Origin of the sequence: Sideroxyarcus emersonii (genome assembly GCF_021654335.1) — a bacterium.
Lineage (GTDB): Bacteria > Pseudomonadota > Gammaproteobacteria > Burkholderiales > Gallionellaceae > Sideroxyarcus > Sideroxyarcus emersonii.
In genome coordinates this window covers 392476-449857 of sequence record NZ_AP023423.1, presented here as the reverse complement: position 1 = coordinate 449857, position 57382 = coordinate 392476, and the positions used below count along the sequence as shown (strand labels likewise).

56 protein-coding genes and 2 tRNA genes (2 of these 58 running past the window's edge) are annotated in these 57382 nt (G+C 59.8%); 14 read left to right on the top strand and 44 right to left on the bottom strand.

The window, feature by feature from the left end; translation table 11 throughout:
* The 19 genes from L6418_RS02135 to sucC all read right to left on the bottom strand — a co-directional run.
* Window positions 1-224, bottom strand: the start of a protein-coding gene (locus L6418_RS02135) for a methyl-accepting chemotaxis protein (RefSeq protein ID WP_237247838.1). Its footprint begins 1408 nt before the window's first position; 224 of the gene's 1632 nt are visible here — the first part of the coding sequence; it begins with the start codon at window positions 222-224; its stop codon lies beyond the left edge, outside the window.
* A 69-nt stretch (window positions 225-293) separates the two neighbouring features.
* The gene (motB, locus tag L6418_RS02130) at window positions 294-1316 is read right to left on the bottom strand and encodes a flagellar motor protein MotB (protein ID WP_237247837.1); all 1023 of its coding nucleotides are present in this window, start codon (window positions 1314-1316) and stop codon (window positions 294-296) included.
* A gap of 33 nt (window positions 1317-1349) precedes the next feature.
* On the bottom strand, window positions 1350-2204 hold the full coding sequence (gene motA, locus L6418_RS02125) for a flagellar motor stator protein MotA (RefSeq protein ID WP_237247836.1): 855 nt from the start codon (window positions 2202-2204) through the stop codon (window positions 1350-1352).
* 189 nt (window positions 2205-2393) lie between these two features.
* On the bottom strand, window positions 2394-2933 hold the full coding sequence (gene flhC, locus L6418_RS02120; protein ID WP_237247835.1) for a flagellar transcriptional regulator FlhC: 540 nt from the start codon (window positions 2931-2933) through the stop codon (window positions 2394-2396).
* A gap of 17 nt (window positions 2934-2950) precedes the next feature.
* A complete protein-coding gene (gene flhD, locus L6418_RS02115) occupies window positions 2951-3271 on the bottom strand; it encodes a flagellar transcriptional regulator FlhD (protein WP_237247834.1) in 321 nt (106 codons plus the stop codon).
* A gap of 285 nt (window positions 3272-3556) precedes the next feature.
* Entirely contained in the window at window positions 3557-5236 is a 1680-nt protein-coding gene (locus L6418_RS02110) for a tetratricopeptide repeat protein (protein WP_237247833.1), read from the bottom strand.
* A 60-nt stretch (window positions 5237-5296) separates the two neighbouring features.
* Entirely contained in the window at window positions 5297-5881 is a 585-nt protein-coding gene (locus L6418_RS02105; RefSeq protein ID WP_237247832.1) for a prepilin-type N-terminal cleavage/methylation domain-containing protein, read from the bottom strand.
* 215 nt (window positions 5882-6096) lie between these two features.
* Entirely contained in the window at window positions 6097-7686 is a 1590-nt protein-coding gene (locus L6418_RS02100) for an HD family phosphohydrolase (RefSeq protein WP_237247831.1), read from the bottom strand.
* 31 nt (window positions 7687-7717) lie between these two features.
* The gene (locus L6418_RS02095) at window positions 7718-10114 is read right to left on the bottom strand and encodes a GspE/PulE family protein (RefSeq protein WP_237247830.1); all 2397 of its coding nucleotides are present in this window, start codon (window positions 10112-10114) and stop codon (window positions 7718-7720) included.
* 27 nt (window positions 10115-10141) lie between these two features.
* Complete coding sequence (locus L6418_RS02090) at window positions 10142-11218, bottom strand: cyclic nucleotide-binding domain-containing protein (protein ID WP_237247829.1); 1077 nt, start codon at window positions 11216-11218, stop codon at window positions 10142-10144.
* 16 nt (window positions 11219-11234) lie between these two features.
* The gene (locus tag L6418_RS02085; protein WP_237247828.1) at window positions 11235-11999 is read right to left on the bottom strand and encodes an MBL fold metallo-hydrolase; all 765 of its coding nucleotides are present in this window, start codon (window positions 11997-11999) and stop codon (window positions 11235-11237) included.
* A 20-nt stretch (window positions 12000-12019) separates the two neighbouring features.
* A complete protein-coding gene (locus L6418_RS02080) occupies window positions 12020-14251 on the bottom strand; it encodes a CHASE2 domain-containing protein (protein ID WP_237247827.1) in 2232 nt (743 codons plus the stop codon).
* 56 nt (window positions 14252-14307) lie between these two features.
* Window positions 14308-15048 (bottom strand): FHA domain-containing protein, encoded by a 741-nt coding sequence (locus L6418_RS02075; RefSeq protein WP_237247826.1) that lies wholly within the window; start codon window positions 15046-15048, stop codon window positions 14308-14310.
* Between the two features lie 32 nt (window positions 15049-15080).
* Complete coding sequence (locus L6418_RS02070) at window positions 15081-15905, bottom strand: Stp1/IreP family PP2C-type Ser/Thr phosphatase (protein ID WP_237247825.1); 825 nt, start codon at window positions 15903-15905, stop codon at window positions 15081-15083.
* A 43-nt stretch (window positions 15906-15948) separates the two neighbouring features.
* Window positions 15949-18465 (bottom strand): CHASE2 domain-containing serine/threonine-protein kinase, encoded by a 2517-nt coding sequence (locus L6418_RS02065; protein WP_237247824.1) that lies wholly within the window; start codon window positions 18463-18465, stop codon window positions 15949-15951.
* Window positions 18466-18563: 98 nt separating this feature from the next.
* Window positions 18564-18989 (bottom strand): universal stress protein, encoded by a 426-nt coding sequence (locus L6418_RS02060; protein WP_237247823.1) that lies wholly within the window; start codon window positions 18987-18989, stop codon window positions 18564-18566.
* Between the two features lie 13 nt (window positions 18990-19002).
* Window positions 19003-19740 (bottom strand): TerC family protein, encoded by a 738-nt coding sequence (locus L6418_RS02055; protein ID WP_237247822.1) that lies wholly within the window; start codon window positions 19738-19740, stop codon window positions 19003-19005.
* A 2-nt stretch (window positions 19741-19742) separates the two neighbouring features.
* A complete protein-coding gene (gene sucD / locus L6418_RS02050; RefSeq protein ID WP_237247821.1) occupies window positions 19743-20624 on the bottom strand; it encodes a succinate--CoA ligase subunit alpha in 882 nt (293 codons plus the stop codon).
* Window positions 20621-21790, bottom strand: coding sequence for an ADP-forming succinate--CoA ligase subunit beta (gene sucC / locus L6418_RS02045; protein ID WP_237247820.1), 1170 nt, complete (start codon window positions 21788-21790; stop codon window positions 20621-20623). Before sucC ends, sucD begins: the two co-directional genes overlap by 4 nt.
* 268 nt (window positions 21791-22058) lie before the next feature.
* On the opposite strand from sucC, the gene L6418_RS02040 reads away from it, so the two are divergent.
* Window positions 22059-23354, top strand: coding sequence for an NAD(P)-binding domain-containing protein (locus L6418_RS02040; RefSeq protein ID WP_237247819.1), 1296 nt, complete (start codon window positions 22059-22061; stop codon window positions 23352-23354).
* A 49-nt stretch (window positions 23355-23403) separates the two neighbouring features.
* On the opposite strand, the gene L6418_RS02035 is transcribed toward L6418_RS02040, so the two are convergent.
* The 17 genes from L6418_RS02035 to L6418_RS01955 form a co-directional block, all read right to left on the bottom strand.
* Window positions 23404-23479 (bottom strand) — tRNA-Thr (locus L6418_RS02035).
* 10 nt (window positions 23480-23489) lie between these two features.
* A tRNA-Lys gene (locus L6418_RS02030) sits at window positions 23490-23565 on the bottom strand.
* Between the two features lie 65 nt (window positions 23566-23630).
* Window positions 23631-24305, bottom strand: a complete 675-nt coding sequence (queC, locus tag L6418_RS02025) for a 7-cyano-7-deazaguanine synthase QueC (protein WP_237247818.1) — start codon at window positions 24303-24305, stop codon at window positions 23631-23633.
* 2 nt (window positions 24306-24307) lie between these two features.
* Window positions 24308-24964, bottom strand: a complete 657-nt coding sequence (queE, locus tag L6418_RS02020; protein ID WP_237247817.1) for a 7-carboxy-7-deazaguanine synthase QueE — start codon at window positions 24962-24964, stop codon at window positions 24308-24310.
* Window positions 24965-24978: 14 nt separating this feature from the next.
* Window positions 24979-25749 (bottom strand): tol-pal system protein YbgF, encoded by a 771-nt coding sequence (gene ybgF / locus L6418_RS02015; RefSeq protein WP_237247816.1) that lies wholly within the window; start codon window positions 25747-25749, stop codon window positions 24979-24981.
* A gap of 11 nt (window positions 25750-25760) precedes the next feature.
* Window positions 25761-26300, bottom strand: a complete 540-nt coding sequence (gene pal / locus L6418_RS02010; protein ID WP_237247815.1) for a peptidoglycan-associated lipoprotein Pal — start codon at window positions 26298-26300, stop codon at window positions 25761-25763.
* A 19-nt stretch (window positions 26301-26319) separates the two neighbouring features.
* Window positions 26320-27576, bottom strand: coding sequence for a Tol-Pal system beta propeller repeat protein TolB (gene tolB / locus L6418_RS02005; RefSeq protein WP_237247814.1), 1257 nt, complete (start codon window positions 27574-27576; stop codon window positions 26320-26322).
* 11 nt (window positions 27577-27587) lie between these two features.
* Window positions 27588-28337, bottom strand: a complete 750-nt coding sequence (locus L6418_RS02000; protein WP_237247813.1) for a TonB C-terminal domain-containing protein — start codon at window positions 28335-28337, stop codon at window positions 27588-27590.
* Window positions 28334-28753 (bottom strand): protein TolR, encoded by a 420-nt coding sequence (gene tolR / locus L6418_RS01995; protein ID WP_237247812.1) that lies wholly within the window; start codon window positions 28751-28753, stop codon window positions 28334-28336. Before tolR ends, L6418_RS02000 begins: the two co-directional genes overlap by 4 nt.
* The gene (tolQ, locus tag L6418_RS01990) at window positions 28750-29427 is read right to left on the bottom strand and encodes a protein TolQ (RefSeq protein ID WP_237247811.1); all 678 of its coding nucleotides are present in this window, start codon (window positions 29425-29427) and stop codon (window positions 28750-28752) included. The genes tolR and tolQ overlap by 4 nt, the downstream gene beginning before the upstream one ends.
* A gap of 2 nt (window positions 29428-29429) precedes the next feature.
* Window positions 29430-29834, bottom strand: coding sequence for a tol-pal system-associated acyl-CoA thioesterase (gene ybgC / locus L6418_RS01985; RefSeq protein ID WP_237247810.1), 405 nt, complete (start codon window positions 29832-29834; stop codon window positions 29430-29432).
* Entirely contained in the window at window positions 29827-30882 is a 1056-nt protein-coding gene (ruvB, locus tag L6418_RS01980) for a Holliday junction branch migration DNA helicase RuvB (RefSeq protein ID WP_237247809.1), read from the bottom strand. Before ruvB ends, ybgC begins: the two co-directional genes overlap by 8 nt.
* Window positions 30879-31460, bottom strand: coding sequence for a Holliday junction branch migration protein RuvA (gene ruvA, locus L6418_RS01975; RefSeq protein WP_237247808.1), 582 nt, complete (start codon window positions 31458-31460; stop codon window positions 30879-30881). Before ruvA ends, ruvB begins: the two co-directional genes overlap by 4 nt.
* Entirely contained in the window at window positions 31457-32407 is a 951-nt protein-coding gene (locus L6418_RS01970; protein WP_237247807.1) for a prenyltransferase, read from the bottom strand. The genes ruvA and L6418_RS01970 overlap by 4 nt, the downstream gene beginning before the upstream one ends.
* Complete coding sequence (ruvC, locus tag L6418_RS01965) at window positions 32404-32922, bottom strand: crossover junction endodeoxyribonuclease RuvC (RefSeq protein WP_237247806.1); 519 nt, start codon at window positions 32920-32922, stop codon at window positions 32404-32406. The genes L6418_RS01970 and ruvC overlap by 4 nt, the downstream gene beginning before the upstream one ends.
* A gap of 15 nt (window positions 32923-32937) precedes the next feature.
* Window positions 32938-33777: a hypothetical protein gene (locus L6418_RS01960; protein WP_237247805.1), complete on the bottom strand. Its 840-nt coding sequence runs from the start codon at window positions 33775-33777 to the stop codon at window positions 32938-32940.
* On the bottom strand, window positions 33777-34502 hold the full coding sequence (locus L6418_RS01955) for a YebC/PmpR family DNA-binding transcriptional regulator (protein WP_237247804.1): 726 nt from the start codon (window positions 34500-34502) through the stop codon (window positions 33777-33779). The genes L6418_RS01960 and L6418_RS01955 overlap by 1 nt, the downstream gene beginning before the upstream one ends.
* Window positions 34503-34665: 163 nt before the next feature.
* Here L6418_RS01955 and L6418_RS01950 point away from each other — a divergent pair, with 163 nt between their 5' ends.
* Complete coding sequence (locus L6418_RS01950) at window positions 34666-36585, top strand: ribonuclease catalytic domain-containing protein (RefSeq protein WP_237247803.1); 1920 nt, start codon at window positions 34666-34668, stop codon at window positions 36583-36585.
* Window positions 36582-37454, top strand: coding sequence for an energy transducer TonB (locus L6418_RS01945; RefSeq protein ID WP_237247802.1), 873 nt, complete (start codon window positions 36582-36584; stop codon window positions 37452-37454). The genes L6418_RS01950 and L6418_RS01945 overlap by 4 nt, the downstream gene beginning before the upstream one ends.
* Window positions 37455-37751: 297 nt before the next feature.
* Here L6418_RS01945 and L6418_RS01940 read toward each other — a convergent pair whose 3' ends face one another.
* Both L6418_RS01940 and L6418_RS01935 read right to left on the bottom strand, forming a co-directional pair.
* Window positions 37752-39041, bottom strand: a complete 1290-nt coding sequence (locus L6418_RS01940; RefSeq protein ID WP_237247801.1) for an HD-GYP domain-containing protein — start codon at window positions 39039-39041, stop codon at window positions 37752-37754.
* Window positions 39042-39048: 7 nt separating this feature from the next.
* Entirely contained in the window at window positions 39049-41499 is a 2451-nt protein-coding gene (locus L6418_RS01935; protein ID WP_237247800.1) for a sensor domain-containing diguanylate cyclase, read from the bottom strand.
* Window positions 41500-41715: 216 nt separating this feature from the next.
* On the opposite strand from L6418_RS01935, the gene L6418_RS01930 reads away from it, so the two are divergent.
* From L6418_RS01930 to L6418_RS01915, 4 genes are read left to right on the top strand one after another with little or no spacing between them, the layout of a single operon-like run.
* Window positions 41716-42018 carry a DUF2946 family protein gene (locus L6418_RS01930; RefSeq protein ID WP_237247799.1) on the top strand — a complete coding sequence of 101 codons (303 nt, stop codon included), beginning with the start codon at window positions 41716-41718 and terminating at the stop codon, window positions 42016-42018.
* 60 nt (window positions 42019-42078) lie between these two features.
* Window positions 42079-43293, top strand: coding sequence for a TonB-dependent receptor (locus L6418_RS01925; protein ID WP_237247798.1), 1215 nt, complete (start codon window positions 42079-42081; stop codon window positions 43291-43293).
* A 25-nt stretch (window positions 43294-43318) separates the two neighbouring features.
* Window positions 43319-44215 carry a metal ABC transporter solute-binding protein, Zn/Mn family gene (locus L6418_RS01920; protein ID WP_237247797.1) on the top strand — a complete coding sequence of 299 codons (897 nt, stop codon included), beginning with the start codon at window positions 43319-43321 and terminating at the stop codon, window positions 44213-44215.
* Between the two features lie 50 nt (window positions 44216-44265).
* Entirely contained in the window at window positions 44266-45012 is a 747-nt protein-coding gene (locus tag L6418_RS01915) for a metal ABC transporter permease (protein ID WP_237247796.1), read from the top strand.
* Window positions 45013-45105: 93 nt separating this feature from the next.
* Here the strand turns inward: L6418_RS01915 and L6418_RS01910 are convergent, their stop codons facing one another.
* Window positions 45106-45555, bottom strand: coding sequence for a Spy/CpxP family protein refolding chaperone (locus L6418_RS01910; RefSeq protein WP_237247795.1), 450 nt, complete (start codon window positions 45553-45555; stop codon window positions 45106-45108).
* A gap of 152 nt (window positions 45556-45707) precedes the next feature.
* Here L6418_RS01910 and L6418_RS01905 point away from each other — a divergent pair, with 152 nt between their 5' ends.
* The 4 genes from L6418_RS01905 to mtgA are packed head-to-tail and all read left to right on the top strand — an operon-like array spanning window position 45708 to window position 49333.
* A complete protein-coding gene (locus tag L6418_RS01905) occupies window positions 45708-46436 on the top strand; it encodes a response regulator (protein WP_237247794.1) in 729 nt (242 codons plus the stop codon).
* 1 nt (window position 46437) lies between these two features.
* On the top strand, window positions 46438-47805 hold the full coding sequence (locus L6418_RS01900) for an ATP-binding protein (RefSeq protein ID WP_237247793.1): 1368 nt from the start codon (window positions 46438-46440) through the stop codon (window positions 47803-47805).
* A 29-nt stretch (window positions 47806-47834) separates the two neighbouring features.
* Window positions 47835-48641 carry a shikimate dehydrogenase gene (gene aroE / locus L6418_RS01895; protein WP_237247792.1) on the top strand — a complete coding sequence of 269 codons (807 nt, stop codon included), beginning with the start codon at window positions 47835-47837 and terminating at the stop codon, window positions 48639-48641.
* Window positions 48638-49333 carry a monofunctional biosynthetic peptidoglycan transglycosylase gene (gene mtgA, locus L6418_RS01890; RefSeq protein ID WP_237247791.1) on the top strand — a complete coding sequence of 232 codons (696 nt, stop codon included), beginning with the start codon at window positions 48638-48640 and terminating at the stop codon, window positions 49331-49333. Before aroE ends, mtgA begins: the two co-directional genes overlap by 4 nt.
* A gap of 24 nt (window positions 49334-49357) precedes the next feature.
* Here the strand turns inward: mtgA and L6418_RS01885 are convergent, their stop codons facing one another.
* From L6418_RS01885 to L6418_RS01875, 3 genes are all read right to left on the bottom strand, one after another.
* Window positions 49358-50053, bottom strand: coding sequence for a DUF599 domain-containing protein (locus L6418_RS01885; RefSeq protein WP_237247790.1), 696 nt, complete (start codon window positions 50051-50053; stop codon window positions 49358-49360).
* Window positions 50054-50078: 25 nt separating this feature from the next.
* Window positions 50079-51407, bottom strand: a complete 1329-nt coding sequence (locus L6418_RS01880; protein ID WP_237247789.1) for a magnesium and cobalt transport protein CorA — start codon at window positions 51405-51407, stop codon at window positions 50079-50081.
* Window positions 51408-51531: 124 nt separating this feature from the next.
* Complete coding sequence (locus L6418_RS01875) at window positions 51532-53787, bottom strand: bifunctional diguanylate cyclase/phosphodiesterase (RefSeq protein WP_237247788.1); 2256 nt, start codon at window positions 53785-53787, stop codon at window positions 51532-51534.
* A 203-nt stretch (window positions 53788-53990) separates the two neighbouring features.
* Between L6418_RS01875 and L6418_RS01870 the strand changes: the two genes are divergently transcribed.
* Together L6418_RS01870 and L6418_RS01865 are read left to right on the top strand one after the other, a co-directional pair.
* Entirely contained in the window at window positions 53991-54863 is an 873-nt protein-coding gene (locus L6418_RS01870; protein WP_237247787.1) for an HDOD domain-containing protein, read from the top strand.
* A gap of 271 nt (window positions 54864-55134) precedes the next feature.
* A complete protein-coding gene (locus L6418_RS01865; RefSeq protein WP_237247786.1) occupies window positions 55135-55419 on the top strand; it encodes a hypothetical protein in 285 nt (94 codons plus the stop codon).
* 150 nt (window positions 55420-55569) lie between these two features.
* On the opposite strand, the gene lysA is transcribed toward L6418_RS01865, so the two are convergent.
* Window positions 55570-56817, bottom strand: coding sequence for a diaminopimelate decarboxylase (lysA, locus tag L6418_RS01860; protein WP_237247785.1), 1248 nt, complete (start codon window positions 56815-56817; stop codon window positions 55570-55572).
* Window positions 56818-56819: 2 nt separating this feature from the next.
* Window positions 56820-57011: an LPS translocon maturation chaperone LptM gene (lptM, locus tag L6418_RS01855; protein WP_237247784.1), complete on the bottom strand. Its 192-nt coding sequence runs from the start codon at window positions 57009-57011 to the stop codon at window positions 56820-56822.
* Window positions 57012-57035: 24 nt separating this feature from the next.
* On the opposite strand from lptM, the gene L6418_RS01850 reads away from it, so the two are divergent.
* Window positions 57036-57382, top strand: partial view of an aspartyl protease family protein gene (locus L6418_RS01850; protein ID WP_237247783.1) — the beginning only. 949 nt of this gene lie beyond the right edge of the window; only the first 347 of its 1296 coding nucleotides appear in the window; its start codon is at window positions 57036-57038; the stop codon falls past the right edge of the window.

Sequence of the window (57382 nt, the reverse complement as noted above, 5' to 3'; positions counted from 1 at the left end):
CGCTGATCGACATCCGAGATGGTGCCGTTCAGCATCATCATATTCAAACCGTTGAACGTGCCATCCGCCGGAATCACCGCCCGGTTCCTGGCATCCTCCAGCACGCGCATCTCGTAGCGATCGAACGCCCAGCGCTGGGCGACAACCATCACGACCAGCAATATCAGCTGGATGGGGATCTGCAACTTGTTCTTGATCGACAGCTTGCTCCACCAGTCATTCATTTGCGGCCTCCGGTCCCTGTTGCTTCTTTACCCGCCTGTTTAACCATAGCGGCATGGGACTTGTATTCTTTAATGTGCGGCAGCAGGCGGCTCGGCAACGCCGACAGCCGATCCTGCCGGCTCTTGCGCCGCCGCGACCGCCGGCGCCGAGGCGGCAAGCACACCCGATGCCGCATCCAGCGGATCGCCGGTTTCGGCATCGATATTGACGCTGCCACCGTCATGCGATGCCGCTTCTTCAGCCCGCTTGTTCATCACGATAATGCTGATGCGCCGGTTGATCGGATTGAGCGGCTGCACCTTGTCGAACAGCACTGCAGACGACAATCCCACAACGCGGACGATCTTCTCTTCCGCCAATCCCCCGGTGATCAATTCGCGTCGCGACGCATTGGCACGGTCGGACGACAACTCCCAGTTGCTGTAATGCCTGTCCGCTGTCACATAAGGTTGCGCGTCGGTATGCCCCGACAGGCTAACCTTGTTCGGCATGTCGTTCAGCATCTTGCCGATCTCGTGCAGTATGTCCTTGGTGTACGGTTCCAGCTCCGAGCTACCGCTCTGGAACATCGGGCGGTTCTTTTCATCCACGATCTGCACCCGCAAACCTTCGCTGGTCAGATCGAGCAATATCTGGTTCTTGTATTTCTTCAGCTTGACATCGGTGTCGATCGCCTTCTCGATATTGGCCTTGAGTTCCTTGAGCTTTTCCAGCTCCCGCTTCCTTTCCAGCCGCTCGAACTCTTCCTGCGTCGCCTTGAGGTTGATCACCTTTTTTTCCGGCAGCAGTTCGCCGGATTTGACCTGCCCGGTGCTGCGCGTGAGGTCCTGTCCGCCCCCCTTGATGATGCTGGAGCTGTCGCCGCTGCCCGCACCACCCATCAGGGCAACTTTCAGGGGAGTCTTGAAATATTCCGAAATACCCTGGAGATCCCCTTTGGCGGTCGAGCCCAATAGCCACATGAGCAGGAAGAACGCCATCATCGCGGTAACGAAGTCTGCATAGGCAATCTTCCACGCGCCGCCGTGATGACCGCCCGCCACTTTCTTGATGCGCTTGATGACTATAGGTCGTTTATCTTCGTTCGCCATGACTGTGGACTATGGGTCTTGTTATCGAAGCAATCATCGTTTCTGCTTGACGTGTTCTTCCAGCTCGGCGAAACCGGGGCGCTCGGTCGAATTCAGCGCCTTGCGCCCGAATTCGACCGCCATCGCAGGCGCATAACCATTGAGATTTGCCAACAGGACGACCTTGATGGCCTGGAGCATCTTGCTGCCCTCCTCGGCCTTTTGCTCCAGCAGCCCGGCCAGCGGACCGACGAAACCGTATGCCAGCAGAATGCCGAGGAAGGTTCCGACCAGCGCATGCGCGATCAACATGCCCAGCTCTGCAGGGGGGATGCCCACCGACTCCATGGTATGCACCACCCCCATCACCGCCGCGACGATACCGAAAGCCGGCATGCCGTCGCCAAGCTTGGCGATAACATGGGATGACACCAGCGCTTCGTGGTGGTGCGTCTCGATCTCCACATCCATCAGGTTTTCGATTTCCATGGCATTGAGGTTGCCGCTGACCATAATGCGCAAATAATCGGTCATGAATTCGACCGCGTGGTGGTCGGCCAATATCTTCGGGTATTTTGCGAATACCGGACTTTCATGCGGATTCTCGACATCGCCCTCGATGGACATCAGGCCTTCTTTGCGCACTTTGCCGAGCAGCTCGTACATCAGCGCCATCAGCTCCATGTAGCTTTCTTTGGTGTATTTCGCGCCTTTAAACACGCTCGGCAGGTCTTTGAAGGTGGCCTTCACCGATTTCATGGTGTTGCCGACAAAAAAGGCCCCCAGCGCACCGCCGCCGATCATCAGCAACTCCAGTGGCTGGAACAATGCTCCCAGATGCCCGCCGGCCAGGGCGAAACCGCCGAAGACGGAGCCCAGAACCACGATATAACCAACAATCACCAGCATTTTTACGCTCCCTCGAGTCGAAACTTTCTTGATTTTACGATGGTATCGTAGCAGCCAGGCGCCCTGTTCATGCATGGAACAGGATGAAAATTCCGCAGCATTTCAGTTTTCAGCAATCCCGGACGCAACAACGCCGCCACTGCTGATGATACCTACTCGTCAGTAGTAGCGGCGCCCGGTACAAGAACTTTAGGCGACTGCGGCCTCGGCTTGCGCAGCTTTTTTCGTTTTTCCCGCACGCGAAGGGGGGCGGCAGATACCGCAACTGTAGTTCGCACAGAGTTCGTTACTGTGCACCACGAATTGCCCTCCACACTCTTTGCATTCTGTCAGTTGCAGCATTCCGGCATCGAAGAAGCGGATCAGGAACCATGCTCGAGTAATGCTCAGGACTGGCTCATCGACCACCTCCACCTGTTCAAGATAGAGGCGATAGCTTTTGATCAGAGCCTCCACACCGGAGATGCCGGCGTTCCTGGTCAGATATTGATGTATCCCCATAAACAGGGAGGAATGGATGTTGGGCAACCAGCTCATGAACCAGTCGGTCGAATATGGCAACATGCCCTTGGATGGCGACTCGCCCTTGACCTCTTTATAGAGCCGCAACAACCGCTCCCGGCTCAACCCGGTCTCCTCCTGCAACAACTGCAGGCGCGCGCCCAGCTCGATAAGGTCGACCGCTATCTGGATCTCGCGCGCCTCGTTCACAACGCTCTTGTTCCGCATGATTTTGGCCCGTCCGCTCAGATCGTCAGGGCTTCGGCAGGCTGGCCGGACATCAGGATGGCTGCATGCGCCTGCGACATCATTCTGTCCTTGTTGTAGTCGGTGACCATGTTGAGCAACAGGCGCTCATCAAAGCGGAATCGGCACAGCAGCATGTTAGATGCCGCCATTTTGAGCATCTGCGCCGGAGAAAGCCCGACAATCAGGTCCGCCAACTCCTCGCTCACCCCAAGACGGAAAATCGCACTCGCCTTATCGTCGCGGATCATTTGCTGCGCAAGCAACATATAAGAAAGATTCGTTTCCTTGATTTCCTCATGCATTTGCTTCGTGTTCATAGCAGTCCCCTCGCTTAAACATTGTGTTGTCTTGTTACGACGATTGCATTCTCGGGGAGAACCGCCAAGGAAAATATCCGACGTATTCCGATTATCGTGTAGGAATATGACCTACAAATGAACGGAATCACCCCTCTTGGCCAAATAAGCCAAGAGGGGTGATTCAGGCGGCACGTAGCAATGCGAGGGGACACAATTGCACGTATGGATAGTGTATCGACAAAGATTTCTGAAACTTTAGCGATTTTATGAAAAATAATTTCCATTCGTTTTTATTAAAATAAATCAATTAGTTGAACCATCACCTTGATTTTCTCCCATCGAATTGCGTCCTCGATGCTGAACTTTCAGAATCAGGCAGGCCACCTTATTGTTAAGTTTGCAACTTTGCTCCATCTGCAGCATTGACTCCTCGTCCCGATGCAGGAGTTTTAGAGTCATCCCTTTGGAAAAATATACTTGGCTATCGTCTGGCTGGAGGGATATTGCTGTATCGAATTGCGTCAGCGCCTCCGCGAATCGTCCAGCATTGCCATATGCCGCTCCCAACAAATAATGTATAGGCTCCAATTCCGGACTTATATCGGATGCACGTTTGAAATCGGCTGCGGCAGCCTCCCACTTCTTTTCAGCCATCTCGGCTTGCCCGCGGTTAAAATAAATACGATCCGCTCCAGCCACCTGTTCATCCTTAAGCAGAATCGCAGCCTCATTCCACAAGCGATAACTATCCGAAAAAATCCACAAACGCGCCCACGATAATGGAATGAACAACAGCAGCAGACAGACCATTATCAGTCTCCCCCTTTGTTCCGGCAACTTTGCCAAGACAATAGGTATAAACAAAGCCATACCGGGCATCCACAGATAGCTGCGATACAGCACGAAAGGCTCCTGCATGCGAATCCCCGCCATCTCTACCCAGAATAACAGCCAGGGATAAAGCATGGCGAAGCCGAACAGGCCGCTCGTACCGCCGCGCAGCAGCAGACGAATACCAAACATTCCGTATAGCATGAAGGCAATGCCGCCGAGCCACGCCTGCCATGATGTTGCCGCAGCAAGGAAAGTTTCGCGCATGTCGATCGACATTAACGTCGGGTCCGGCAATATCCACAACAGCAGATATTTGAAGAACAAGCCTGCCTGCGTCAGGGCACTGAGCAGATGCAACACCGGCGTGCTTTCTTCGATACCCTGCTGCGCGAACAACTGCTTGGCCATCGGCTCGTAAGGACTGCCCAGCACGCCGTGTGCACGCAAAGTAACAAATAGCGCAATGGCAATGAGCGCCAACCAGGTCAGCCACAATACATGCCGATCAACCCGCTTCCCGCTGCTCAGCAACAAACCCATAGCCCATAACACCGCAGGCATTAGTACGCTGTGCTCTTTCGAAAAACAGGCCAGGAAATAGGCGAGTACCGCCAGGGCAAACCAGCGCCTTTCACCGCTCAACAGACCGTGCAAATACGCGAGGAGCATCAGCAGCGAGAACAGCGTGCTCATCAGGACGCTGATCTGGATTACATATCCGACGGCAAATGCCGCCACTGGATGCAGGGCGAACACCGATGCCCCGAACCATGCACCACGTACCGCACGCGCAGGCTCAATCTCATACGCCTGAACCGCAGCGACCAGGTTACGCAGGAAATAAAATAGCAAAACCGCATTGGCAGCATGCAGCAGCATGTTGCATAAACGGTAGATGTACGAAAATTCACTGCTGAATATCGCGTATAACCTGCCTAGGCTGGCATAAGGCAGCCAGCGCAGGCCGAAATCGAAACTATTGCTCTTGTATACCTCAACGGTATCGGTAGAAAAAAAACTCAAGTCATCGAAAAAAAATTGGCTGCCGAGAAATGGTAAATAGATTGCGCCTACCAGCGCGCACAGCCCCAATACCCAGCCCCGGTCATGCCGGGAAAAATAATTGATCAATCTGGCACGATGTTTCACGTATTCCTCACGCAAAAAAAGGCCCCTCCATGGAGGGGCCTTTTTGCACTAAATAATGCTTTAAGGACAATTTGCGCCGGAATTATTGAAGAATTTCTTGGCGATCGTATCCAAATTAGTGCTGCACGCGTAGAGAACTGGCAGCGAAGTCATGCCGGCCCCGACGCCACTTGCAGCCAGAGTGATCGTGCCACCTGCCGCAACCGTTTGGCCCGTGACTGGACCAAGAACCACCGACTGGCCGTCAATCGTAGTCGCCTTTATCTTTCCGGTCGCAAATGTGAGCGACAATCCATACTGGTCGCCTGATGCAGATGCAGAATAATCAATCCGACTCAGTTCCGGCGGCAGGTTAACAGTCGTTAAACCCAGAGAGGTCCATACCGATGGTGTTCCCGTTCCAGCCGTAGCGCCATAAAGCCATGCGTCGGTTGTGGCAGCCCCAGTAGTCGGGAACGATCCATTCTCCTGATAGTACATGGCGATTGCTGTCTTGATGGGATCCAGAGATGTAACCACTTTGGACAGCTTGGCCTTGACCACATAGTCCTGATAAGCAGGAATCGCCACCGCCGCCAGAATACCGATGATCGCAACCACGATCATCAGCTCGATCAGGGTGAAACCTTTTTGAATTTGTTTCATATTGAGCTCCTTGGAAGAATTTATTGTGCCTTTGCGGGCTACACACATGGTGTGCTCATACATACTAGCAGAAGCCGTGCCAAACGTTAAGTTCACAAAAAAACCTATCGCTCCCTCAGCTTATTCACCAGACTTACACGAATAAACATTTGACCAAAACAAAAATCGTCAGCCGGCTGACGATTTTTGTCACCCCGACCCGCTTAAAGCAAGAGTCAGGGCGTATAGCCGGGTATCCTGCTTTCGTCCACCTCGTCGATCTGTTCCGGCCGGAGGAATTGCCTGGCGTAATCGAGATAGACCTTTTCGCGGATGAACACATCGAACAGGTCGGGATCGATATGGCCGTTCTCCTTGAATTTACCCAGAATCGTCAGCGATTCAGTGAGCGTCTTGCCTTCCTTGTAGGGGCGGTCCTTGGCCGTCAGCGCCTCGAAGATATCGGCGATACCCATGACCCGCGCCTGTACCGACATCTGGTCACGCGTCAGCCCCTTGGGATAACCCTTGCCGTCCATACGCTCATGATGCCCGCCGGCATATTCGGGCACCCGCTTCAGGTGGTTCGGCCAGGGCAACGCCTCCAGCATCTTGATAGTGACGTTGATGTGACGATTGATGATCTCGCGTTCAGCCGCGTTCAGGGTACCCGAACGGATGGTCAGGTTCTCGATTTCCTCCTCGCTCAGGAAATCCGCCAATTTGCCCTCGGCATTGCGCCATTGGCGCTTGGCGATCTGGTGCACGCGGGCGATATCGGCATCGCGCATCTTCTCCGAACCGACGTTGCACAGGCGCAGGAATTCGCGCTCGTCGCCGAGCTGCCCGATCAGTGCCTGATAATCCGCCTGAGTCCTGCCGCCCCTGAGCATCTCGATCTCCGCATCGCGCTTCAGCACCTCGAAACGCGTGTCGATCATGTGTATGCGGTCGAAGATGGTTTGCAGCTTGGTGGATTTGTCGACCACGTGGACCGGCGTGGTGATCTTGCCGCAATCGTGCAACAACCCGGCGATCTTGAGTTCGTAACGGTCCTTGTCGGTCAGGTTGAAGTCTTTCAGCACGCCGAGTCTGGAGTGGTTCGCCGCCTCGGCCAGCATCATGGTCAGGGCAGGTACACGTTCGCAGTGCCCGCCGGTATAGGGCGATTTATCGTCGATGGCCGTGTTAATGAGGTTGATCAATGATTCAAACAAGTCCTCAAGCTGCTGAATAAGGCGCCGATTGGTTAGGGCGATGGCCGCCTGCGAAGCCAAAGACTCAAGCAGATGCTGATCGTCTTCAGAGAACGACACAATCACGCCACTTTCCCTATCCTGCGCATTAATGAGCTGCAAAACTCCGATGATTTGGCGCTCATGGTTCTTCATCGGCACTGCAAGGAACGAAGTAGAGCGATAGCCATTCTTCTTGTCGAAGCTTTTGGTACCCGAAAAGTCAAAGCCCTCGGCGGTATAGGCATCAGGGATATTCACCGTCACATCTTCCAATACAACATGCGCAACCACCATAGAATGGTTGGGTTTCCCATCCTTGTCGATCAGTTGGATTGGATAAGGCGTAATGGGATTGCCACTAGTACCACCCTGCGCGGTGCCCAGCGAGTCAGTGCGCATGATCGAGAATTTGAGCTGTTTATTTTCTGGCTCATACAGATACAAAGTTCCTGCATCGGCATTGGTGATTCGCTTGGCGGCAACCAGGATGGTCTCCAGCAGCCGATCAATATCCCGCTCACTAGAAAGAGCCACACCAATCGCATTCAATTCTTCCAGTCGGTGCAACAGATTCTCGCTTTGCATCATAACTATTCCCGATTCTGCAGTGGAGCTAAAGCTACTTGATACAGACGGCACGAACCTGGTGGATGTCGGTGATGCCGCTCAACACCTTCTCGATACCGTCCTGCTTCAAGGTGCGCATCCCTTCTTCCAGCGCGATGGCAAACAGTTCCGCGACGCGCGCATGTTCCTGGATGGCTTTTTTCACCGGATCGGTACCGATCAGCAGTTCGTGCAGGCCGACGCGCCCGCGATAACCGGTGCCGGAGCATTTCTCGCAACCAACCTTCTCGTACAGCGTGATCTGCCCCTTGTCGTCCCCGAACAAGCGGACCCACTCGGCATAGAGAGCCTTGTAGGCTGCATTCGGGTCTTTTTTCCAGGTTTCCGTATTCATCAGCTCGGCCGCATATTCGGTGAGCAGGGCCTTGATCTCGTCCTGCGTGGCGATATGCGCTTTCTTGCAATCCTTGCACAGGCGCTTGGCCAGACGCTGCGCCAAGATGCCGAGCAGCGCATCGGCGAAGTTGAAGGGGTCCATGCCCATGTCGAGCAGGCGGATGATCGATTCCGGCGCACTGTTGGTGTGCAGGGTGGCGAACACCAGGTGGCCGGTCAGCGACGCCTCGATGCCGGTGGAAACCGTTTCCTTGTCGCGCATTTCGCCGACCATGATCACGTCCGGGTCGGCACGCAGGAATGAGCGCATCACTGTCGCAAAATCAAGACCGGCCTTCTTGTTGACCTGCACCTGGCGCAGACCTTTCTGCGTGATTTCCACCGGATCTTCCGCCGTCCAGATCTTGGTATCCGGCGTGTTGATATGCTTCAGGATCGAATGCAGCGTGGTGGTCTTACCGGAACCGGTCGGGCCGCACACGAAAAACAGGCCGTAGGGCTTGCTGACCGTCTTCTTCACCAGTTCCAGATTGCGGGCCGAGAAGCCCATCTGGTCGAGTGGAATGGGCTCGCCGGAAGCCAGGATACGCATCACCACATCCTCGACACCGCCCTGCGAAGGGATGGTCGCCACGCGCAGCTCGATATCCAGCGGACCGTACTTCTTGAACTTGATCTTGCCGTCCTGCGGCTTGCGCTTCTCCGAAATATCCAGATCGCACATGATCTTCAGGCGCGTGACCAGCGCATTGCGGAAGGTGGAGGGCACTTCGATGTAATTCATCAGCGAGCCGTCCTTGCGCAAGCGTATCAAGGTCTTGGCCTTGCCGGGCTGCGGTTCGACATGGATATCCGATGCTCCCATCTTGTATGCATCGATGATGATCTTGTTGACCAGCTTGACCAGTTCGTTGTCGGCCGCAGCGCTGACATCATCCTGGCTGGCACCGTTCGCATCTTCCTCCTCGCCGCTGCCCAGCGAGGTGAGCAGGTCGTCCATGCTCCCCATGTCTTCGAAACTGCCGGTGACATCGCCCACCCCGCCACCGCCACCGCCGTAGAACAGGTCGAGCGTGGCCTTGAATTCGCGCTGGGTACACACCTTGTAGATCAGGCGGTTCTTGGGGAAGATGTTGTTGACCACGCGCGAAGCCTGGATCCGCTCCGGGTCGGTGGTGAGAATCACCACCCCTTCCGGCGTATCGTCCACCGGCACCCAGTGGCTGCTTTCCACATACTCGCGCTTCAGGTTGCGCAACAGCTCGGACGGCTTGATCCGGTCTGGCTTGTACGGTTCATACGGCACACCGAAGAAACTGGACAATGCCTTGCCCAGCGCTTCCGGCTTGACCTGGAATTCGTTCAGCAACACCTCTTCCACATCGATGCCCTTGCGTCGGGCGGTGCGCGTCGCCAGTTCGAATTCGGCCGCCGACATCACGGCATCGGCAACAAGGTAATCGTATTTGGTCTTGACCGTGCTGGCCTGCTGCTGGCGCTGCTTGAGCGCCACCGCCAAGGTCTGCGCCAGCTCACGCGCGCCTTCTTCCACCATCGACGGGAAGGGTATGCCGGCCTTGTTGTTGATGACCTGCATCACCCCGATCAGGTCACCGCCTTCGACATCGACGATGGGCGCGACCAGCATCTGCTTGGTGCGATAGCCGGTGCGCCTGTCCACATCCTGCAGGAAACGCAAGGTCGAACTGTAGGCCGCCAGCTCATGCTCGTCGTAGACATCCTTGAGGTTGAGCATCTTCTTGTGGAAGGCGGCATAGCCCGCAATGCTCTGCTCGGCGATCGGCAACTTGAGGTCCTTGAACGAGTTCAGCCCGGTCTTGACCTTGGAGATCAGCGACGCCTTGTCTTCGCCGACCACGTAGATCGTCAGCCTGTCCGCATTGAACAGGCTGCAGATATCCTTGCTGACGTCCAGCATGATCTCGTCGATGTTGCTGGTAGCATGGATCTTGTTGGTGACGTGGTTGAGGTTCTTGGTGAACTCCAACCGCAACCCCATGTCGTTCATATTGCCTTGTGCCGGACTGGCCATGCTTTTTTCTCCTCGACCTTTCAACCGCTATTGTTGTTGCGCCTTGGGCACGGACCACAAACCGTTCTCCAAGACATACACATCGTATCCCGCCTGCGCCAGAATGAACGCGGCAGCCGCGCTGCGGCGGCCGCTCTGGCAATAGGCGATATAGGGCGTCGCCCTGTTCAGCACACCGATCGCATTCCGGATGTCATTGAGCGGGACGTTGATCGCTCCCGGCAGCTTGTCGTGACGATATTCGGGAGGATGCCGCACATCCAGCCAGACCGCCCCCTGCGCCACTTTCTGTTTTGCATCCTGGTAGCTGATGCGATGCAACAGCGGCTCCTGCATCAACTGCATGAAGTCCTGCTTTTTCAGCCGCAGCAGCACACCGTTGCTTTTCATCGTCACCGTGGCATTGCGCTTGGAATCCGAGATCAGCGCTTCCTCGCCGAACACGTCGCCGGCCTTGAGTTCTGCCAGCACCAGATTCGCCCCGCCGACCAGTCGGGTGACCTGGGCCCGCCCGCTCTCAATCAGATAGTAATAATCGCCTTCGTCGCCTTCGCGGATGATGACATCCTTGTCCCACACCGCGATGGCCTCGATGCGATTGAGCAGCTCGCCGATATTGGCGGACGGCAGGTAGGCGAATGGACTGTTGCTCAGGTTCTCCGCGCTGAACATGCCGGAATTGAGCAGTCTCTTCACGGCCGACTCGGAGCCCTCCTTCACCGCCATCGGCTTCACATCGTCGTGATAGGTGAACTGGTCCCAGGTCACCATGCGATCAAGCAGATCGTCGTTCACCCGCAGCAGCTGTACGTTGCTGAGAGCCTGCGCCGCACGGATGTCAGGCTGGCGCTTCCCGATGGGATGCCGCGCCCACTCCGAGCCGGCCCGGATAACCACGCGGTTGTTGTCTTCGTACTCCACTTCCAGTTCGCCGCGCAACAGGTAGACCGATTGCCCCACCGGCGGATGGTCCTTGAATGGGTCGCTGCCCTGCGCCACGCTTTCCACATGGCAGTAATCGAGCAGCTCGCGCAAGCGCGCCGGGCTGAACGACGAGATCGGTTCCAGCGCGGCGAGTACTCTGATGTCCAAAAGATCTTGCATGATGTCTGTCCGTTCGCTAGAACTCGAACACCTGCCCGTTTTGCAGCATCTTCGGCACAAAACCCCGCACGCACTCGCTGACTTCCTGCATGGTCAGCTCGATCTCTCCCGGTTTCAGGTGAGTGACATAAATTTCGGGGTTGAGCTTGAGCTTGTGCAGTTCATCGGCCAGCAAGGAAGGGCAAAGATGCTTGGAGACGACGGCCAGCTCCTTCTCGGCGTTGGAGAAGGCCGTCTCGACGATCAGGTATTCAAGATTGCGGATGCGGTTGACGGCCTCCCAGAGCGCATCGCATGTGGTGGTATCGCCGCTGAATACCAGGCTGGCCTTGCCGCTGTCGATCTGGAAGCCGACAGCCGGGACCACATGGTTGGCTGGCAATGGCGTGATCATGCGTCCGCCTATCTCAACGGTTTCGCCGCACGCAATGCGCTCGAAACGCAACAGCGGCTGGTGCAAAGTCGGAATCTCGGTGAAATCAGGCCAGATCTCCCAGTTGAAGACGTGCTGCTTGAGGATGGCGATCGTCTCGTCGGTGGCATGGATGACCAGCGGCTGGCCGCGCATGAATCCGACACTGTCGACCAGCAAGGGCAGGCTGGCAATGTGATCCAGATGCGAGTGCGTCACGAAGACATGGTCGATCACGCACATCTCGGCCAGACTGAGATCGCCGACGCCAGTCCCGGCATCGATCAGTACATCGTGATCGAGCAGCATCGAGGTGGTACGCAAATTCCCCCCGATCCCGCCACTGCATCCCAATATTCTCAGTTTCATCGTTAGCGTTCCTGCCAGCCTTATTTCGTCTTGAACACGAATACCCCGTCCCACTTCTCGCCGGGGGGGGTGTTGCGGTAATGGGCCACGCGTTCGGCATACACCTGATAGAGCCTGGCCTGTGGTGCCATCTTCAGCAGACTGAGCAGCTGCAGCTCGGCCTGGTCCCATTGCTGTTTGCGATACATGTCCAGGGCCTGATGGAACAACTGAACCTCTTCCAGCACCGACTGCTCGACCTGGCCGGCCAGACCGAGCGGTTCGAAAATCGCCACCGGCTTGTCCTTGCCCTTGACGCGCACCAGATCGAGCTCCCGGTAGACGAATTCGGGAGCGGCCTCCCGGGTGGTTTCGCCCACCAGCACCCCGACCCCGTATTCCTTGGTGATGCCTTCCAGACGCGACGCCAGATTCACCGCATCGCCCATCACCGTATAGGCCACCCGCACTTCCGAGCCCATGTTGCCCACGCTCACCCGCCCGGAATTGATCCCCACGCCGACATGGATCGGTGGCCAGCCGCGCTCCCTGAAATGCGGCTGCAGTCCGCTCAGCGTACGCTGCATCTCCAGCCCGGACAGCACGGCATGGTATGCATGGCGCGCTTCTGGCAACGGTGCCCCCCAGAACGCCATGATACAGTCGCCCATGTATTTATCAATCGTACCGCGATGGCCATAGATCACCCGCGACAGCGGGGTCAGGAACTCGTTCATCAGCAGCGCCAGTTCCTTCGGATCCAGCCCTTCCGAGATCGTGGTAAAGCCTCGCACATCGGAGAACAGGATGGTCATCTCGCGGCTTTCGCCTTCCATCGAGACCTGCTCCGGGTTCTTGCTCATCTCGTCAACCACTTCGCTGGGCACATATTGCCCGAACAAACTGGTGATCTGTCGCTTGGTGCGTTCGGTCGTGAAATAACCGAAGGTCATGTTCAGCGCAAACAGCGCGAGGGCCAGGATCAATCCGCCGGCCATGGGCAGCGCGATATTGCCGTACTGCCACAATGAGCCGTTGAAGACGATCTCCAGCAACAGCATCCCGGCAGACAGCAGGGTTCCGTACATGGGGCTCAGCAGCGGAAGCAGGATGGCCAGCACCATGCCGACCACCAGCAGCAGCAACACGTTCGCGCCCAGCACATAAGGCGGATTCTGCTTGACGTTCTGGTTGAGGATGCCGCTGATCATGTTGGCATGGACCTCCACACCGGGATAGACCTCGCCGACCGGGGTGGAACGCATATCCATCAAACCCGGTGCGGAGGTTCCCACCAGCACGATCTTGCCTTGCAGCTCTGCCAGCGGGGTGCGCTCATGCAGGACGTCCGCCGCGGAAATATAACGGAACGTACCACGCGCTCCGCGGTACGGCACCAGCGCACCGACCTCGGCATCCACCGGAACGAGCAGATCGCCCTGCGACGACTCCAGCGTCAGCCACTCCAGTCCGCCGTAGTTCTTGTCTTTGCCCGGCGCATATCCCGGCGACAGTTTGGGCATCCCCAAGGCGGCGCGTGCCACCGCCAGCGACAGGGATTCGTAATACGCCCCGTTGTATTCGACGATCATCGGTATGCGCCGCACTTCACCGTCAAAATCCACCACCGGATTGAAATGTCCGGCCGTCGCCGCACTGTCTTGCAATTCCGGCAAGTTCGCGCCATAGCTGTCCCAGCGCATAACGGAGATTGGTCGCCCTTTGAACGTCCCTGCCGCGAACACCGGCTCGGGCAATACACCGGAGACGCTACGGTCCGAGCCGTGCTCGCTGTTGCTGAAGTAATACCCCAACACCACGTTGCGCTGCCTGATCTTGTCGGCGAAGAGTTTGTCGTATTCGAGGTGGGGCTTGAGCTGCGCCAGGACCGACTGGAATTGCGCCACGTTCCTGAGCTGGTTGCGCCCCAGCTCCTGCAAGACCTTCAGGCCGGAGCTGCTGTCCCGTTCCGCAAACACCACGTCGAAACCCGTCACCACCACGCCGTAGTGATCGAACAGCTCATCCATCAGCCTGGCCAGCTTGTCGCGCCCCCATGGCCAGCGTCCTTCTTCCTTCAGGCTTTTTTCGTCGATATCGAGGATGACGATGCGGTCGTCCGCCTTATTCGGCAGAGTGAGACGCATGCGGTAATCGTACAGCTTGGCGTCGATGAACTGGACGAAGCCGAGGCGATACAACCTGGCCGCATCGCCCATGAACAGGAGGACAAGCGATATGCCGAGCGCCATAAGAAGTGCGTGCTTCTTCACTTGCCACCCCGACCTTCACACCCGCAGGTTGCGCACTGACCGATCACTTTGGGTAATCAGGTTTTGTAGTAGAACTCCATTTTCACCCCGGCCAGCTCGATGAGGTCATGGTCGCGCAGTTGGTGCGGCTGCTCGCCGATGGACGAACCGTTCACCGTGGGGAAACTGCCGCCTTCCACGTGAGTGATGAAATAACCGTGCGGCCGGCGCGCCAGCACGGCCACCTGTACGCCCGGTTTGCCCAGCGTGGTCAGGTTCTTCACCAGTTCAAGTTCTTTGCCCGCATTGGGTCCGTTCAATATCTGCACCAGGGCGACGGGCAGCTGTCCGCCGGCGGCTTCCGCCGGCACACCGCTGTTCGTGACATTGAGTTGCGGGCTTGCCTCGCTTTTTCGCGTCACAGTGACGTCCAGCGGCGACTTCGCGGTCGCCTCCCCTACCGGCATCTTGACCGGGGCGCGCAGCACCATGGTCTTCTCGAAATCGGCAGCAGAGGTCTGCGTCGGCTGGTCGTTCAGGTATTTCAGCTTGTATTTGCCGATCTCGATCAGGTCGTTGTTCTGCAGGAAATGCTTCTTGGTCGGCGTGCCGTTGACCGCCAGGCCGTTGGTGCTATCCAGGTCTTCCAGGAAGGAATCGTTCAGGATGGTGACGATGGCCGCATGCTCGCTGCTCACCGCGAGGTTGTCGATCACGATATCGTTGTGCGGCTTGCGGCCTATCGTGGTGCGTTCCTTGTTCAGCGGATATTCTTTCAGCACCACCCCGTCCATGCTGAGTATCAATTTAGCCGGCATATCATCAATCCCCGTAGTTAATTCTTGTCACTTCAACTTTCGAACCAGGCACGCAGCTTCGCCCACCAACCCAATGGGGCGGAGAAACGTCCTTTCACCTTGACCAGAATGACCGACACATTATCACGTCCGCCATTATCGTTGGCCTGTTGCACCAGCTGCGTCGCGGCCAGCGGCAGATTGTTCTGCAGCATCTGCAGGGTCATGCCGATATCCTCGTCCTCGACCATATCGTTCAGGCCATCGGAACACAGCAGATAGATGTCCCCGACCTGCACCTCCAGCACCTGGATCTCCGGCACCACGTCGTCGTCGATACCGACAGCCCGTGTCACCAGGTTCTTGTTCTTCGACAGCCGCGCATCCTCCTTGCTGATCAGCCCGCCGTCTATCTGTTCCTGCAACAGCGAATGATCGCGCGTGACAGCCTCGAATGTGTCGCCGCGCAATCGATACATGCGCGAATCGCCCACATGTGCCACCGCCACGCGGTCATCGTAGAACAGCGCCGTGACGATGGTCGTCCCCATGCCGGCATATTGCGGCTGGCTCTGTGCGGCACGGAAGATGGACAGGTTGGCCTTCTTCACGTTGTCGCGCAGCAACGTCATCCCGAGCTCTTCGCCGGAATCGTCGAGCTGCTCCGGGCGGGCACCTTCCAGATGATGGCGCACCTCGCTGGACAGCACGGAAACCGCTATCCCGCTCGCCACTTCGCCGGCATTATAGCCGCCCATACCGTCCGCCAGCACCACCAATCCGATCTCGGCGTCGTAGGTGACGCTATCCTCATTGTGTGAGCGCACCATCCCCGGGTTGGTCTGGCTGACTATTTCAAGCGCATCTTTTATCTCCACGCACCACCCCTGAGAACGTCTTGTCGTTATTGCCCATGAACAGTTACAAGCTGGCCGCACATTTGCGCAACGCTTCAGCCATCTCACCGCCGCTTGCATAACGGTCTTCAATCTTCTTCGCCAACGACTTGTTGATGATGGCGACCACGCACGGCGGCAAGTCCGGATTGACACTCAGGATATCCGCATGCGGCTCGTTGGCGATACGGAACATCAACTGGGCCATGGAATCGCCCGCAAACGGGAGCTTACCACACGCCAGTTGGTACAAGCTCACCCCCAGCGAGAACAGGTCGGAATGCCCCTCGATCTTGACCCCGGACAGCTGCTCCGGCGACATGTAGGAGGGCGTGCCCAGCACCATGCCGGTTTTGGTCTTGGATGAGTCGGTGATGCGTGCGATGCCGAAATCGGTGACCTTTACCGTATCGGTTTCCGGATCGTACATGATATTGGCCGGCTTGATGTCCCGGTGCACCACGTTCAGGCCATGCGCGTAACCCAGCGCATCCGCCACACGCGCAATGATGCTCAGCACCTTGGGCAAGGGCAGCAGATTGGGCTGTTTGGTGTAGGGCACCAGATCCTTGCCTTTGAGGAACTCCATCGCGATATAGGCCAGGTCATGCTCCTCGCCGGCATCGTACATGGTGACGATGTTGGGATGGTTCAGGCGCCCCGCCGTCTCGGCCTCGCGGAAGAAGCGGGCCTTGACCTCTTCCAGTTCGTCCGCCTCGAACTCCTGCGACAGCGCCATGGTCTTGATCGCCACGACGCGGCCGATCTTCGGGTCCTTGCCCAGGTACACCACGCCCATGGCCCCCTTGCCCAGCTCTTTCTCGATCTCGTAGCGCCCCAGCATCGGTTTGGCCACATTCGCCCGATCCAGCTTCATCGTACTATCGTTGCTGCGCCCCGCAGAACCGCCCAGAATGACCGTTTCGGCCATCGCCCTGGATTGCACCAGCCGCGCTTCCAGATCGCGGAACTTCGGGTTGTGGTCGGCCATATACCTGAACACCGATTCGGCCTTGTTGAACTGGCGCTTGCGTTCGAAATCCAGCCCGAGGTTGTAAAGCACGTCCATCAGGCTATCGTCCAGCGGCACCTTGCGGAACTTGTCGAAAGCCATGTCCAGTTGGCCCTGCCCCTGGAACGCCAGTCCCAGCATGCGATTGCTCTCCGCCGAGTCCGCATCGGACTTGAGCTTGCCCTTCTCCGTCATCAGGAAGCGTTTGGTGGTCAACAACAAATGACCGACCAGCAACAGCGCGGTTGGCAACATCAGCTGCAGCCACATCGCCTGCGTCGTCATCAGGATGAAATGTGCCGCCAGCAGCAACGCGAACAAGCCGCCGGTGACGGCAGCCGCCACCCCCGCGCTCAGGCGCGGCACGAGCAGGATCAGGTACAACGAAACCACCAGAAAAACCGCGCTCTCGGCTGCGAAGCCCCATCTCGGCCGGACAAAAAAGTCCTGTTTGAGGATGCTGGACACCGAGTGCGCCAGCGTCAGTACCGGCGACATCCCGGCGGAGATCGGCGTCACTTGCGACGCCCCCACTCCTGCGGCAGTGGCCCCGATCAGCACAATCTTGTCGCGGTATTTCTCCGGCGGGATCTTCCCGCTCAGCACATCGTAAAACGAATCCACCTGGAAGGCTGGTTTGCCTTCGCGGTCACCGTAGAAGAAGGTATGCATGCGCAGCGCCGGATCGGTGGCGATGTTCTGATTGCCCAGCCTGACGCCCTGCCCCAGCGTCACCTTGATGTCTTTCGGTTCGAGATTCAGGCTCTTTGCTGCCAGCAGCAGCGACAGCGAGGGATAGTACTGATCGAAATATCCGACCACCAGCGGTTCCGTGCGTACCGCTCCGTCCACGTCGGGCGTCGCATTCAGGTGACCGGTGGCCAGCGCATTCGAACCCAGCACTGGGATCGGTATCTGTACGCCCAGCGCGGGGAGCGGCATGGACGCATCCACACCGCCCTGGATGTTGGTCAGATTGTTCTTCAGGATGTAGTCCGGCAATGGATTGTCCGGTTTGCCTTGCGGTTCGCCCAAGTCGAAATACATACCCAGCAGCACATCGTTAGCCTTGAGCATGCTTGCGGCCAGCTGCTGGTCGTTGTCCAGATGCAGCAAGGCGTCCTGCAGCAGCGCATCGAGCTGCGCCCACTCCGCCGGATTGCTGCGTTTCAGGGAAGAGTCGGCGAGCATCGCGCCGATCTTGTTGATATAGCCCAGGCCGGCATCGACTTGCGGCTCGAAAAAGAAAACGGTATTGCCGACCACCTTGGCCTGGCCTGCCGCCAGGATATCCAGCATCTTGCCCTGGATCGCGCGCGGCCAGGGCCAACGGCCCAAGTTAGCGATACTCTGGTCGTCGATGGCGATGATCGCGATCTTGTCGCTGGGAACGCGCGACGACGCCAGCACACCCCAGTCATAGGCTTTGCGCTCCAGGCTCTGGATCACATCGCTGTTGGCACCGAACAGGAACACTAATGCAATCAGCAAGGCGGTGAACCAGTCCGATTTCAAGAATGTTTTTCTCATATTCGCCCTGCCCGATTTACCAGCTCCCTGAGCACTCAGGGTCGAATACTAAAACAATTTTCAAAATCAAACCATACCTGTTTGATTTATCAGCCATTTCACTTTACCAGCAGCACCGGTATCCTGGCCAAATGAGCCACTTTGCTGGCCACCGAACCCAGCAACAAATCGGACAGGGTGTCTTGCCCGTGCGCACTGATCACGATCTGGTCGACCTGCTTCTCTTGCGCATATTGCACGATGGCCTCGGCCGGCGTTCCCACGCTGATGTGGTAGTTGTAGGCCAGGCCCGCCGCATCCAGCCTGGCACGGGCCTCGGCCAAGGCCGCCATGCCTTGCTCGCGGTAGTAATCGTTGATGGTGTCCTGACTGATGAACAGCTTGACGTTGCCGGATGCCAGCTTCCATTGCACGTTCAGCAGACACACCTGTGGAATTTCCTTGAGCCATGCCACACTGGCGATCACATGATCTACCGCGCGATTGGCGGCCTTGGAACCGTCTATGGGGATCAATACTTTCATCGTCTGCCTCCGTTCAGGATTTGTCGTGCGCAGCGGGCACTTGCTCATCCACCAGGTCCACCGCCCTCGCCGCGGCCGCCATGCGCAGCGCCAGCCATTTGCCGATTGCCAGCACCAGCACCGCGCATGCGCCCGGAACCAGCCAGTGCAACGCATGCTGCGCTTCCAGCATGGGCTTGAACAACGCCTCGCCGACCAGCATTTCGCCCGCCACATAACCGAGCAAGGCTCCGCCCGCATAGATGATGAATGGGAAACGGTCGATCAGCTTCAGCACCAGCTGGCTGCTCCAGGCGATCAACGGAATGCTCACCAGCAGGCCGAACACCAGCAGCATCGCATTGCCATGCGCGGCCGCCGCCACGCCGAGCACGTTGTCCAGGCTCATCACGAAATCGGCGATGATGATGGTCTTCACCGCCCCCCACAGGTGGGTGTCCGCCTTGACGCTACCCTCGCCGTGCTCTTCTTCCGGCAGGATCAGCTTGATGCCGATCCAGATCAACAAAAGCGCACCGACCAGCTTGAGATACGGCAACGACAGCAGGCTGACCGCGAAGAACGTCAACACCACGCGCAGCAGGATCGCCCCGGCCACGCCATAAGCAATACCCTTCTTGCGCTGGTCCGGTGGCAGGTTGCGGCAGGCCAGCGCGATCACCACCGCATTGTCGCCGGACAGCAGCAAGTCGATCACGATGATCTTGAATACATCCACCCAGAACTGGGCGCTCGACAACATTTCCAGCATCGTCAACCCTTCAATATTTTTTGCATCGTGCGCCCCATCTCGGCCGGATTGCGCGTGATGTGGATGCCGCACTCTTCCATCACCGCCAGCTTCTCGTTGGCGCCGCCCTGCCCGCCGGAGATGATCGCGCCGGCATGGCCCATGCGCTTGCCTTCCGGCGCGGTGACGCCGGCGATGAAACCGACCACCGGTTTCTTCATGTTGGCCTTGATCCAGCGCGCGCATTCCTCCTCGTCGCTGCCACCGATCTCGCCCACCATGATCACCGCGTCGGTCTCGGGATCGTCGTTGAACAGCCTCATCACGTCGATGTGCTTGAGGCCGTTGATCGGATCTCCGCCGATGCCGACGCAGGACGACTGCCCGTAGCCAAGCGCGGTGAGCTGCCCGACCGCCTCGTAGGTCAGCGTGCCGGAACGAGACACCACGCCGATGCGCCCCTTCTTGTGGATATGGCCAGGCATGATGCCGATCTTGATCTCGTCCGGCGTGATCAGGCCGGGACAGTTCGGCCCGATCAGCAAGGTCTTCTTGCCTTGCATCCTGTAGCGCGTCTTCAGCATATCGTGCACCGGGATGCCTTCGGTGATGCAGATCACCAAATCCAGTTCGGCTTCGACTGCCTCGTCGATGGCCGCGGCTGCACCCGAAGGCGGCACGTAGATCACCGATACGGTCGCGCCGGTTGCCACCTTGGCATCGCGCACCGTGGCATACACCGGGATGCCCTCGAACTGCTCGCCCACCTTCTTCGGGTTCACGCCTGCCACGAAGCAGTTGGCGCCGTTCGCATACTGCTTGCAATGGAAGGTATGGAACTGGCCGACCTTGCCGGTCATGCCCTGGGTGATGACTCTGGTGTTTTTACTAATGAGGATGCTCATTTCGCCCCCTTTGCCGCAGCCACGACCTTTTGTGCCGCATCCGCCATGTCGTTGCCGGAAATGATGGGCAAGCCGGAATCCGCCAGGATCTTCTTGCCCAGTTCCACATTGGTACCTTCCAGCCGTACCACCAGCGGCACGGCAAGATGCACCTCGCGCGCCGCCGCTACCACGCCCTCGGCGATCACGTCGCACTTCATGATGCCGCCGAAGATGTTGACCAGGATCGCCTTGAGGTGCGGATTCTTCAGCATCAGTTTGAATGCCTCAGTGACCTTCTCCTTGCTGGCACCACCGCCGACATCGAGAAAGTTCGCCGGGTTGCCGCCATACAGCTTGATGATGTCCATGGTCGCCATCGCCAGACCGGCGCCGTTCACTAGGCAGCCGATATCGCCGTCCAGCTGGATGTAGCTGAGCTCGAACTTCGACGCCTCGATCTCGGCCGGGTCTTCCTCATCCAGGTCGCGCAACGCGACGATCTCGGGATGGCGGTACAGCGCGTTGGAATCGAAATTGAATTTTGCGTCCAGCGCCAGCACACGATTGTCCGCGGTCAGCACCAGCGGATTGATCTCGGCCAGCATCGCGTCCTTTTCGACGAAAGCGCGATACAGGCCCTGCAACACCTTGACTGCGTCGGCGCTCGCCGCATCGGGAATGCCGATCGCGCGAGCCGTCTCAGCCGCCTCGGCCGCGGTCAGGCCAGTCGCGGGATCGATGCGCACGGTCCGGATCTTCCCGGGCGAACGTTTGGCGACCTCTTCGATCTCCATGCCGCCCTCGCTCGATGCCAGCAGGGCCACGCGCTGCGAGCCGCGATCCACCACCATGCCGACATAGAACTCCCTGGCGATCTGCGCACCTTCCTCGATCAGCAATCTCCTCACCACCTGCCCCTCCGGACCGGTCTGGTGCGTAACGAGATGCATGCCGAGAATCTGCTGCGCAAACGTGCGCACCTCATCCGGCGATTTCGCCACCTTCACGCCGCCGCCTTTGCCGCGACCACCCGCATGGATCTGCGCCTTCACCACCCAGACTTTGCCGCCCAATTCCTGCGCGGCAGCAACCGCTGCCTCGACGTTGAAACACGGCACTCCGCGCGGGGTGGGCACGCCAAACTCGCGCAATATCTCTTTACCCTGGTATTCGTGGATTTTCATGATGACTCCCGTTCGGAACGGGCAGAATTTACCAGACCGCGCACGAATGCGCAGGCATTTCAGCATGTGTGCAACCACTCCGCATCCACGCACACCGGATTTCAGGATGCACGCATGCAGAGATGGCGCATCGAATCCGAATTGAAAATTGTCACCTGCTGCCGGGCAACATAGAATGCCTGACAGTCATCGGATTATTGCCCGAACTTCCTGCAACGGCAGTCCTTAGCCGGACTGCGTTTTTACACACCGAGCCTGCCGCATCGCGATGAATATCGAATCCTTTACAATCTACCTGATCCCCATCCTGCTGATCCTGTTCCTGTATCTGCGCGGCAGGTATAAACATGAAGCTGCCGCCGTCGAAGTGTTCACCGAATCGATCGAAGCCGGATTGACCGAGCCATCGTCCCTGCACCCCGAGATCGACCCCAATCTGTGCATGGGAGCTGGCAGCTGCATCAGCGCCTGCCCCGAACATGCGATCGGCATGATCAAGGGCAAAGCGGTCCTGATCAACCCGACCCATTGCATCGGACACGGCGCTTGCGCACCGGCTTGCCCGCATAACGCAATCAAGCTGGTGTTTGGCACGGCCAAACGCGGCATGGACATCCCGCAGGTGGATGCCAACTTTGAAACCAATGTGCCCGGACTCTTCATCGCCGGCGAACTCGGCGGCATGGGCCTGATCCGCAAGGCTGCGACCCAGGGCATCCAGGCCATGGAATCCATCGCCAAACTCAAGGGCAGCAGCAACCCGTACGATGTTGTCATCATCGGCACCGGCCCTGCCGGCCTGGCGGCAACGCTCGGCGCGATCGAGAAAAAATTGCGCTATGTCACCATCGAACAGGAAACTGCGCTGGGCGGAGCGATCTTCCAGTACCCGCGCAACAAGGTCGTCATGACCGCACCGGTCAAGCTGCCCATCGTCGGGAAAGTGCACTTTCAGGAAGTCAGCAAGGAAAAACTGCTCGAGTTCTGGCAAGGAATCATCCAGAAGACCGGCATGAAGCTGAACTTCAACGAACGCATGGAGAATATCGAAAAGACCGGCAAAGGCTTCATCGTCAAGACCACCAAAGGTTCTTATGAGACCCGCGCAGTCCTCCTCGCCATCGGGCGCCGCGGCACCCCGCGCAAACTGGGGGTGCCCGGCGAAGACCTGCCGAAGGTCGTGTACCGCCTGATCGAGCCGGAGCAATACCGAAACATGCATGTCCTGGTGGTGGGCGGCGGCGACAGCGCGCTGGAAGCCGCCATGGCCATCGCCGAGCAACCGGGCACGACCGTCACGCTTTCCTATCGCAGCGATGCATTCGGACGCGGCAAACCGAAGAACCGCGACCGCCTGAAGGAGATGTCGGAAAAAGGCATGTTGACCGTACGCCTGAAATCGAACGTAAAGCTGGTCAACAAGGAAAAAGTCTTCCTGGAACAGGACGGAAAACTGATGCAGTTCCCCAACGATGCCGTCATCGTGTGTGCCGGCGGCATTTTGCCCACCCCTTTCCTCAAGCAGATCGGCGTGATCGTCGAATCCAAGTTCGGCACCGAGTAAGCTGCGGGAAATAAAAAAGCCTGCCCCTGGGCAAGCCTTTCTGTGCAACTGGTGCCGCCTATCGGATTCGAACTGATGACCTACCGCTTACAAGGCGGTTGCTCTACCAACTGAGCTAAGGCGGCGGTTTGAAACTGGTGGGTCGGGCGAGATTCGAACTCGCGACCAACGGATTAAAAGTCCGCTGCTCTACCGACTGAGCTACCGACCCCTCCCAAAAGGGAGCGCGCATTATACGGGTTTGACTTCGGGTGTCAAACGAGAGCCGGCCGTTGTCTATGCGCCGCGATAACGCGTGGAATCAGGCACTCCGGCAGACTGGAAGCCTTCGCGGCGCAACCGGCAGGAATCGCAGCGGCCGCAGGCACGGCCTTGCTCGTCGGCCTGGTAGCAGGAGACCGTGATCCCGAAATCCACCCCCAGGCGCACGCCTTCGCGGATGATCTCCCCCTTGGACAGATGCAACAGCGGCGCATGCAAGGTGAGCGGTTCGCCTTCCACTGCCGCCTTGGTCGCCAGGTTCGCCATGCGCTCGAATGCCGCCACATATTCCGGCCGGCAATCTGGATAGCCGGAATAATCCACGGCATTCACCCCGAAGAAGATGTCCTGCGCCTTCAGCACCTCGGCCCATGCCAGCGCCAGCGACAACATGATGGTATTGCGTGCAGGAACATAGGTTAGCGGAATGCCGCTGCTTGCGCTCTCGGGCACCGCAATGCGGGAATCGGTCAACGCCGAACCGCCGAATCCGGTGAGATCGATGTTCACCACACGATGTTCGCGCGCACCGAGTGCCTGCGCGACCTGCCGTGCCGCAGCCAGTTCGGCATGATGGCGCTGCCCATAGTCCACGCTTAACGCATAGCATTCGAATCCTTGTGCACGCGCCATCGCCAGCACCGTAGCCGAATCCAGTCCTCCCGACAGCAATACCACCGCTCGCTTCATCTTTAACGTCCCGCCTCGTTACCCCATAGCAACTTGTGCAGCTGCACCTGCAAACGCACCGGCAGATGGTCGCGCAATATCCATTCGGCAAGATCCCGGGGGGCCAGCTGACCTTGCGCCGGGGAGAACAGCACGGCACAGCGTCGGGCCAGCTGATGCTCCTGCACTACCTGTTTCGCCCATGCGTAATCCGCCTCGTCGCACAGCACGAACTTGATCTCGTCGCGGGAATCCAGGTGATCCAGATTGCTCCAGAGGTTCTTGGCCATTTCGCCGGAAGCCGGTGTCTTGATGTCCAGCACCGTCATCACCCGCGCATCCACGCCACTCACATCCAGGGCGCCGCCGGTCTCCAGCGACACCTCGTAGCCTGCATCGCAAAGGGCGCGCAACAGGGAAGGGCAATTCTTCTGCGCGAGCGGCTCGCCGCCGGTGACGGTGACAAAACGCGGCGCATGGCGCGCCACCTCGGCCATGATCGCATCCAGCGTCATGGTCTGCCCGCCGGTGAAAGCGTAGGTCGTATCGCAGTAGGTGCAGCGCAAAGGACAGCCGGTCAGGCGCACGAACACGGTCGGCAGTCCGACGCGGCTGGTCTCGCCTTGCAGGGAATAGAAAATCTCGCTGATGCGCAACGACTCGCTACTGTTATGAGACATCGCCTTCGGAGGAACTACTTGATAGTGGCAAGGCGTTTCTTCGCCTTGTCGGATGCATCGCTACCCGGAAACTGGGAAATGAGCTGCTTGAGGGTCTTCCTGGCCGCCGTCTTGTTCTTCAATTCCAGCTGGCACTCGGCGATATTGAGCATCGCCTCGGCGACGCGCGGGTGATCCTGGAACTTGCTGACCAGCGTCTCGTAACTGCTCAGACAGTTCTTGTAATCCCTCAACAGGAAATACGAGTTGCCCATCCAGTAACGGACATTGGCCTCATGCACGGATTGCGGATAATTCTTCAGGAAATCGCGGAACGCCGCAGCGGCGTTCTGGTAGTTCTCGTTTTTGTACAGCGTATAGGCCGCATCGAATGCACGGTTCTCGCCCAGCGGATCGGCCGACACATCCCTGGTACCGTCGCCGCGATCCGATGCGGCGGCTGTGGAATCGCCCGCCCCCGCCTCGATATGACGCAAACGCGTATCCAGATCGATGTAGAAATCCTTCTGGCGTTTTTCGGCATCCTGCAGGTCATGCGAGAATTCCTCGTTCTGACCGCGCAGCTTGCGCAATTCCGTATTCAGCGCTTCCATCTGCATCTGCAGATCGAGCGTGGAGCGGATAGCCTGCTCCTTGTCCGCCTCGGACGAGGCTAACGCCTTCTCCAGCTTGATGACACGCGCCTCCAGTTGCTGCACCTGCTTGCGCGCATCCTCGTCGGCAAACAACCCCGCCGAAGCGTGGCTGCTCGCAGCGCACAAACAGAGCAACAACCAGAAACGCATGGGCTTATTGCTTACTTGCTCAGATAAACGATGTCGGCACGACGATTCTGCGACCAGCACGATTCGTTATGCTCGGCGCAACGCGGCTTTTCTTCGCCGTAGCTGACCGTTTCGATCTGCGCTGCGCTCGCACCGGACAGAATCAGCATCTTCTTCACGTTGTTGGCACGACGCTGCCCCAGGGCCAGGTTGTACTCGGTGCTGCCGCGCTCGTCGGCATTGCCTTCCACACGAACCTTGACGTCCTTGTTCTTGCCCAGATATTCGCCGTGCTTTTGCAAGGTGGCACGATCCGCTTCTTGCACCGCATCGACATCGAACGGGAAGTACACGCTGCGCACTTCCGGTACGGCTGCCGCAGCGGCGGCAGCGGCAGCGGCGGCTGCATCGGCCGCAGAAGTGGTCTGCGCGGTTTGTGCGGTACCGGTGTCAGGTGCTGTCGTTTCTGTCGCGGCCGGAGCAGCAGGCGCGCTAGCCGTTTCTTTCGGCTTCTCGGTCGCGCAGGCGGCCAGCAGATTGACCAATAAAATGCTCAGGATAATTTTCTTCATCGCAATCTCCTAATATCTGTTATTTAAGGAAAGGTCCCCAGATCGGTTCGCGTATATCACCACGCTGAGCGACCATCTTTTGCTTCACTCTTCCATCGCTAGATACGGTCGCCAATATACCACGACCTTGCGACTCGGTTGCAAACAAGACCAGCTTGCCATTGGGCGCGAAACTTGGTTTCTTCTCCCATCCGCCGCCGGTCAACACCTGCATCTGCTGGTTCGCGAAATCCTGTACCGCAATATAGAACACGCCATCGACAAAGTGCGAGAACACGAAGCTCTTCCCATCCGGGCTGAAGCGCGGGGAAAAATTATTGGCGCCTTCGAAAGTCAATCGCTCGGCATGGCCGCCCTCTACCGGTACGCGATAGATCTGCGCGCTGCCGCCGCGATCCGAGGTGAACAACAGCAATTTGCCGTCCGGGGAAAACACCGGTTCGGTGTCGATCGTCTCGCTGAAGGTGATACGGCGCAGATCCTTGCCATCGCTGCGCACAATGTAGAGCTGCGAACTGCCGTCGCGCGACAGGACCATCGCGAGCTGTTTGCCATCCGGCGACCAGGCCGGCGCGCTGTTGCTGCCGGAGAAATCCGCCAGCACGCTGCGCTGGCTCGTCAGCAGCGATTGCACGAAGATCGTCGCATGGCCGCGCTCGAAGCTCACATAGGCGAGCTGGCTGCCGTCCGGCGACCAGGCGGGCGACATGATCGGTTCGTTCAAAGCCAGCAGGGTCTGTTCGCCGTAACCGTCGCTGTCGGCCACGACCAGCCGGTATCGCTTGCCTTCACGGTTCACATAGGCGATGCGGGTGCTGAATACGCCGGGACTGCCGGTCAGCTTCTCGTAGACCAGGTCGGCGATGCGATGTCCGATGGCGCGCACCTGCTCGTTCTTGGCGGTCACCGCCAGGCCGATAAGTTCCGTATGACGCACCATGTCCAGCAGGTGGAACCGCACCTCGGTACGGCCGCCGTCGACGGATCGCACCTGGCCGATGATCAGCGCCTCCACCCCCGGCCACTCGACGTAATTCACTGCGCCCGGTTCGTGCGGCACCTTGCCGGCGGGGTCGATCATCTTGAACAGGCCGGTGCGCAGCAGGTCGTTCGACACCACGCCGCTGACCGCCTGTGCGCCCATCTGTTCTTCCCCGGCGAAACGCACCAGCGAGATCGGGATCTGATGCTCGCCGGCCCCCGTGATCTCGATGGTCAGCTCAGCTCGCGCAGAACACGCAACACACAACAATAAAATGACACCCAACAAACGCATTGCACACCCTCCTAGGGTTTAATCGACAACTTTAATTCGCGGAACATCTTCTGCAGCGAAACGTCGTTCGGCACCGGCAGCGGTTCCGCCGACAGGATCGCGCGTGCCGCCGCATCGTCGTAGGCCGGAAAACCGCTGCTCTTCAGCAGCACCGGATCGTCCATCAGCATGCCATCCGGCAGCAAGGTGACCTTGAAGATCGCCTCGGCGCTGTCGGGCACGTCTGCCACGGCTTTCATCTTGCGCCGGATCTTGCTGCGTATCATGTCCTGGTAACGCTCGACCTGCGCCCGCGTCGCCGCACTCACTTCGGCACGGACCCGTTCCTGCTCGGCCTGCCGGATCTTCTCCGAATACGCTTCCAGTTCGCGCCGTTCCGCTTCCTGCCTGGCCTTGGCCGCCGCTTTCTGGTCATCCGGCTTGGCAGGTTTCTCTTTCGCCACGGACTTCTTGCTCTTCTTGTCGCGCACCTGAATATCCGCCTTCGCCGGCGGCAAGACGGGTGGTACGACCTTGGCCAGAGGCGCAGGTTCCACTTTGGCTGGTTGCGGCGGCGGAGGTGGCGGCGGTGCCGGCTCCTGCCTGGGAACGGGCGCGGCATCCGGCAGGCTGTCCCACATCTGCACCGTAAAGCTCTCCGGCGACTGCGATTGCCAGCGGACGCCGAAATACAGCAGCGCAAAGAACGCCACATGCACCATCAGCGCCAGTGCGCCGGCCGAGTAGCGATAGGGTTCGCGATACGACAGTGCGCTGCTCATCTGGTCTTGGTAAGCAACCCGATCTTCTTGATATGCTGCTGCTGCAAGGTTTCCATCACGCTCACCACTTCCTCATAGCGCACGCTCCTGTCGGCAGAGATCACCACCGGCTGCTCGGGATTCTTCGCCAGGCTCTGCTGCAACAGCGCGGACAGCTCATCGTGCGACACCGGGAACTCCACTCCGCCGCGGGCATGGTCGCGCAAGGACCAGGTCCTGTCCTTCTTGATGATGACCTCCAGCGGCGCAACCGACGGCGCCGACGACTTCCCCACACTGGGCAGGTCGATCTGTCCCGGATTCATCAACGGCGCAGTGATCATGAAGATGACCAGCAGCACCAGCATCACATCGATGTAAGGCACGACATTGATCTGGCTCATCTGTTGATGGGCGGCACGCCGGCCATAGCTCATGGCTGCCTCTGCAGGACATTGGAGAACTCCTCGATGAAGCTCTCGAAGCGGGACGACAGACGTGCGATGTCATAGGCATAGCGGTTGTAGGCCACCACCGCCGGGATCGCGGCGAACAATCCCATGGCCGTCGCCACCAGCGCCTCGGCGATACCCGGAGCGACCTGTGCAAGGGTCGCCTGACCGACGCTGGACAGGCCACGGAATGCGTTCATGATGCCCCACACCGTGCCCAGCAATCCGACATAGGGACTGACCGAACCGACCGTGGCCAGGAAGGACAGGTGCGACTCCAGATCGTCCATTTCGCGCTGGTAACGGGCCCGCATCGCGCGGCGCGTACCATCCATCACTGCAGCACTTTCCACGCCATGAGTCTTTTTCAGTTTGACGAACTCAGCAAAACCCGCCGCAAAAATGCGCTCCAGCGCCCCCACATCGCGCCGCGCCTGGCTGTTGGCCTGCTGATAGAGCGCATTCAGGTTCGGGTTGCCCCAGAACGCATCTTCGAATTCCACCGTCTGCTTGACGGCCGCCCTCACCCCGAACATCTTCAGGAAGATGTACCACCACGACATCAGCGACACCGACAGCAACAACCCCATCACCAGCTGCACCAGCACGCTGGCGTTGGCGACCAGATGAACGAACGACAAATCCTGGATCAGTTCCATGCTCAATCCCAATGTTTACGCAATACGTCCGGCACGCTCACCGGCTTGAAGGTTTTCATGTCCACGCAGACCAGATGCACCTCTCCTTCGGCCAGCAATTCCTCACCGCGCAGGATCTGCTGCGACACGGTGACGCGGCTGCGCCCGACCTCCTTGATGCTGGAAGTGACCGCCACCAGGTCGTCCAGCAGGGCCGGTTTCAGGTAATCCAGCTTGAGCGAGCGCACCACGAACACCATGCCCAGCTCCTGCATCAGCCCCGCGTTGCTGTAGCCGAAGGTACGCAGCCACTCGGTGCGCGAACGCTCCATGAAGTTCACATAGCTGGCGTGATAGGTCACGCCGCCGGCATCCGTGTCCTGGAAATAAATCCGGACCGGCCATGAGAACACCTTGTGCTTACTCATCCCACAATTCCTTGTTGTTGCCGCTGCGCGGCTGGATCAGCCCGAAATGCTGATAAGCGTTCGCCGTCGCCATGCGCCCGCGCGGCGTACGCTGCAGGTAGCCCTGCTGGATCAGGTAAGGTTCCAGCACATCCTCGATGGTGTCGCGCTCTTCGCCGATGGCGGCAGCGAGGTTGTCCACCCCGACCGGTCCGCCCATGAATTTCTCGATCACGGTCTGCAACAGCTTGCGGTCCATCACATCCAGCCCGCGCGAATCGACATCCAGCATGGTCAGCGCGGCATCCGCCACTTCGCGGTTGGCATCGCCGCCTGCCTTCACATCGGCGAAGTCACGCACCCGGCGCAAGAGCCGGTTGGCAATGCGCGGCGTGCCGCGCGAACGTTTTGCGATCTCCAGCGCGCCATCCTGGGTCAGGCTCATCTCCAGCAGCGAGGCCGAACGCATCACGATGCGCTGCAACTCTTCCGCCGTGTAGAACTCCAGCCGCGCCACGATGCCGAAACGGTCGCGCAGCGGGTTGGTCAGCATGCCGGCCCGCGTGGTCGCGCCGACCAGCGTAAACGGCGGCAGATCGATCTTCACGGAACGGGCCCCCGGCCCCTCGCCGATCATGATGTCGATCTGGTAATCCTCCAGCGCCGGATAGAGTATCTCCTCCACCACCGGCGACAGGCGATGGATCTCGTCGATGAACAATACGTCGTGCGGCTCCAGATTGGTCAGCAGGGCCGCCAGATCGCCCGCCCGTTCCAGCACCGGGCCGGAAGTATGGCGGATGTTGACACCCATCTCGCGCGCGATGATCTGCGCCAGCGTGGTCTTGCCCAGACCGGGCGGTCCGAACAGCAGCACGTGATCGAGCGGCTCTTTGCGCTGTTTCGCGGCCTGGATGAATATCTCCAGCTGGCCGCGTATCTTCTCCTGCCCGACATATTCGTCCAGCTGCTTGGGGCGCAGCGCGCGCTCCAGTGCCTCTTCCTGCTGCGAGACAGGCGCAGCGGAGATGAGGCGCGGTGCGGCGGAAAGGTCGTCGTGCTGGATCATGCTCTGGATAATAACTTAAGCGCCTGGCGAATGCCGTCCGAGACGCCGGACTCCTTCGGCAACTGCTTCGCCGCCCAGTCCGCTTCTTTCTCGTTGTAACCCAGCGCCAGCAAGGCATTGACGATATCGCCGCCGGACGATGCGGCCGGCATGCCAGATGACGTCCCGGGCGCGCTCGCCGCAAACTTGCCCTGCAGTTCCAGCAACAGGCGTTCGGCTGTCTTCTTGCCCACGCCGGGAATCCTGGTCAGGCGCGAAGCATCCTTGTCCGCCACCGCAGCCGCAAGGTCGGCGATGCTCAGGCCCGACAGCACGGAAAGCGCGAGCTTGGGGCCGACGCCGCTGATTTTCAGCAGCTGGCGGAAGGCAAGGCGCTCTTCCTGGCTCAGGAAGCCGAACAGCAGATGCGCATCCTCGCGCACGATGAGCTGCGTGTGCAGCGTGACCTTTTCCTGCAACGCGGGCAGGTTGTAGAAGGTGCTCATCGGCACGTCCACCTCGTAGCCGACGCCCTGCACATCCAGCAGTATCTGCGGCGGGTTCTTCTCCAGCAGGATGCCGCTCAGTCTTCCGATCATGTATTTCCTTTACTCAATATCAACGCCAGCGACAGTAACGCCCCATGCGCCATCATCGCCCCGATGGTCAGCTTGATCGCATCGCCCAGCTGTTGGGGCTGTGCGGCGTGACGCAACAGCAATCGCGACGCCCCCGCGCTCAACGGCAATGCGAACAGCGCCAGCAGGGCGAGCAACGGCAACCGGCCCAGCGCCACGAGCGCCAGCAACCAGATATACGCCAGCGCGACGATCAGCACATACCCCCAGCGTGCCTGCCGCACTTCCAGGCGCGCCACCCAGTGCAGCTTGCCGGCGGCGGTGTCGGCTACGCGATCGGGGAACTGGTTGATGTAGAGCAGGTTGGTCACCAGCAGCGCGTACGGCAATCCTGCCGCAAAAGGCGCGGCTGCAAAACCCTTGCGCTGCACGAAATCCGCACCGACGGTGATGGCAAGAAATCCTGCCGCCACGCACAACTCCCCCAGGCCGCGGCTGTTCAGGCGAAAAGGCGGCGCCGAATACGCCCAGCCGATGAACAACCCCGCCAGCCCGACGTAAAACAGCTGCGACGCGGAACGGGCCATCAGCCACAGCCCGGCAGCAGCCACACACGCCATCAGCACAAACCCGAGGTTGCGCGTCTGCGCCAGCGTCAGCACGCCGTTCTGGATGAAGCGGCTGCCGCCGGTGAAGGGGAAGATGCGCCCGGTGTTCTGCGCATCGGTGCCGTTGAGCGCATCGTAATAATCATTCAGCACGTTCACCCCGGCATGAGCCAGCAGTGCCAACAGCAGCGTGATCAGCGCGAACGGGACATCGAACGCCAGGCCATCGTGCCAGGCGACCGCCAGCCCGATCGTGCAGGCCATCAGGCTGGCCGTCAGGAAGGCCGGCCGCGTCGCCGCGAAATAACGTGCGAGCGGGTTCTGGAATGCTGCGAGCGTCGGTTCCATCGGTTGCGTCATACCAGTCTCCCCCCCCGTACACGAAACCCCTTGGTCGCCAAGGCCCCCAACCCCATGCCGCCGTGCGCATGGCAGATGGCGCAGGCCAGCGCATCCGCCGCATCCGGACTGGGCGTGCCGGACAGTTTGAGCAGGCGCTGCACCATCGCCTGCACCTGCTCCTTGTCGGCGTGGCCGTTGCCGACCACCGCCTGCTTCACCTGCAGCGCGGTGTATTCCGCCACCGGCAAATCCGCCTGCACCGCTGCACAGATGGCCGCGCCGCGCGCCTGGCCGAGCAGCAGCGTGGACTGCGGGTTGACGTTGACGAACACCTTTTCCACCGCCACCTGCTCCGGCTTGTGCCGGGCGATGACCTCGCCCAGCGAACTGAGGATCACTTTCAAGCGCCCCGGCAATTCGCCGTCCGGCGTCTTGATGCAACCGCTGGCAACGTAGTGCAACTGCTGGCCTTGCTTGTCGAGCACACCGAACCCCGTGATGCGCAGGCCGGGGTCAATACCTAAAATGCGCACCGAGCCACTCACTGATTATTTTGGCTTGTAGCCAAATTTAACTAACTGCCCCATCAAATAATCCTCAAGATTATTTATGTGCCCATCTTTGACCTCGATCAGTTTCAGCCCATTCTGTCGATACATCTCCAGCTTTCTTTCTTTTCTTTCCTTATATTTAGGATTGCTTTCCATGCCCCAGAACTCAATATAGAGATTAAATTCAGGCAGAAAAAAGTCGCAGTACATTGTCTGCTCTATCGGCACCAAACGCTCATAGGCATGGACAATTCGATTCTCATAGAGCAACCCGTCAATCATCGCTTCACCACGCGAGCGCACCATATGTCCATCAGATGCGCGAATTGTCGGGGGAAACCGCTCACGAAACCCTTCCTCGCTCTTGTCTGCCGCACCTTCAGTCATGAGAGGATTTTGCGTAACAACTGGCGGCGCTATTTCAACTAAAACAAGCTCATCAACTGCTTTTTGAAGAATGCGCGACTTGCAAATATCTGGATGCCAAACAACATAAGGGATTTTGTTTTTAAAATAAATATTCTTCTGCGCCTTCAATTTCTCACCAAGCTCTGTTGGCTTCCACCCTTTTCCCTCTTTTTCTATCCAACCAAGATCAACCAAGACCCTGTTAATTTGCTTTGCATCAAGCTTGAAATGTTCGCCCAGCGCCGTTGCGCTCAACATGCCATTGCTTTCACCATTAGGCGCATCAGAGTCCTTTGAGACTTGATAGATAGCTGACTCTTCCTCCACCCTATGCTTTGCTTTCCAATGTTCGTAACAAAGAACATGCCCCTGCTTCTGAACAGCCTTCTTGCAACCCTCCACAGAACACAGAGCAAGGCCGCCCATCATCACTCCTCGATCACCGCGTTGGTATAGACCTGCTGCACATCGCCCAGGTCCTCCAGCGCGTCCAGCAGCTTCTGCATCCTGGCCGCGTCTTCGCCGGCAAGCACCACCTCGTTTTCCGCCTTCATGGTGACTTCGCCCATCTCCGGCTTGAAGCCGGCCGCTTCCAGGCGCTGCTTCACCGCCATGAAATCATGCGGCGCGGTGATGACCTCGATGCTGCCGTCGTCGTTATTGATGATGTCTTCGGCGCCCGCGTCCAGCGCCACTTCCATCAACGCATTCTCGTCGGTACCGGGGGCGAAGACCATCTGGCCGCAATGCTTGAACATGAACGCCACCGAGCCGTCGGTGCCAAGGTTGCCGCCATGCTTGACGAAGGCATGGCGCACATCGGCCACGGTGCGGGTCTTGTTGTCGGTCATGCAGTCCACCATCACCGCCGCGCCGTTGATACCGTAGCCTTCGTAGCGCAGCTCCATGTAATCCACGCCTTCCAGCTCCCCGGCGCCGCGCTTGATGGCACGCTCGACGTTGTCCTTCGGCATGTTGTGGTCGTAGGCCTTTTCCATCGCCAGACGCAGGCGCGGATTGATGTCCGGATCGCTGCCGCCGAGTTTCGCCGCAACGGTGATCTCCTTGATCAGGCGGGTGAATATCTGGCCGCGCTTGGCGTCCTGACGCCCTTTGCGGTGTTGAATATTCGCCCATTTACTGTGGCCGGCCATGACGCTTCCTCGAATATGAAAAATAAGCCGGATGTTAACATTTCGCGCCACATAGGCCAAAACCAGGCACCCCGGCCGCGCCGCGCCACACAGATGCGCACGAAGGAACTTTGCTGCCGGACTGGCGGGTTATAATCCGCCGGAATTTTTTCAGCACTCCCCAATGAACATATTTTACGAAGAAGAAGGCGGTTTCAAGGTCGGCAACATCCTCGCCGACAACACCACCTCCCTGCAGGTCGAGAACACCCACGGCAAGCGCAGCAAGATCAAGGCGGCCAACGTCATGTTGCGCTTCGCCCAGCCCGGGTTGTCGGAGTTCATGACCCAGGCGGAACAGGTCGCCGCCGGCATCGACGTGGATTTCCTGTGGGAAGCCTGCCCGGCGGACGAGTTCGATTTCGACGCCCTGGCCAGGGACTACTTCGGCCATGCGCCGAATCCCGTCGAAGCGGCAGGGGCGCTGATCCGGCTGCACTCTTCGCCGATGCATTTCTACAAAAAAGGCAAAGGCCGCTACAAGGCAGCGCCTGCCGACGCACTCAAGGCCGCGCTGGCCAGCGTGGAGAAGAAGCGCCTGCAAACCGAACAGCAGGCGCGCTATACCGAAGAACTCACGCAGTTCAAACTGCCGGCGGAATTCGACGGCAAGCTGGATGCGCTGCTGTACAGGCCTGACCGCAACACCATCGAAGTCAAGGCGCTGGAAGCGGCCTGTGCCGCCACCCACCTGTCGGCGGCACACCTGCTGGAACGTTGCGGCGCGCTGCCGTCCACGCACGATTACCACCTGAACAAGTTCCTGTTCGAGAACTTCCCGCGCGGCACCGGCTTTCCCGAGGTCGCCGTGGCAGAACATCCGGAATTGCCGCTGGCGCCGGTCACCGCCTTCAGCATCGACGACGCCAGCACCACCGAGATCGACGACGCGTTCTCGGTCGAGCAGCTGCCGAACGGCAACTGGCGCATCGGCATCCACATCGCCGCCCCCGCGCTGGGCATCGCTCCCGGCTCGCCCATCGATATCATCGCCGCACAGCGCATGTCCACCGTGTACATGCCGGGCGACAAGATCACCATGCTGCCGGACAACGTGGTGCAGGCCTTCACGCTGTGCGCGGACAAGGTCTGCCCGGCACTGTCGCTGTATGTGGAGGTGGATGCCGCAACGCTCGCGATCCTCGGCAGCGAAAGCCGCGTCGAGCGCCTGCACATCGCCTCCAACCTGCGCCACGACACGCTGGAACCGCTGTTCAACGAACAGACACTGGCGGCAGGCAAGCTCGACTACGACCACGCCGCAGAATTGAAATTGTTGTGGGACTTCGTGCAGAAACTGGAAGCCGCGCGCGGCAAGTCCGCCGACAACAGCACGCAGCAGATCGACTACACCTTCCACGTCGAGAACGACCGCATCACCATCGGCCACCGCCTGCGCGGTTCGCCCATCGACAAGGTGGTGTCGGAACTGATGATCCTTGCCAACAGCACCTGGGGCAAGCTGCTGGACGACCGCAAGGTGGCCGGCATCTACCGCACGCAGAACAACGGCAAGGTGAAGATGAGCACCGTCGCAGCGCCGCACCAGGGCCTGGGCGTGTCGCACTACGCCTGGTCGAGCTCGCCGTTGCGCCGCTATGTCGACCTGGTGAACCAGCGCCAACTCATCAGCGTGCTGCGCGAGGAAACGCCGGCCTACGCGAAGAACGACACTGCGCTGTTCGCCATCCTGCGCGACTTCGACACCGCCTACACCACCTACAATGAATTCCAGCGCAACATGGAACGCTACTGGTGCCTGCGCTGGCTGCTGCAGGAAAAAGAAAAAGTGGAAGCCCTCACCCCAACCCTCTCCCGCATCGCGGGCGAGGGGGCAAACGACTCGCTGCGCGAACTTATCCTTCCTGCGATCGTACTGCGCGAGAACCTGGTCAAGTTCGCCGACATCCCGCTGGTCGGGCGCGTCCCGTCGTTGCCTGAATTGCCGCCCAGTACCAGGGTGACCCTGGAGATCGCCTCGGTTGACCTGCTCGATCTGGAGTTCGAGGCGCGCTATCTGGCCAGCCAGGAAACACCCGCATGAGGTACCCGCCCGTCAATGTGCTGCGGCCCGACAGTCAGCGCCTGACGTTTGCCATGCTGTCCTCGCTCGCCGTGCACGCCTTCGTCCTGTTCGGCATCGCCTTCATCGTGCCGGACTGGAAGAACATCCCCGTCTTCAGCCAGCCGCTGGAAGTCGTGCTGGTCAACAGCAAATCGAGCAGCCGCCCGAACAACGCCACCGCCTATGCGCAAAGCAACCTCGATGGCGGCGGCAACACCGAAGATGCGCGCCATGCCAAGACGCCCTTCCCCGCCATCGGCGATGCGCAGCGCTTCACGCCGGAACAGACCGCCCAGCGCCTGCGCCAGCTGGAACAGGAAACCAAGCGCCTGCTCACCCGGGACAAGAGCGACTACAGCGTGGCGGAGGACAAAACGCAGGAACAGCAGAACAGCTCCGGCGCCGACGGGCGCGACCTGGTGGAACGTTCGCTGGAAATTGCGCGACTGGAAGCGCAGATCAACAAGAGCCTCGACATGTACGAGAAGATGCCGAAACGGAAATTCATCGGTGCGCGTACGCAGGAATACCGCTACGCCCAGTATGTCGAAGACTGGCGCGCCAAGGTCGAACGCATCGGCAACCTGAACTACCCCGAGGTCGCGCGCAGCCAGAAGATCTACGGCAGCCTCACCCTCACCGTCTCCATCAAGGCAGACGGCAGCGTGGACAGCATCGAGATCAACCGTCCGTCCGGCCAGCGCATCCTCGACGCCGCCGCCATCCGCATCGTCAAGCTCTCGGCTCCTTTCGCCCCGTTCCCCCCCGACATCCGCAAGGACACCGACATTCTCAGCATCACCCGCACCTGGACCTTCACCAGCAGCGACAAGCTGGAAAGCGAGTAGCGCTGAGAGCAGTGCACTAAAAGTAGGCGGCATTCTAATTTCGCAAGCTCAATAAGAGTTGCCGCTCAGCGGGGCCCCGCATGCGGGGTGTGAACGTCCGCGAGTGGTTGCCGTTGCCGAGACTTGCGCACTATGCATTACCCAGCCATGACCGAGGCAACCGCTGGAGTAACTCCGCGACACTGCACTTGCGGGGTGTGAGCATCCGCGAGTGGCCACCGTTGCCACAACCCACGCATGCTGCAGCACCCGACCTTTACCGGGGCAACCGATAGAGCGGCTTCGCGGCGCCAGGCCTCACAGCAATGCTTCAACCTCCCTGACCCATGCGCTCAACGGATGCGCAGCCGGTACCGGGTCTTCCACGGCGACAGCAGGGCAACGGCGTTTGATCTCCTGCAGGATGCTGTGCAGCTGCCACAATGTCTCATCCAGCAACAACCGCGCATCGAAACAGGCACGCGCATCCTCATCGAAGCCAATCCAGTCCTCTCCATTCATATCGAGGTTCAATCCGGCATCGACGATTTCCATCTTCAGGTTCAGCATGCGCTCGCTGGCAAATGCACACGTCAGGTCCGAGCTGTCAAACCCGCTGCGCGCCTTTTCCCAGGCTGAAAATACGGCGGCAATTTGCGCCATTTTCTCCTGCGCCAACTGCTTGTCGATCTCGGAACAAAAGGGCACCTCGCTCTCTTCCCGATAAAAAACCTTGAGGAAAGGAACCAGGTCTCCGCCATATCGGCGCTGGTTCAGCTTGAGCATGGTTTCCAGCTTGGATCCACCACCGACTTCGCCAGTGGCACTCCGACTGGCGACCACCTCGGCGATGCCGATTATCCGCCCGAACTGTCCGAGTTCGCCCGCTTTCAAACCCCGCGGATAGCCGCTGCCGTCCAGTCGCTCGTGATGCTGCAGAACCGCATCCACCACTTTCTGCCGGTATTCCGGGTACGCCTTCAGGATCATTCCGCCCGTCACGGTGTGGACATAAAGATGGCGCCGCTCCGCCTCTGTCATCTTGTAGTCGCCTTCCAGCAATCTCGGATCCACGTGCAACATGCCGATGTCGTGCAGCAAGGCGCCAGTGGCCAGGTCGACCAACTGGTTCTTGTTCATCTGCAACTGCATGCCGATATAGGCACTCACCAGCGCCACATAAAGGCTGCGCTGGAAAAGGTCTGCCTTCGTTTCGCGCATGACCGTCAATTTGAATGCAATCGCCGGGTTGAGCGGCAGCTGCTTGAGGACAAGCGGCAATGTCACGCCATCCAACTGGCTGCCCTGAATCAGCGCCAGCCGTGTGTCTTGCTGCATCATCCGTTCGGCACTTTCTGCCAGGCTTGCGCGAGTGACCGCATCCTCGGTGGACAGGCTCTCGTCCAGCGGGGGGACGAGTTTATGCTGCAGCAAACGCTCATACAGCGAACTGTCGATCCGCATGCCGGCGCTGATGAGCTTCATTCCCGAGGCGGCAAGAATATCCCGGTTGGCGACCACGGGACGCGCATCCCCCATTTGCGTCACGCTGCGCAGATAGTGCGGATCGCTCAGCTGGCTTTCGGCAAGGGATGTCGATTCGTTCATGGCTGGTTCACCTGTCGCCCTTCAACATTTCCGGCTGGAAGAGTTTTGCATTGTTGCGCCCGCTCTGCTTGGCAAAATACATCGCAATGTCGGCGTTCTTGAGCAGCGACTTGTCCTCATCGCCATGCGCCGGGTAAAGGGCAATGCCGATACTGGATGAGATATGGATCTCATGGCCGGCCAGTTCGAACGGCTGGTCGAGCGAATACAGGATTTTTTCCGCCACCATCATGACATCCTGTTCTTTGCCCATGCCGGACAGCAGCACAATGAATTCATCCCCGCCGATACGCGAGATGGTATCCACCTCGCGCACGCAGCGCAGCATGCGCACCGCCACCTCTTTCAGCAGCAGGTCGCCGACATCGTGACCCAGCGTGTCGTTGACCGGCTTGAAGTGGTCGAGATCGATGAACATGACTGCCAGCTGCGACTTGTTCCGTCTGGCAATAGCCAGCGACTGCTGCAGGCGATCGGTGAACAATGCCCGGTTGGGCAGCCCGGTAAGGGTGTCGTAATGCGCCATGCGGCGCATCTGCTCTTCCAGCTGTTTCGCCTGGGTAACATCGTCGTAGATCGCGATGATCTCCCCATTCGGTAATTTATATACGTAATTTTCCCGCCATCCTGCAATCCGGCCATCCAGATAGAACGAAACCGGATGATGCTCGGCCGCACCGCTCTTCCAGACGCGTTTCAGCACATCGAACAGGCCGAATTCCCTGATTCCGGGAAACACATCCACCACGCTCTTGCCAATCATGTCCTTGCGGCTCACCTTGTCGATTCGTTCGGCGGCGTAATTGAGGTCGGTGATGATGAAATCATTGTCCTCCGGGGACACCTGGAAAACCGCAACGCCGCTGTTCAGGTTCTTGAACAATTCCTTCAGGCGGAATTCGCTTTCCTTCAGTTCCCTGGTCCGGTGTTGTACCTGCGCCTCGACGCGAGCGGTGTAACCCGTGCCAAGCAGCAGCAATGCGCCCAGCAAGCCGACGCCGAACGTCCCCATGGCAAGTACTGCCCAGCTTTGCCAGCCGCGATGCCGCTTGAGATAGGCCGCCGTCGGCATGGTTTGCAACCGGTAATGACGGCCACCGAATTCGAACTCGCGCTCGAACGGTATTTTGGGAGGAAGCGAGGCAAAATTGTCGTAGATCGTGCTTCGCGCATCGTCATCGATGAGGCGAACATGCAGCAGACCGCTTGCGGGTGGCAATATCCTGTCGATGAAATCCCTCACTTTGAGCACGGTAAGGACAACACCGATTTCGTGGCCGGTGAGTTGCACAGACTGCATGATGAGTATCCCGCTTTGGTTCTCGGCCTGAACCAGAATGATGGGAGCAGAGGCAGACACCACGCCTTTTACGAAGGACTTTTCCAATGTTTCCAAGCGCTGCGGCGTCGATGCCAGGTCGAAACCCAGAGCCGGCTGGTTGCCTTCGAGCGGCTCGACATAAGTCACGGGGAAATACAAGCTGCGTTCCGCCGCCCTGACCATATGGCCATTCGCAGCGCGATCCCTGATTTCAAATCCCCGGATTGCTTTGCGCTCGGCCGCCTCGAAACCCGGCCGGCGGTATGAGTCGATACGCGGTGCCCATTCGAAGGCCTGGATCATGGGAAAGCGGGTCAATATATTCTGGGCAAACCGCTGGAATTCCTGCCGGGAAACATAGCTATGGGGATCATGGACGAACAATCCCCGCATACCTGCCAGTACGGCATCCTGTTCGTCCAGTTTGATCTGTATCTGGCTCAGCGACTGTTCTGATATCTGGCGGAATTCCCTGAGCGAATCGTCTTGTTCCCATTGGTTGGCTCTCAGGAACAACAGGACGAACAGCGCAAACACCAGCCCCATCGGGACGGCTACCGTCCATAGGCGCCGCTTCCACAAAGGTCGCGGCTCGCCGAACAACACCATCGCAATCGGCAGCAGCACCATGATGCCCAGGGAATCGCCTGTCCACCATGAAAGCCAGTTCTCGGCGAGACTGTCGACATCCAGGATACCCAGCGCCCAAAGTCCGGCGACCGATACGCTGGCGCTCATCACACATACGAGGGGAGTCAGGAACAGGAACTTGAAGACATCCCTGGTTCTGTCAAAGGCGGCGGGATACCCGATTGCGCGCCGCAATAGCCATCCGCCCAGGGCTGCCTGCAGCAAGGAAGCCACGGCGATGACCAGGGCGACAATGAGGCTGATCGCAGTAATTGTGTGGCTGGCTGAATAAGCAACCCAGACATTCAGCAGGAACGAACCCAGGAAGATCGATGGCAGCGCACTGTTGCCGATGATGAAAGTGGCGGCAAGGGCAATACCGGCAGGAGGGAAAATGGCGGCAGCGTATCCCGGCGGCAGCGCCAGCATCAATGCCGCCTTCCCGCTGGTCACATAGGCGACTATGACCAGCAGAAACGCAAACGCATTCTTGTATGCCACTCTCATCCTGGTTTCCGCTTCTGAATTATTTTTTAGTTAGTGGGCGGATCATGTCGGCTGAAGTTCGCACTTCGCAAGTATTTCGGTAACACCTTGCCACGCCGCATTAATTTCAATACTACGCCCGATCCCTCAAAGTGTCTAACACGCCGGGGGAAGCCGCTGGCCGCTTTATTCTGTGCCAGCTTGGAATACACCGGGACGGCGGTTAGAATGCCGCCCATGTTGCGCTCCCTCTTCCTGAAATCGCTGCTCGTCCTCGCTCTGCTGTTCGCCCAGCAGGGCGCGTTCGTCCACGGCATCGGGCATACGATGGCGGAACAATCGCAGGATCAATCGCTGCCGCACGACAAGCACTGCGACCTGTGCGCGGTGTATGCCCAGATCGGCAGCGCGATCGGGGTCAGCCACATCCATTTCGATTTCGCGTCCGCGTTCGAAACGACCCATGCCGCTCCCTCCTTCGCCTTCCGCTCGCTTGCGTTCACCGCGTTCACCGCGCGCGCGCCGCCCTGCTCCATTTAAAGCCGTTCCTCCTCCCCGCAGCGAAGCGCGCGGGGTTCTGCATGCTTTATTGGAGTAATCATGTTCAAGAAGATCTGTTCGAATACGGCTTTTGCCGTACTGTTGGGCCATTCCCTCGGCGCATTCGCGCATGACACGAGCAGCGACAATGCCTTCAACCCGGCGCTGTGGCTGATCCTTTCCGGCACCTATGGCAACATGCAGCGCGATCCCGCGATCCCCGCCACGGGATTTGCCATGAGTCCCAACCCGGCGCAAACCCAGGGCTTCAGCCTGGGTGAATCCGAGCTGGGTGTCGCCGCCGATATCGACCCCGAGTTTCGCGGCTTCGCCACTTTTTCCATCCTGTCCGCCAGCATCAGCGTGGAGAATGCCTTCGTGCAAACCTCAACGCTGGGCAACGGGCTCAATCTCAAATTCGGCCGCTTCTTCTCGTCGCTGGGCTACCTGAACGAACAGCACGCGCATGCCTGGGATTTCGTCGACCAGCCGCTGGTGTACAACACCATGTGGAACAGCCAGTTGATCGAGGACGGCATGCAGCTCAAGTGGCTGGCACCGACCGACATGTTTGTCGAGGTCGGCGGCGAGGTCGGCAGGGGCTTCGGCTATCCGGGCACGGATACCCCCAGGAATGGCAGCGGCGCAACCGTGCTGTTCGCCCATATCGGCGACGATATCGGCATCGAGCAAAGCTGGCGGGCCGGCATCTCGGCCCACCAGACCAGGCAGACCAACGCTCAGAGCACCGCCGTGCCGGATTTGCTGAACACACCGGGCGGCGTCAGCGACAGCTTCAACGGGAACAGCAATACAGCCGGACTGGATTTCATCTGGAAATACGCGCCCAACGGCAACTTCCGCGAACGCTACGTGAAAGTGCAGAGCGAATATTTCCGGCGCAGGCAAGATGGCATGCTGACCTATGCCACGCAGCCGGGCGGTGCGAACATCGCCGACCGCTACATCGACACGCAAAGCGGCTGGTATGTGCAAAGTGTGTACCAGTTCATGCCGACCTGGCGCACCGGCTTGCGCTACGACCGGCTCGACCCCGGCGTCGCCACGGTCGGTGCGCTGAATGCCGGCAACGTCATCTCCAATTATGCCTATACCCCGTCGCGGATCACCTGGATGGCCGATTACAACGCCAGCGAGTTCTCGCGCATACGTTTGCAGCTGGTGCGCGACAACTCGCGGCAGGGCCTGCCGGACAACCAGCTTTTCCTGCAATACATCATGAGCATGGGCGCGCACGGCGCGCACCAGTATTGATACACGCGACCCGAAAGGAAAAATCATGCAAAGAATCCTCGGTACCCTCTTGCTGTTGCTGCTGAGCGGCAACGTGCACGCCGCACTCAACGTCTTCGCCTGCGAACCCGAATGGGCCGCACTCACGCAGCAGCTTGCCGGCAGCCAGGCAAACATCTACACCGCCACCGGCCCGCTGCAAGACCCCCACCAGGTGCAGGCTCGCCCCAGCCTGATCGCCAAGGCCCGCAGCGCGCAACTGCTGGTGTGCACCGGCGCCGAACTGGAAGTCGGCTGGATGCCGGTGGTGCTGCGCGAATCCACCAACAGCAATATCCAGCCCGGCAGTGCCGGGCATTTTGAAGCGGCAAAATATGTCGCCATGCTGGAAGTGCCCAGCCGCCTCGACCGTGCCGATGGCGACGTGCATGCGGCCGGGAACCCGCACATCCAGACCGATGCTCGCAATTTCCTGCCGATCGCCGATGCGCTGAGCAAACGCCTGATCGAGCTCGATCCGGCGAACACCGCGTACTACCAGCAGCGCCACGCCGCCTTTGACCAGCAGTGGCGCGCCGCCATCGCGAAATGGGAGAAGCAGGCCGCCCCACTGAAAGGCGTGGCTATCGTGGTGCACCACAAGGGCTTCCCCTATCTGAACGACTGGCTGGGCTTGCATGAAATCGCCGAACTGGAACCGAAACCCGGCATGGAACCCAGCGCAGCCCATCTGGAAAAAGTACTGGGCGACCTGCAGCAGCATCCGGCACGCATGGTGTTGCGCGCCGCCTACCAGAACGAGCGCCCGTCGGAATGGATTTCGGAGCGCGCGCATATTCCGGCCGTGATGCTGCCCTTTACCGTGGGCGGCACACCGCAGGCGACCGACCTGTTCGGGCTGTTCGACGACACCATCCAGCGCCTGCTGGCGGGATTGCATTAGCACGCTCATTCCGGCCATCGCCGGGATGGCGAACCAGTGAAGGATACGCCATGAACAGTATCGAACTCGACATCCTCCTCCCCGCCTTCATCGCCGGCCTGCTGGTGCTCGCCACGCACATCCCGTTCGGCATGCGCATCCTGCAGCGCGGCGTGGTCTTCGCCGACCTCGCCGTGGCGCAGATCGCCGGGCTCGGCGTGGTCATCGCGGGATTGCTCGACCTCACCGCCCATCCCCTGCTGGTGCAACTCATCGCAGCCGCCAGCGCGTTGTGCGGCGCGGCATTGCTGGCATGGATCGAACAGCGCCTGCCCGACGTGAAAGAAGCCTGCATCGGCCTCGCCTTCGTGCTTTCCGCCAGCCTGGGCATCCTGCTGATGAGCCACGACGTGCATGCCGGCGAACACCTGAAGGACCTGCTGGTCGGGCAGATCCTGTGGGTCAGCGACAGCCAGCTCATCGCCACCGCATTGCTCACCGCAGTCCTGCTCGCCATATGGAAGACCTTGCGCCAGCACTTCGGCCATTTCGGTTTCTATGCACTGTTCGCCGTCGCCATCACCGCCTCGGTACAGCTGGTCGGCATCTACCTGGTGTTCGCCAGCCTGATCGTGCCCGCACTGATGACCTGGCGGCAGACGAGGAGGCGCTATCTCCGCGCATTCGCGATCGGCATCGCCGGCTATGCCACGGGCCTGCTGCTGTCGGTCTGGCTGGATCTGCCGACGGGGGCAGCCATCGTGTGGGCCATGATGCTGTGCGGGGGAATCATGCTGCTCGTCAGAAAACAGCGCTGAAGATCGGCGGCCGCCCGCGCTTTGGGTGAACAATGAAAACGGGCGCAGCCTGGCGACTGCGCCCGTTGCCTGCCTGTCATGGCCAGCGCGGATTCATTTGCCGCGCTGTCCCCGGCGCCCGTCGAAGCGAGGCATCTGGTCGTCGAACACCTTCTGCTGTTCAGGGGTCAGCACCGCGTAGAACTCTTTCAGCGCAGCCAGATGCTCGGCCAGCCGCGCTTCCATTGCACGCAGATGTTCCAGTCCTTTTTCCAGGCGTTGCGGCGCATTCAGCTTTTCCATCTCGGCCGGATCGGGACGCTTCAGCTGTCCCGGCAGCGGATGCTGGGCAGCAAACTTGGTCCAGGCCGGTTCCTGCTGTGCGGTCAATTTGAGTTTGTCGTGCAGCGTGGCCAGATGCTGTTCGTGCATCTTTTCCATGCGCTCCGGATCCATGCCCATCGGTCCATGCCCGTAGCCGCAGTCGTCGCCATGCGCGAACGCATTGGCCGACAGGGCGATGATGGCGACACCGGCCAGAATCATCTTCACTGACTTGTTCATGTTGATTCTCCATTGTTGGTTGAGTGACGTGCCTTGAAGCACGGTGCCCATTTAACCCGCGCCATGTATCGGGCATATGTCGGCTGCGGGCGATTTTGTACGGTTTTGTATCGTTCACCCGCGGGGCCGGATTTCGTTGTAATGTCCGCACCATGACGAATCCCGGTACACCGCCCCGCATCCTGATCGTCGATGACGATGCGGACATCCGCAGCCTGCTGGCCGACTATCTCGGGGAGCAGGGCTGGCTTGTCAGCACCGCGCCGGACGGCATGGCCATGCAGCAGGTGCTCGACAATACACCGATAGACCTGATCGTGCTCGACCTGACCCTGCCCGGCAGCGACGGGCTGACCCTGTGCCGCGATCTGCGCGCGCGTTCCGCCATCCCCGTCGTCATGCTGACGGCGCGCAGCGCGCCTCTGGATCGCATCCTCGGGCTGGAGCTCGGGGCCGACGACTATCTGTGCAAACCGTTCGAACCGCGCGAACTGCTGGTGCGCATCCGCAACGTGCTGCGCCGCAACAGTGCAGCAATAAAGGAACCGTCCGGCAGCTCCGCAATGTGGCATTTCGCCGACTGGACGCTGGACGAGAACACCCGGCAATTGCAGAACGGAGCCGGCCTGGTGGTCATGCTCTCCGGCGGCGAATACCGCCTGCTCAAAGCCATGCTGGAACGCCCCAACCGCGCACTCAACCGCGACCAGCTGCTGAACCTGACGCAGGGCCGCGAGACCGATCCGCTTGACCGCTCCATCGACCTGCATATCAGCCGCCTGCGCCAGAAGCTGGGCGACGACGCGCGCGCGCCCCGGCTCATCAAGACGCTGCGCAACGAAGGCTACCTGCTGGCGGCCACCGTGACACGGGGAGGCTGACGTGTTTGCTTTCTTCCGCTCCATGCACGGCCGCCTGTTCCTGATCCTGCTGACCGGCATGTTCGTAACTTCGGTCGGCACCATGCTGCTGACCCACTCGCGGCAGCAGGAGATGTTCGAACACGTGCGCGCCCAGCACCTGTCGGTGGAGATCGCCGACATGGTGGAGACACTGAGGAAGCTGCCCGCGGCGCGGCGCGGCGATTTCCTGCTCGAACCGCACGGCATGGGCATACGCGCACACCCGGGCGGCGCTACGCCGCTGCCGTTCGCGACCAGGGATGAACTGCTGGAAGAAGCGTTACGTCAGCGGCTGGAAGACGTGACCGTTGCGGCAGAACGGCCGAGCCATGCGGCCTGCGGCGACGAACCGATCCGGTGGCCGCGCTACATGCGGGAACCGCCGGAATGTCAGCGCGTGCAGCTTTCGCTGCCGGATGGCGGCGCACTCGTGCTTGTCATCCCGATGCCGCACATGCGCGGCCCGCTCTACCCGCCCCCCGTGTGGAGCGCCTTGCTGCTGTTCGCCGTGTGCATCGGGCTGCTGGCCTGGCTGGTGGCGCGCATCGCCACCAGCCCGTTGCGGCAGCTGGCCGATGCCGCCGACAAGCTCGACATCTCCCGCGCCGGCGAAGCGCTGCCCGAACAGGGCAGCAGCGAAGTGCGCGTCGCCACGCGCGCCTTCAACCGCATGCAGAAGCGCATCTACGATGACGTGCGCGAGCGCACCGGCATGCTGGCCGCGATCACCCACGACCTGCAGACCCCGTTGACGCGGCTGCGCCTGCGGCTGGAGAAACTGCCGGATGCAGCGCTGCGCGACAAGCTGATCGGCGACATGCAGGCCATGCAGCAGATGCTGCAGGAAGGTCTGGAGCTGTCGCGCAGCCTGGACAGCAGCGAGGCTGCCCGGCTGCTGGATCTCGATTCGCTGCTGGACAGCCTGTGCAGCGATGCCGCCGAGGCCGGGCAGCAGGTGGAATACACGGATCGCGTCGCCGTGCAATTGCAGGCGCAGCCGCTGGCCTTGCGCCGCGCGTTCTCCAACCTGCTGGACAATGCCGTGAAGTACGGCCAGCGCGCCAAAGTCTCGCTGAGCCGCGATGCGCACCATTGCCATATCCTGATCCGCGATTCCGGCCCCGGCATCCCGCCGGATTTGCTGGAGACCGTGTTCATCCCGTTCTACCGCATCGAGCATTCGCGCTCGCGCGAAAGCGGCGGCACCGGCCTCGGCCTGAGCATTGCCCGCAACATCGTAATGCGCCACAACGGCGAACTCACGCTGCGCAACCTTCCGTCGGGCGGACTGGAGGCGCATGTCGTATTGCCACTGACGCTTCAGGCCGGACGCAGGCTTCCGCTATAATCGGCGTCCTTATCGACGCACGCACCCGTATGACCGACCGCTACGCCGTTATCGGCAACCCAATCTCGCATAGCAAGTCCCCGCTCATCCACCGCCTGTTTGCCGAGCAGACCGGCCAGGACATGAGCTACGAAGCCATCGAAGCGCCGCTGGACGGCTTCGCCCCGACCATCCGGCGCCTGCGCGATGAAGGCTACAAAGGCTGCAATGTGACCGTGCCTTTCAAGTTCGAGGCATACGCGCTGTGCGACCAGCTCGGCGCACGGGCGCGCGATGCCAAGGCGGTGAACACGCTGCTGTTCCAGGACGGCAAGATACTCGGCACCAACACCGACGGCGCCGGACTGCTGAGCGACATCGAGAACAATCTCGGCTTCAAGCTGATGTGGAAGGATGCGCTGCTGCTCGGCGCTGGCGGCGCGGCAGCGGGCGTGTTGTGGCCGCTGTTCAATGCTGGGCTCGGCGTGGATATCGCCAACCGCACGCTGGACAAGGCGCAAGTGCTGGCCGAGCAGTTCAAGGGTGCCGGCACCGTGCATGCGCGCACATACGAGGATCTCGCCGGCAGGAAATACGACCTCGTGATCAACGCCACCTCCAGCGGGCTGAAGGATGAGCTGCCGCCGCTGCCCGAGGGCCTGTTCAAACCGGGTGCCCTGGCCTACGACATGATGTACGGACGCGAGACGCCGTTCATGGCGTTCGCCCGCAAACAGGGTGCCGCGCTCGTCTCGGACGGGCTGGGCATGCTGGTGGAGCAGGCTGCCGAAGCATTCCAGGTATGGCGCGGCGTGCGCCCGGACACCCGGCCCGTACTTGAAAAGTTGCGCACATGAAGAAAGTGAAAGTCCTGTTCTGGCGCATCGTGCTGGGGCTGTTCGTGCTGTTGCTGCTGTACCAGTTGTGGCTGTTCGCCCATGTCTGCTGGTGGATCAAGTTCAACCCCGCCACCAGCGCCTTCATGGAAGACCGCCTGGAGGTGATGCAGGACCGGAACCCGAAGGCCGGGCTGCAATACAAATGGGTACCTTACGAGAGGATCTCCGACAACCTCAAGCGCGCATTAATCGCTTCTGAGGATGCCAAGTTCGTCGATCACGAAGGCTTCGACTGGGAAGGGATCGCCAAGGCTTACGAGAAGAACCTGAAGAAGGGCAGGATCGTGGCGGGCGGCTCCACCATCAGCCAGCAACTGGCGAAGAACCTGTTCCTTTCCACCAGGAAGACCCCGTGGCGCAAAGGCGAGGAAGCCGTCATCACCCTGATGCTGGAAGCCGTGATGGACAAGCAGCGCATCTTCGAGATCTACCTGAACGTGATCGAATGGGGCGATGGGGTGTTCGGTGCGGAAGCGGCGGCACGCCATTATTTCGGCATCAGCGCGGCACAACTCAGTCCGGAACAGGCGGCCAGGCTCGCCGCGATGGTCCCCAATCCGCGCTATTACGACAAACACCGCGAAGCGCGCGGCTTGCTGGCGAAGACCATCGTCATCCTCGACCGCATGCCGGATGCGGACATCCCCTGACGTTCGAATCAGGCTGGCTCCTGCCTAACGGAAGTCGTCCGCCAGCACCTTCGGCGCACGGTCGTGCTTGTACAGCAAGGGGATGAGCACGATGGTCGCGACCACCATGAAATGCGGGCCGAACAGCCAGAACACCAGCGGCACGCAGAAATAGTAGGTGCGCATGCCGATACTGTAGTACTTCCCCGCACTGTTCAGGTACAGCGCGACATGCTGCGCCGTCAGCGATTTATGGTTCAGTCCCAGCGGCACGTTGATCAGGAAACCGACATGGTTGAAGATGCGGATGGCCATGGAGAAACTGAAGAAGGCCACGAACAGGTTGATCAGCAGCAGGATCAGCTTGATCGCCCACAGCTCGGAATGGGTCGCTCCATACAGGTTCAGGGTATGCCATGCCCCGCCCTGGGCCTGGGCACTCAGGGTCAGCACTCCCATGATCAGCAGCACGGCAGTCGAAGCGAGGAAAGTCGCCGCCATGGTGGAGTTGCGCAGGGTCTGCACCGGGATCACGTCGGGCTTGCCCGAACTCATCATGGTTTCCACCCACAGGGTACGGGCGATGCGGTTGATCGCCTGCACCGTATAGGTGGGGTCCTTGCGCACCTTGTTGCGCAGGTAGACGTGATAGACCGCCAGGATCAGGACGGACAGGATGAAACTGATGATGTCGTTGGAATAGACGCTTGCCCAGGTAGAGACCACCGATGTATCTGCCAATTTTTCGTTCCCCCAGCAAATTTCCCTATTTGTTCAGCTTGAGCTTCTCGCGCTTCTCGGCGAGGCGCAGCAATTCGAAAGTGATCCATGCGACGAACACCATGCCGATGGTGAAGGCGGTGTAGGAGATCGGCCACGGGATACCCTGGGTCATCATGGAGAATTCGGACATGCCGCCGATGCCGGCGATCACGTTGAGCGGCATAAACACCACGCTGAGCACGGTCAGCCGCTTGATGACCTTGTTCTGGTTGATGTTGATGAAGCCGACGGTGGCATCCATCAGGAAGTTGATCTTGCCGAACAGGAAGGTGGTGTGGCCGTCCAGCGATTCGATGTCGCGCAGGATCTGCTGCGCATCGTCCAGCTGATGACGTTCGATCACCCGGCTGCGCATCAGGAAGGAGACGGCGCGGCGCGTATCCAGCACGTTGCGGCGGATGCGCCCGTTCAGGTCTTCCTCCTGGCCGATGTCGGACAGCATCTTGGCCGCCTCTTCGTCGGTCATCTGTTTGCTCAGCACATGGCTGCCGACCTTCTCCAGCCCTTGGTAGACATCCTCCAGCGCATCGGCGGAATATTCCACATCCGCCGCATACAGGTCCAGCAGCACGTCGCGCGCATCGGAAACATAGTTGGGCTGGGAAAAGGCGCGCAGGCGCTGCAGGCGGAACACCGGCAGTTCCTCCTTGCGCACCGAGAACAAGATGTCCTGATGCAGGATGAAATTCACCCCGACGTTGCGCGAGACATCTTCCTTGTCGAGCAGGAAGTCGGAGCGCAAGTGGATTTCGCCGTTCTCTTCCACATAGAAACGCGCACTCGATTCGAGGTCGCTCACCCGGTCTGGATCGGGCAGCTCGATGCCATAGGCATCGCCGACCCAGGTGCGCTCCTCGAACGAAGGATCGACCAGGTCGATCCAGATCGGCTTGGCGTTGGTCAGGTCGTCCTGGGTGTTGACCTGTATCTCGCGCATGCGGCCTTCGAACAGTTCGAACGCCTTGATGCGGGCGCGGTCGTTCTTGAACGCCCGCTTGCCCAGGGCATGCAGGATGGAGACCGAAACCCCGGGCAGCACCTGCTCCTTGCGCCGCTCGTCGATCTGGTCCCAGATGAACAGCTGGTCGGCATCCGGCAGGATCTCCAGCATTTCGGCGATCTCGGCCGGCGCCATCTCGCTCAACAGCAGCTGGATGCGCGCCAGGTTCTGCTTGCGTACCAGCGTCTCCACCAGGTCATGGTGCGGCATATCCTGCTTGTGCACCATTTCTTCGGTCACCCTGCGCTTCTCCAATAGAGTCAGCACAGCCTGGCGATGGTCCTGGTATTGGATGTTGGGTTCGTTCGACATGGGCGGAATTATAGCCTTACAAACGCTGGCGGTTCAGGTGCATTTTGTCTTTACCGCCGTATTTTGGAGCGGGCCTGCGGTGGTGTCGCGGAGCATGCCGGGGACGGCCTTGCGCCAGCCGTGCTCAGCTGAACGGTGCGCTGTTCCACTGTTCCAGCCATGCCGGCAACTCGCTCGCCGGCATGGGCCGCGCGATACCGTAGCCTTGCCCGTATTCGCAGCCCATCGCCACCAGCTCCCGAAACAGCTCTTCCGATTCCACGCCCTCGGCGACGATCTTGCGATCGAACGCCTTGGCCAGCGCGATAACGCCCTGCACGATGGCGCGGTCGCCCGGGTCGCCCAGCAGGTCGCGGATGAAGGACTGGTCGATCTTGAGCGTGTCGACCGGCAGGCGCCCCAGATAGGACAGCGAGGAATAGCCGGTACCAAAGTCATCCAGGGCGAAGCTGATGCCGATCTTGCGGCAACGCTCGATGGTGTCGCTCACCCGCGGGATGTCTTCCAGCGCGGCCGTCTCCAGCACCTCGACCTGCAGGCAGCCTTGCGGCAAGCCCGGGTGGCGCAGGATCTTGCGTTTCAATTTCCAGGCGAAATCCTTCGCCTGCAGGTAGCCGGCCGAGATATTGATGCTCACCTGCATCGGCAAGCCCGCCTGGTGCCATCTCTCCAGCTGGAGCAGTGCCGTCGCGACAACCCAGTCCCCCAGCTCGATCTCCAGCGTCGTGCCCTCGATCGCATACAGGAATTCCGCCGGGGCGAGCAAGCCGCGCTCGGGATGGCGCCAGCGGATCAGCGCCTCCGCTCCCACCAGCTGGAGGGAGCGCATGTCGACCTTGGGCTGGTAATACAGCTCGAATTCGTTCCGCCCCAGGGCAAGCGCAAGGCGCCGCAGGAATTCGTGGTGGCTGCGCGTGCGCTGGTCGTTTTCCGCATCGTAGAGAAAGTAGCGATTCTTGCCCGATTGCTTGGCGGTATACATCGCCTGATCGGCATGCCGCAGCAGGGTGTCGGCATCGTGGTCACCCCCGGGATAGGTTGCGACGCCGATACTGGCGCTGACTTCGAACAGCTTGTTCCGGATCTCGATCGGCTGGCTGATCGCCTCCAGCAGGCGGTTCAGACTGGCCGAGCATTCGTCGGCGGCGTGCAATCCGAGCAGCAGGACGGCGAATTCGTCGCCGCCCAGGCGGGCGACCGTGTCGTCGCCCCGGATCGAGTTCTTGATGCGCTGCGTCACTTCGATCAGGACCTTGTCGCCGGCCTCGTGCCCCATGGTGTCGTTGACCAGCTTGAAACCGTCCAGATCGAGGTAACAGACTGCCAGGATGGTGCCTTCCCGCTTGCTGTGCGCCAGCGCCTGCTGCAGGCGGTCGGCCAGCAGCACGCGATTGGGTATGCCGGTCAACGCATCGTAGTGCGCGATGTGCTCCAGCTGTTTCTCGTGCTGCTTCAGCTGGGTGATGTCGGAAAAGGTCCCGACCATGAGGACCGGTTCGCCCGCTTCGTCCCGCTGCGTGACTGTGCCGCGGCACAGTATCCACTTCCAGCTGCCGTCCTTGCATACGAGGCGTATCTCCGAAACATAGTAGCCGGTCTTCCGCTTGAGGAACCCGCGCAACTCGTTCCTGACGCGCCGCTCATCGTCGGCATGCACGACCTTGAACACGCTCCCGGAACGATCGCCCAGCTCATCTTCGGCATACCCCAGCATCTCGGCAAAACGCCTGGAATAATGGAATTCCCCGCTTTTCAGCCGCCAGTCCCACACCGCGTCGCCCGCCCCTTCCAGCGCATGACGCAAACGCTCTTCGGTCAGGCGCAACACCTCCCGCTCGTCCTCGTGCGCGCGCTGCAATTCGCGGAAGGTCTCGTATTTCTCGAAGATCATGAACAGCACGAGCAGATACAGGCAACCGCTCAGCGCGTCGACGTGCGAGTAACCCGTGGAGAAATAGGGCAATGCATCGATGACCACAATGGTCAGCAGGATGATGGCCAGCCAGATGCGCCCGGCCCTGCGACCTTGCAGGAAGAACGCCGCCGCCGACAGCAGGAAGAACAGCGACAACCGCATCGTGTTGTAAGGCGCCAGTATGTAGACTGCCGTGAACATTCCATAGGACAGCGCCAGCGCGACCGAACTTGCCAGATCGACGTTGCTGCCAGGCCGGCGCAAATATATGCGCAGGGCGAAACAGAAACCGGCGAAGCCGAAATCGATCATGCCCAGCGTAACGCTGGTCTGCCAGCGGATGAAGCCCATCCCCAGCGCGATGATGCCGCCGAACAGGAACACGCTGTCGAGGAAGGCGGCCTTGTACCCCTCGTTCCGTCCCTGACTGGCGCTATTCGGATTGAACGACCCGTTCTTTTTCATTGATGCGAATCTCTCCTGGCCGGACGGGATTTTGGATGGTTATTCTTGCGTTGCTGCACGGGCGGGATCATTGCCCCCAAGGCTTGCCCGATGACTTGAAATCCGTAGCCAGCAAAACCCGACCTGTGTTATTTTGCACTATCGGCGCACTGGCGAAGACAACAATCATTAGGCGGCAATCTTATCACGCACACGACTCTGAAATGACCGATAGCTCACCCATTCAACTTTCCAGGGTCGACACGCAACTTGAACGTTCCCTGCTCGATATAGAGATTCCGCCCTGCCCCGAAATCCTTATGCGCATCATGGATGAGATGCACAAGGAAGATCCTGACTACCATCGATTGAGCAACATCATCAGCGCGGACGTCGCCCTTGCCGCCGGGCTGATCAGGGCCACCAATTCGCCGCACTTCGTCCGCCCGCAGCGCGCGCGCACGGTCTACGATGCGCTGTCGATACTCGGCCTCAGGGTGGCCAGCCACACCATCGCCGGCATCATCCTGCGCAACCTGTTCCCGGACACGCCGAACATGCTCCGTTTCTGGGATGCATCGGCACGTACAGCGCGCCTTTCCGCCTGGCTCGCGCGCAAACTGGATACCCCCAGCCTGAACGCCGACGACGCCTATACCTTTGGCCTGTTCCATGACTGCGGCATCCCGGTGCTGATGATGCGTTTTCCGAACTACAAGGAAATCCTGGGGCAGGCGAACAGCGATGCACTCAATGAATTCACCGCATCGGAAGACTTGCAGCTGAATATCAACCACACCATCGTCGGCAGCAGACTGGCCCAGAGCTGGTGGCTGGAAGAAGACATGTACCAAGCCATCCGCCATCACCATTCGCTCGCAGCCCTGGCTGCCGACTCCACCTTGCCTAAATCCAGCTGCCAGTTCATCGCGACCGCCCAGCTGGCGGAATATTTCTCGCAGCAGCAACTCGGTCTGGGAGTCACGCAGGAATGGCCGAAATTGGCCGCTGCCTGCCTGGCGATCCTGCAGATCGATGAGGACGACCTGGAATTCCTGTATTCCGAGGCCAAGCCCATCCTCGCTGCAGCGGATTAATCCTCGCCCCGTATCGGCCCGCGACGGCGGCGCCAGCCGAATCCCGCGCAGCAAAACCTTTTGCACGCAAGAAGCAAATCGTGCGCGAACGCAACCTGCGCGCAGCATTCATGAGCGGAAATTTCGGGGTGAATAACAGAGCGGTTCGCTGAAGAGGCTCAACAAACACGAAGGGAACAACATGCTGCACTCCGACGAAGCGGAGGTCGCAGAAAGGGCGAAACGCAACGACCCGGCGCCCGCCCCAATCTACGAAGCTTAGGCGCCGAGGATGCCTTTGCCTGCTGCAGGAGCGGCAGCCGATTTGGCTGTTGCTTTCTTGGCAGGTTTTTTCGCTGCTGCTTTTTTCGCTGCCGGTTTCTTGGCGGCTACTTTTTTGGCGGCTGGCTTCTTCGCTGCTGCCTTTTTCGCTGCCGGTTTCTTGGCGGCTACTTTTTTGGCGGCTGGCTTCTTCGCTGCTGCTTTTTTCGCTGCAGGCTTCTTGGCGGCAGCCTTCTTGGTGGTGGTGCTCTTTGCTTTGGTTGTTGCAGCCATTTTCATTCCTTATAAAAATTGATGGACTAACCAGTGACAACATTGCGTGCACCAACTGCACTCCCGATGCGCCTTTCTACTGCTTGAAATCTCCCAACACGCACGGTGATGCCATTCTATGCGCGATTAAAAAAATTGCGCAACACTTTTGTGCATTATTTTCGAATAATTTTCACGCGACGATTTTCTCTGCAGCGTAGAGCTGGCGCACTGTTTCGCGTTCCCGGATCAGGTGTGCGACTGCCCCGTCGACCATCACTTCGGCAGCCCGGGGACGCGTGTTGTAGTTCGAACTCATGCTCATTCCGTACGCTCCGGCGGACATCACGGCAAGCGCATCTCCTTTATCCACGGCCATCTCGCGTGCATGGCCGATGAAATCCCCGGTCTCGCAGATCGGCCCCACCACCTCGTATCGCTGCGCCGGATCATCCCGTTTCTGCAGCGGCAGAATCGCGTGATAGGCATCGTACAGTGCCGGGCGCATGAGGTCGTTCATCGCCGCATCGACGATGGCAAAGTTCTTTTCTTCGCCATGCTTGAGATATTCGATGCGCGTCAGCAGCACGCCGGCATTGCCGACCAGCACCCGGCCGGGTTCGACGATGAGCTTCTCGGAACGGCCTTGCAGCGCTGCCAACAGGGCTTTCCCATACTCGGCGATGGAAGGCGGCGTCTCGTCGTCGTAGCGGATACCCAGCCCGCCGCCCAGATCGAGATGCTCCAGCGTGATGCCCGCCGCAGCCAGTTTGTCCACCAGCGCCAGGACTTTCTCCGCTGCCGCGATGAACGGGCTGGTCTCGGTGAGCTGCGAACCGATATGGCAGTCCATGCCGGTGACGCGCACGTGCGGCATGTCGGCTGCCTTCCGGTACAGCGCCAGGGCTTCGGTATAGGCCACGCCGAATTTGTTCTGCTTGAGTCCGGTGGAGATGTAAGGATGGGTCTTGGCATCCACGTCCGGATTCACGCGCAGGCTGACCGGCGCCACCTTGCCCATGCTGCCCGCCAGCGCATTCAACCGGTCCAGTTCGGGTGCCGATTCGACGTTGAAGCAGAGGATCTCCGCCTCCAGCGCCTGGCGCATCTCCGCCTCGCTCTTGCCGACACCGGAAAACACCACCTTGCCGGCCGCCCCGCCTGCCGCCAGCACGCGCTGCAGTTCGCCGCCGGAAACGATGTCGAATCCGGCTCCCAGGCGGGCGAACAGATTGAGGATGGCGAGGTTGGAATTGGCTTTCACCGCGTAGCAGATCAGATGCTCGCGGCTCTTGAGCGCTTCGTCGAACTGGCGATAGCCATCGGTCAGCGCCGCACGGGAATAGACGTAACACGGCGTACCGAAGCGCCGGGCGATATCGCTCAACGCCACGCCCTCGGCGAACAACTGGTCCTGCTGATAATGGAAATATTCGTTCATGGTCACTTCTTGCTTTCTGGATTTGCGGGAGCGGGTTGTGCCGGAGCAACTTGCGAGGCGGCCGGCTGGGCGGCTGCCGCCGGAGCTGCGGTCGGCGGGGGCGGCAGGAACAGCGGACCTTTGCGTCCGCATCCTTGCAGGATGACGGTCAACAGCAACATAATGCCGGCGATGCGCATGACTTTATCTTTCATAACAATCAGAACGGGCGCGATTATATGACGGAAAGCCCAGGCAACGAACCGCGCAGCGCGCTGTTCGCGCGCATCAGGCAGATGGTGGATGCACGCAGCGAGGATATCCGCCAGCACCTGGACGGCAATGCGCTGCGCCTGGAATTCGCCGACAAGCAGCGCATCCTGATCAACCTCGATGCGCGGACAAACAACGTGTGGCTGGCCGCGCGCACCGGCGGCATCGAGTTCATCCATCACGCAGGCACCTGGCGTGCGCACGACCAGAGCGAGCTCTTCGCCAGGCTGAACGAAGCCATCGATCTGGCGATCGCCAGCGATCCGCGCAATGCGCGCGCGCGCATGGCCCAGGCAACGCCCTCTCCCGTCCC

Coding starts and splice junctions, on each gene's coding strand:
- motB (WP_237247837.1), bottom strand. CDS start 1,316: ATGGCGAACGAAGATAAACGACCTATAGTCATCAAGCGCATCAAGAAA.
- motA (WP_237247836.1), bottom strand. CDS start 2,204: ATGCTGGTGATTGTTGGTTATATCGTGGTTCTGGGCTCCGTCTTCGGC.
- flhC (WP_237247835.1), bottom strand. CDS start 2,933: ATGCGGAACAAGAGCGTTGTGAACGAGGCGCGCGAGATCCAGATAGCG.
- flhD (WP_237247834.1), bottom strand. CDS start 3,271: ATGAACACGAAGCAAATGCATGAGGAAATCAAGGAAACGAATCTTTCT.
- L6418_RS02105 (WP_237247832.1), bottom strand. CDS start 5,881: ATGAAACAAATTCAAAAAGGTTTCACCCTGATCGAGCTGATGATCGTG.
- L6418_RS02100 (WP_237247831.1), bottom strand. CDS start 7,686: ATGATGCAAAGCGAGAATCTGTTGCACCGACTGGAAGAATTGAATGCG.
- L6418_RS02095 (WP_237247830.1), bottom strand. CDS start 10,114: ATGGCCAGTCCGGCACAAGGCAATATGAACGACATGGGGTTGCGGTTG.
- L6418_RS02090 (WP_237247829.1), bottom strand. CDS start 11,218: ATGCAAGATCTTTTGGACATCAGAGTACTCGCCGCGCTGGAACCGATC.
- L6418_RS02085 (WP_237247828.1), bottom strand. CDS start 11,999: ATGAAACTGAGAATATTGGGATGCAGTGGCGGGATCGGGGGGAATTTG.
- L6418_RS02075 (WP_237247826.1), bottom strand. CDS start 15,048: ATGCCGGCTAAATTGATACTCAGCATGGACGGGGTGGTGCTGAAAGAA.
- L6418_RS02065 (WP_237247824.1), bottom strand. CDS start 18,465: ATGAGAAAAACATTCTTGAAATCGGACTGGTTCACCGCCTTGCTGATT.
- L6418_RS02060 (WP_237247823.1), bottom strand. CDS start 18,989: ATGAAAGTATTGATCCCCATAGACGGTTCCAAGGCCGCCAATCGCGCG.
- L6418_RS02055 (WP_237247822.1), bottom strand. CDS start 19,740: ATGCTGGAAATGTTGTCGAGCGCCCAGTTCTGGGTGGATGTATTCAAG.
- sucD (WP_237247821.1), bottom strand. CDS start 20,624: ATGAGCATCCTCATTAGTAAAAACACCAGAGTCATCACCCAGGGCATG.
- sucC (WP_237247820.1), bottom strand. CDS start 21,790: ATGAAAATCCACGAATACCAGGGTAAAGAGATATTGCGCGAGTTTGGC.
- L6418_RS02040 (WP_237247819.1), top strand. CDS start 22,059: ATGAATATCGAATCCTTTACAATCTACCTGATCCCCATCCTGCTGATC.
- queC (WP_237247818.1), bottom strand. CDS start 24,305: ATGAAGCGAGCGGTGGTATTGCTGTCGGGAGGACTGGATTCGGCTACG.
- queE (WP_237247817.1), bottom strand. CDS start 24,964: ATGTCTCATAACAGTAGCGAGTCGTTGCGCATCAGCGAGATTTTCTAT.
- ybgF (WP_237247816.1), bottom strand. CDS start 25,749: ATGCGTTTCTGGTTGTTGCTCTGTTTGTGCGCTGCGAGCAGCCACGCT.
- pal (WP_237247815.1), bottom strand. CDS start 26,300: ATGAAGAAAATTATCCTGAGCATTTTATTGGTCAATCTGCTGGCCGCC.
- tolB (WP_237247814.1), bottom strand. CDS start 27,576: ATGCGTTTGTTGGGTGTCATTTTATTGTTGTGTGTTGCGTGTTCTGCG.
- L6418_RS02000 (WP_237247813.1), bottom strand. CDS start 28,337: ATGAGCAGCGCACTGTCGTATCGCGAACCCTATCGCTACTCGGCCGGC.
- tolR (WP_237247812.1), bottom strand. CDS start 28,753: ATGAGCTATGGCCGGCGTGCCGCCCATCAACAGATGAGCCAGATCAAT.
- tolQ (WP_237247811.1), bottom strand. CDS start 29,427: ATGGAACTGATCCAGGATTTGTCGTTCGTTCATCTGGTCGCCAACGCC.
- ybgC (WP_237247810.1), bottom strand. CDS start 29,834: ATGAGTAAGCACAAGGTGTTCTCATGGCCGGTCCGGATTTATTTCCAG.
- ruvB (WP_237247809.1), bottom strand. CDS start 30,882: ATGATCCAGCACGACGACCTTTCCGCCGCACCGCGCCTCATCTCCGCT.
- ruvA (WP_237247808.1), bottom strand. CDS start 31,460: ATGATCGGAAGACTGAGCGGCATCCTGCTGGAGAAGAACCCGCCGCAG.
- L6418_RS01970 (WP_237247807.1), bottom strand. CDS start 32,407: ATGACGCAACCGATGGAACCGACGCTCGCAGCATTCCAGAACCCGCTC.
- L6418_RS01960 (WP_237247805.1), bottom strand. CDS start 33,777: ATGATGGGCGGCCTTGCTCTGTGTTCTGTGGAGGGTTGCAAGAAGGCT.
- L6418_RS01955 (WP_237247804.1), bottom strand. CDS start 34,502: ATGGCCGGCCACAGTAAATGGGCGAATATTCAACACCGCAAAGGGCGT.
- L6418_RS01950 (WP_237247803.1), top strand. CDS start 34,666: ATGAACATATTTTACGAAGAAGAAGGCGGTTTCAAGGTCGGCAACATC.
- L6418_RS01945 (WP_237247802.1), top strand. CDS start 36,582: ATGAGGTACCCGCCCGTCAATGTGCTGCGGCCCGACAGTCAGCGCCTG.
- L6418_RS01940 (WP_237247801.1), bottom strand. CDS start 39,041: ATGAACGAATCGACATCCCTTGCCGAAAGCCAGCTGAGCGATCCGCAC.
- L6418_RS01935 (WP_237247800.1), bottom strand. CDS start 41,499: ATGAGAGTGGCATACAAGAATGCGTTTGCGTTTCTGCTGGTCATAGTC.
- L6418_RS01930 (WP_237247799.1), top strand. CDS start 41,716: ATGTTGCGCTCCCTCTTCCTGAAATCGCTGCTCGTCCTCGCTCTGCTG.
- L6418_RS01925 (WP_237247798.1), top strand. CDS start 42,079: ATGTTCAAGAAGATCTGTTCGAATACGGCTTTTGCCGTACTGTTGGGC.
- L6418_RS01920 (WP_237247797.1), top strand. CDS start 43,319: ATGCAAAGAATCCTCGGTACCCTCTTGCTGTTGCTGCTGAGCGGCAAC.
- L6418_RS01915 (WP_237247796.1), top strand. CDS start 44,266: ATGAACAGTATCGAACTCGACATCCTCCTCCCCGCCTTCATCGCCGGC.
- L6418_RS01910 (WP_237247795.1), bottom strand. CDS start 45,555: ATGAACAAGTCAGTGAAGATGATTCTGGCCGGTGTCGCCATCATCGCC.
- L6418_RS01905 (WP_237247794.1), top strand. CDS start 45,708: ATGACGAATCCCGGTACACCGCCCCGCATCCTGATCGTCGATGACGAT.
- aroE (WP_237247792.1), top strand. CDS start 47,835: ATGACCGACCGCTACGCCGTTATCGGCAACCCAATCTCGCATAGCAAG.
- mtgA (WP_237247791.1), top strand. CDS start 48,638: ATGAAGAAAGTGAAAGTCCTGTTCTGGCGCATCGTGCTGGGGCTGTTC.
- L6418_RS01880 (WP_237247789.1), bottom strand. CDS start 51,407: ATGTCGAACGAACCCAACATCCAATACCAGGACCATCGCCAGGCTGTG.
- L6418_RS01875 (WP_237247788.1), bottom strand. CDS start 53,787: ATGAAAAAGAACGGGTCGTTCAATCCGAATAGCGCCAGTCAGGGACGG.
- L6418_RS01870 (WP_237247787.1), top strand. CDS start 53,991: ATGACCGATAGCTCACCCATTCAACTTTCCAGGGTCGACACGCAACTT.
- L6418_RS01865 (WP_237247786.1), top strand. CDS start 55,135: ATGCCTTTGCCTGCTGCAGGAGCGGCAGCCGATTTGGCTGTTGCTTTC.
- lysA (WP_237247785.1), bottom strand. CDS start 56,817: ATGAACGAATATTTCCATTATCAGCAGGACCAGTTGTTCGCCGAGGGC.
- lptM (WP_237247784.1), bottom strand. CDS start 57,011: ATGAAAGATAAAGTCATGCGCATCGCCGGCATTATGTTGCTGTTGACC.